Annotated in this window: 52 protein-coding genes (1 of these 52 only partly in view); 37 read left to right on the top strand and 15 right to left on the bottom strand. The window is 62.6% G+C overall.

Translation table 11 applies throughout. The features are described 5' to 3' along the window. Positions 1-151 carry the start of a MurR/RpiR family transcriptional regulator gene (locus AC0L3H_RS08105; protein WP_473585103.1) on the bottom strand. It extends 722 nt beyond the left edge of the window, so 151 of the gene's 873 nt are visible here — the first part of the coding sequence; it begins with the start codon at positions 149-151; its stop codon lies off the left edge, out of view. A 117-nt stretch (positions 152-268) separates the two neighbouring features. Here AC0L3H_RS08105 and AC0L3H_RS08100 point away from each other — a divergent pair, with 117 nt between their 5' ends. From AC0L3H_RS08100 to AC0L3H_RS08085, 4 genes are all read left to right on the top strand, one after another. After that, the gene (locus AC0L3H_RS08100) at positions 269-1252 is read left to right on the top strand and encodes a TAXI family TRAP transporter solute-binding subunit (RefSeq protein ID WP_473490158.1); all 984 of its coding nucleotides are present in this window, start codon (positions 269-271) and stop codon (positions 1250-1252) included. A gap of 72 nt (positions 1253-1324) precedes the next feature. After that, a complete protein-coding gene (locus AC0L3H_RS08095; protein ID WP_473585102.1) occupies positions 1325-3928 on the top strand; it encodes a TRAP transporter permease in 2604 nt (867 codons plus the stop codon). Positions 3929-4249: 321 nt separating this feature from the next. Beyond that, positions 4250-5884 (top strand): helix-turn-helix transcriptional regulator, encoded by a 1635-nt coding sequence (locus AC0L3H_RS08090; RefSeq protein WP_473585101.1) that lies wholly within the window; start codon positions 4250-4252, stop codon positions 5882-5884. A 373-nt stretch (positions 5885-6257) separates the two neighbouring features. Then, entirely contained in the window at positions 6258-8009 is a 1752-nt protein-coding gene (locus AC0L3H_RS08085) for an alpha/beta fold hydrolase (protein ID WP_473585100.1), read from the top strand. A gap of 229 nt (positions 8010-8238) precedes the next feature. Here the strand turns inward: AC0L3H_RS08085 and AC0L3H_RS08080 are convergent, their stop codons facing one another. The 5 genes from AC0L3H_RS08080 to AC0L3H_RS08060 form a co-directional block, all read right to left on the bottom strand. Next, positions 8239-9288, bottom strand: a complete 1050-nt coding sequence (locus AC0L3H_RS08080; RefSeq protein WP_473585099.1) for an L-idonate 5-dehydrogenase — start codon at positions 9286-9288, stop codon at positions 8239-8241. Continuing rightward, a complete protein-coding gene (locus AC0L3H_RS08075) occupies positions 9285-10691 on the bottom strand; it encodes a TRAP transporter large permease (protein WP_473490153.1) in 1407 nt (468 codons plus the stop codon). The genes AC0L3H_RS08080 and AC0L3H_RS08075 overlap by 4 nt, the downstream gene beginning before the upstream one ends. A gap of 3 nt (positions 10692-10694) precedes the next feature. Further along, a complete protein-coding gene (locus tag AC0L3H_RS08070) occupies positions 10695-11267 on the bottom strand; it encodes a TRAP transporter small permease (RefSeq protein ID WP_023798555.1) in 573 nt (190 codons plus the stop codon). A 79-nt stretch (positions 11268-11346) separates the two neighbouring features. Next, a complete protein-coding gene (locus tag AC0L3H_RS08065; RefSeq protein ID WP_128168184.1) occupies positions 11347-12321 on the bottom strand; it encodes a sialic acid TRAP transporter substrate-binding protein SiaP in 975 nt (324 codons plus the stop codon). A gap of 60 nt (positions 12322-12381) precedes the next feature. Further along, positions 12382-13101, bottom strand: a complete 720-nt coding sequence (locus AC0L3H_RS08060) for a FadR/GntR family transcriptional regulator (protein ID WP_473490151.1) — start codon at positions 13099-13101, stop codon at positions 12382-12384. Between the two features lie 833 nt (positions 13102-13934). Between AC0L3H_RS08060 and AC0L3H_RS08055 the strand changes: the two genes are divergently transcribed. Further along, on the top strand, positions 13935-14093 hold the full coding sequence (locus tag AC0L3H_RS08055; RefSeq protein ID WP_473490444.1) for a hypothetical protein: 159 nt from the start codon (positions 13935-13937) through the stop codon (positions 14091-14093). A gap of 247 nt (positions 14094-14340) precedes the next feature. After that, entirely contained in the window at positions 14341-14778 is a 438-nt protein-coding gene (locus AC0L3H_RS08050) for a YqaA family protein (protein WP_473585098.1), read from the top strand. 155 nt (positions 14779-14933) lie between these two features. Here the strand turns inward: AC0L3H_RS08050 and AC0L3H_RS08045 are convergent, their stop codons facing one another. Beyond that, a complete protein-coding gene (locus AC0L3H_RS08045) occupies positions 14934-15794 on the bottom strand; it encodes a helix-turn-helix transcriptional regulator (protein ID WP_473490149.1) in 861 nt (286 codons plus the stop codon). 356 nt (positions 15795-16150) lie between these two features. On the opposite strand from AC0L3H_RS08045, the gene AC0L3H_RS08040 reads away from it, so the two are divergent. Genes AC0L3H_RS08040 through AC0L3H_RS08005 form a run of 8 tightly spaced genes read left to right on the top strand, consistent with a single transcriptional unit; the run spans position 16151 to position 24086 of the window. Next, a complete protein-coding gene (locus AC0L3H_RS08040) occupies positions 16151-17539 on the top strand; it encodes an ABC transporter substrate-binding protein (RefSeq protein ID WP_473585097.1) in 1389 nt (462 codons plus the stop codon). 55 nt (positions 17540-17594) lie between these two features. Then, a complete protein-coding gene (locus tag AC0L3H_RS08035) occupies positions 17595-18524 on the top strand; it encodes a carbohydrate ABC transporter permease (RefSeq protein WP_473585096.1) in 930 nt (309 codons plus the stop codon). Further along, on the top strand, positions 18521-19339 hold the full coding sequence (locus AC0L3H_RS08030) for a carbohydrate ABC transporter permease (protein ID WP_473585095.1): 819 nt from the start codon (positions 18521-18523) through the stop codon (positions 19337-19339). Before AC0L3H_RS08035 ends, AC0L3H_RS08030 begins: the two co-directional genes overlap by 4 nt. 18 nt (positions 19340-19357) lie before the next feature. After that, entirely contained in the window at positions 19358-20413 is a 1056-nt protein-coding gene (locus AC0L3H_RS08025) for an ABC transporter ATP-binding protein (protein ID WP_128168211.1), read from the top strand. Further along, complete coding sequence (locus AC0L3H_RS08020) at positions 20410-20571, top strand: hypothetical protein (protein WP_473511774.1); 162 nt, start codon at positions 20410-20412, stop codon at positions 20569-20571. Before AC0L3H_RS08025 ends, AC0L3H_RS08020 begins: the two co-directional genes overlap by 4 nt. A gap of 25 nt (positions 20572-20596) precedes the next feature. Beyond that, positions 20597-22864 carry a propanediol/glycerol family dehydratase large subunit gene (locus tag AC0L3H_RS08015; protein ID WP_473585094.1) on the top strand — a complete coding sequence of 756 codons (2268 nt, stop codon included), beginning with the start codon at positions 20597-20599 and terminating at the stop codon, positions 22862-22864. After that, complete coding sequence (locus AC0L3H_RS08010; protein WP_473585093.1) at positions 22861-23280, top strand: diol dehydratase small subunit; 420 nt, start codon at positions 22861-22863, stop codon at positions 23278-23280. Before AC0L3H_RS08015 ends, AC0L3H_RS08010 begins: the two co-directional genes overlap by 4 nt. 11 nt (positions 23281-23291) lie before the next feature. Further along, complete coding sequence (locus AC0L3H_RS08005) at positions 23292-24086, top strand: SDR family NAD(P)-dependent oxidoreductase (RefSeq protein WP_473490141.1); 795 nt, start codon at positions 23292-23294, stop codon at positions 24084-24086. A 42-nt stretch (positions 24087-24128) separates the two neighbouring features. Here the strand turns inward: AC0L3H_RS08005 and AC0L3H_RS08000 are convergent, their stop codons facing one another. Together AC0L3H_RS08000 and AC0L3H_RS07995 are read right to left on the bottom strand one after the other, a co-directional pair. Continuing rightward, the gene (locus AC0L3H_RS08000; protein ID WP_473490140.1) at positions 24129-25610 is read right to left on the bottom strand and encodes an ATP-binding protein; all 1482 of its coding nucleotides are present in this window, start codon (positions 25608-25610) and stop codon (positions 24129-24131) included. Then, entirely contained in the window at positions 25607-26326 is a 720-nt protein-coding gene (locus AC0L3H_RS07995; RefSeq protein ID WP_023798507.1) for a response regulator, read from the bottom strand. Before AC0L3H_RS07995 ends, AC0L3H_RS08000 begins: the two co-directional genes overlap by 4 nt. 311 nt (positions 26327-26637) lie before the next feature. Between AC0L3H_RS07995 and AC0L3H_RS07990 the strand changes: the two genes are divergently transcribed. From AC0L3H_RS07990 to soxA, 8 genes are read left to right on the top strand one after another with little or no spacing between them, the layout of a single operon-like run. After that, positions 26638-27108, top strand: coding sequence for a (2Fe-2S)-binding protein (locus AC0L3H_RS07990; RefSeq protein ID WP_023798506.1), 471 nt, complete (start codon positions 26638-26640; stop codon positions 27106-27108). A gap of 11 nt (positions 27109-27119) precedes the next feature. Beyond that, entirely contained in the window at positions 27120-29294 is a 2175-nt protein-coding gene (locus AC0L3H_RS07985; protein WP_473585092.1) for a xanthine dehydrogenase family protein molybdopterin-binding subunit, read from the top strand. Then, complete coding sequence (locus AC0L3H_RS07980) at positions 29281-29643, top strand: c-type cytochrome (RefSeq protein WP_473585091.1); 363 nt, start codon at positions 29281-29283, stop codon at positions 29641-29643. Before AC0L3H_RS07985 ends, AC0L3H_RS07980 begins: the two co-directional genes overlap by 14 nt. Next, positions 29630-30892 carry an FCSD flavin-binding domain-containing protein gene (locus tag AC0L3H_RS07975; RefSeq protein WP_473585090.1) on the top strand — a complete coding sequence of 421 codons (1263 nt, stop codon included), beginning with the start codon at positions 29630-29632 and terminating at the stop codon, positions 30890-30892. Before AC0L3H_RS07980 ends, AC0L3H_RS07975 begins: the two co-directional genes overlap by 14 nt. Further along, the gene (gene soxX, locus AC0L3H_RS07970; RefSeq protein ID WP_473585089.1) at positions 30889-31341 is read left to right on the top strand and encodes a sulfur oxidation c-type cytochrome SoxX; all 453 of its coding nucleotides are present in this window, start codon (positions 30889-30891) and stop codon (positions 31339-31341) included. The genes AC0L3H_RS07975 and soxX overlap by 4 nt, the downstream gene beginning before the upstream one ends. A gap of 53 nt (positions 31342-31394) precedes the next feature. Continuing rightward, on the top strand, positions 31395-31844 hold the full coding sequence (locus AC0L3H_RS07965) for a SoxY-related AACIE arm protein (protein ID WP_473585088.1): 450 nt from the start codon (positions 31395-31397) through the stop codon (positions 31842-31844). Then, positions 31844-32164, top strand: a complete 321-nt coding sequence (gene soxZ, locus AC0L3H_RS07960; RefSeq protein ID WP_473585087.1) for a thiosulfate oxidation carrier complex protein SoxZ — start codon at positions 31844-31846, stop codon at positions 32162-32164. The genes AC0L3H_RS07965 and soxZ overlap by 1 nt, the downstream gene beginning before the upstream one ends. Beyond that, on the top strand, positions 32164-32943 hold the full coding sequence (gene soxA / locus AC0L3H_RS07955; RefSeq protein WP_473585086.1) for a sulfur oxidation c-type cytochrome SoxA: 780 nt from the start codon (positions 32164-32166) through the stop codon (positions 32941-32943). The genes soxZ and soxA overlap by 1 nt, the downstream gene beginning before the upstream one ends. 134 nt (positions 32944-33077) lie before the next feature. Here soxA and AC0L3H_RS07950 read toward each other — a convergent pair whose 3' ends face one another. Then, positions 33078-33680: a cupin domain-containing protein gene (locus AC0L3H_RS07950; protein ID WP_473585085.1), complete on the bottom strand. Its 603-nt coding sequence runs from the start codon at positions 33678-33680 to the stop codon at positions 33078-33080. Positions 33681-33818: 138 nt separating this feature from the next. Here AC0L3H_RS07950 and AC0L3H_RS07945 point away from each other — a divergent pair, with 138 nt between their 5' ends. From AC0L3H_RS07945 to AC0L3H_RS07920, 6 genes are all read left to right on the top strand, one after another. Next, entirely contained in the window at positions 33819-34058 is a 240-nt protein-coding gene (locus tag AC0L3H_RS07945; RefSeq protein ID WP_027151810.1) for a hypothetical protein, read from the top strand. A 269-nt stretch (positions 34059-34327) separates the two neighbouring features. Continuing rightward, a complete protein-coding gene (locus AC0L3H_RS07940; protein ID WP_473585084.1) occupies positions 34328-35281 on the top strand; it encodes a LysR family transcriptional regulator in 954 nt (317 codons plus the stop codon). Between the two features lie 139 nt (positions 35282-35420). Next, a complete protein-coding gene (locus AC0L3H_RS07935; protein WP_473585083.1) occupies positions 35421-36434 on the top strand; it encodes an amino acid ABC transporter substrate-binding protein in 1014 nt (337 codons plus the stop codon). Positions 36435-36503: 69 nt separating this feature from the next. Next, entirely contained in the window at positions 36504-37691 is a 1188-nt protein-coding gene (locus AC0L3H_RS07930) for an amino acid ABC transporter permease (RefSeq protein ID WP_473585082.1), read from the top strand. A 3-nt stretch (positions 37692-37694) separates the two neighbouring features. Beyond that, the gene (locus tag AC0L3H_RS07925; protein WP_473585081.1) at positions 37695-38834 is read left to right on the top strand and encodes an amino acid ABC transporter permease; all 1140 of its coding nucleotides are present in this window, start codon (positions 37695-37697) and stop codon (positions 38832-38834) included. A gap of 84 nt (positions 38835-38918) precedes the next feature. Continuing rightward, positions 38919-40097 carry a MalY/PatB family protein gene (locus AC0L3H_RS07920; RefSeq protein ID WP_473585080.1) on the top strand — a complete coding sequence of 393 codons (1179 nt, stop codon included), beginning with the start codon at positions 38919-38921 and terminating at the stop codon, positions 40095-40097. 54 nt (positions 40098-40151) lie between these two features. Here the strand turns inward: AC0L3H_RS07920 and AC0L3H_RS07915 are convergent, their stop codons facing one another. Continuing rightward, on the bottom strand, positions 40152-41030 hold the full coding sequence (locus tag AC0L3H_RS07915; RefSeq protein WP_473585079.1) for a GNAT family N-acetyltransferase: 879 nt from the start codon (positions 41028-41030) through the stop codon (positions 40152-40154). Between the two features lie 255 nt (positions 41031-41285). Between AC0L3H_RS07915 and argE the strand changes: the two genes are divergently transcribed. The 5 genes from argE (at position 41286) to AC0L3H_RS07890 (ending at position 46426) form a co-directional block, all read left to right on the top strand. Then, positions 41286-42410 carry an acetylornithine deacetylase gene (gene argE, locus AC0L3H_RS07910; protein ID WP_473585078.1) on the top strand — a complete coding sequence of 375 codons (1125 nt, stop codon included), beginning with the start codon at positions 41286-41288 and terminating at the stop codon, positions 42408-42410. A 16-nt stretch (positions 42411-42426) separates the two neighbouring features. Next, positions 42427-43350 carry a 2-hydroxyacid dehydrogenase gene (locus AC0L3H_RS07905; protein WP_473585077.1) on the top strand — a complete coding sequence of 308 codons (924 nt, stop codon included), beginning with the start codon at positions 42427-42429 and terminating at the stop codon, positions 43348-43350. 13 nt (positions 43351-43363) lie between these two features. Further along, on the top strand, positions 43364-43720 hold the full coding sequence (locus AC0L3H_RS07900; RefSeq protein ID WP_023798459.1) for a cupin domain-containing protein: 357 nt from the start codon (positions 43364-43366) through the stop codon (positions 43718-43720). A gap of 168 nt (positions 43721-43888) precedes the next feature. Then, the gene (locus AC0L3H_RS07895) at positions 43889-44932 is read left to right on the top strand and encodes a tartrate dehydrogenase (protein WP_128168248.1); all 1044 of its coding nucleotides are present in this window, start codon (positions 43889-43891) and stop codon (positions 44930-44932) included. 18 nt (positions 44933-44950) lie between these two features. Continuing rightward, a complete protein-coding gene (locus tag AC0L3H_RS07890) occupies positions 44951-46426 on the top strand; it encodes an NAD-dependent succinate-semialdehyde dehydrogenase (protein ID WP_473585076.1) in 1476 nt (491 codons plus the stop codon). A gap of 799 nt (positions 46427-47225) precedes the next feature. Here AC0L3H_RS07890 and AC0L3H_RS07885 read toward each other — a convergent pair. Beyond that, entirely contained in the window at positions 47226-47915 is a 690-nt protein-coding gene (locus tag AC0L3H_RS07885; protein ID WP_473585075.1) for a haloacid dehalogenase type II, read from the bottom strand. Between the two features lie 319 nt (positions 47916-48234). Here AC0L3H_RS07885 and AC0L3H_RS07880 point away from each other — a divergent pair, with 319 nt between their 5' ends. Beyond that, the gene (locus tag AC0L3H_RS07880; RefSeq protein ID WP_473585259.1) at positions 48235-49077 is read left to right on the top strand and encodes a GNAT family N-acetyltransferase; all 843 of its coding nucleotides are present in this window, start codon (positions 48235-48237) and stop codon (positions 49075-49077) included. Between the two features lie 30 nt (positions 49078-49107). Further along, positions 49108-50484 carry an aminotransferase class III-fold pyridoxal phosphate-dependent enzyme gene (locus AC0L3H_RS07875; RefSeq protein WP_473585074.1) on the top strand — a complete coding sequence of 459 codons (1377 nt, stop codon included), beginning with the start codon at positions 49108-49110 and terminating at the stop codon, positions 50482-50484. A gap of 40 nt (positions 50485-50524) precedes the next feature. Here the strand turns inward: AC0L3H_RS07875 and AC0L3H_RS07870 are convergent, their stop codons facing one another. From AC0L3H_RS07870 to AC0L3H_RS07860, 3 genes are all read right to left on the bottom strand, one after another. Then, positions 50525-51001, bottom strand: a complete 477-nt coding sequence (locus AC0L3H_RS07870) for an Lrp/AsnC family transcriptional regulator (protein WP_473585073.1) — start codon at positions 50999-51001, stop codon at positions 50525-50527. Positions 51002-51011: 10 nt separating this feature from the next. Then, a complete protein-coding gene (locus tag AC0L3H_RS07865) occupies positions 51012-52085 on the bottom strand; it encodes a tartrate dehydrogenase (protein WP_473585072.1) in 1074 nt (357 codons plus the stop codon). Positions 52086-52164: 79 nt separating this feature from the next. Further along, positions 52165-53490 carry an NAD(P)/FAD-dependent oxidoreductase gene (locus AC0L3H_RS07860; protein WP_473585071.1) on the bottom strand — a complete coding sequence of 442 codons (1326 nt, stop codon included), beginning with the start codon at positions 53488-53490 and terminating at the stop codon, positions 52165-52167. A 689-nt stretch (positions 53491-54179) separates the two neighbouring features. Here AC0L3H_RS07860 and AC0L3H_RS07855 point away from each other — a divergent pair. After that, the gene (locus tag AC0L3H_RS07855) at positions 54180-55844 is read left to right on the top strand and encodes an ABC transporter ATP-binding protein (protein ID WP_473585070.1); all 1665 of its coding nucleotides are present in this window, start codon (positions 54180-54182) and stop codon (positions 55842-55844) included. Positions 55845-55882: 38 nt separating this feature from the next. Beyond that, positions 55883-57553, top strand: a complete 1671-nt coding sequence (locus AC0L3H_RS07850) for a peptide ABC transporter substrate-binding protein (protein WP_473585069.1) — start codon at positions 55883-55885, stop codon at positions 57551-57553. Positions 57554-57671 lie beyond the last annotated feature (118 nt).

The raw sequence follows: 57671 nt of genomic DNA, 5'->3' as shown, positions 1-57671 counted from the left end.
GCGAGGCCAGCACCCGCATGGAAACCAGCGCCACCTCGTCGGGATGATCGACCAGGAAGCGCGCCGCCTTGCGCAACTCCGAGCTCAATTTTGGGAGTTCGGTCAGTATGCGCGCCAAAAGCGCGTCGAAACCCATCTCCCGACCGTCCATTGTAACAAGCATTTCCCTTGATTGATAAAGCGCAACAATCGTAGCATGCATCGACGTGCCTTGACACCAAAACACCGGACGGCCGCGACGGCACGCAAAGTACCAAGGGAGAACCAGATGAAACATGCCCGGACTGCACGCCTCGGAGTGCAGATCGCCGCCTTGTCGGCGGCGCTGCTGTTTTCGGCCAGCGCAATGGCGCAGCAGAATTTCGTTACCATCGGGACCGGTGGCGTCACCGGCGTCTATTATGCCGCCGGCGGCGCTATCTGCCGGCTGCTCAACAAGGATCGCAAGACACACGGCATCCGCTGCTCGGTCGAATCGACCGGCGGATCGGCATTCAACGTGAACACGATCAAGGAAGGCGAACTCGACTTCGGCATGGCCCAGTCCGACGTCCAGTACAACGCCTACAAGGGGCTGGAATCGTTCAAGGACGGTGGCGCCCATACCGATCTGCGCGCGGTTTTCTCGATCCATCCGGAGCCGTTCACGGTGCTGGCGCATCCCAATGCCGGCGTGACGAAGTTCGAGGATTTCAAGGGCAAGCGTTTCAACGTCGGCAATCCCGGTTCCGGGACGCGCGCTTCCATGGAGCGTCTGCTCGGTGCGATGGGCTGGACGTTGGCCGACTTTTCGCTCGCATCGGAGCTGAAAGCGGACGAGCACGGGCCGGCGCTCTGCGACGGCAAGATCGACGGGTTCTTCTACGGCGTCGGCCATCCTTCAGCGAACATCCAGGATCCGACGACTACCTGCGCCGCTAAGCTTGTGCCGTTGACTGGAGAGGTCGTGGACAAGCTTGTCGCCGAGAATCCTTACTACGCCAAGGCGATCATCCCAGGCGGTCTTTACGCAAACAATCCCGACGATACCGGGACTTTCGGCGTGCTCGCCACGTTGGTCACCTCGGCCAAGGTTCCCGATGAGAGCGTCTACCAACTGACCAGGGCGGTGTTCGAGAACTTCGACGAGTTCAAGTCGCTGCATCCGGCCTTCGCCAATCTCGATCCCGCCAAGATGGTCGCGGAAGGAAATTCCGCGCCGCTGCATCCGGGCGCTGAAAAATACTTCAAGGAGAAGGGCTGGTTGAAGTAGGCTTCGTGACCTGACGACGGTCCGGCGGGTCCAGCTGATCCGCCGGGGCCATCCGCAACAGGAGACGACGTCATGAGCGAAGTGAAGGCACAACCGGCCGGCGTCGATCTCGAAGAGCTCGAACAACTTGTCGCGGAGGCCGACACGGGTGGCCGGCATCCGGCTGGAACGGTCGGGCGCATTCTACTCTGGGTTGCAGTTGCGTGGTCGCTCTTCCAGCTCTGGTACGCTTCGCCTTTGCCGTTCGTGTTCGGCTTCGGCATCCTCAACGACACCGAAGCGCGCGCCATCCATCTCGGCTTTGCGCTGTTCTTGACCTTCCTCGCCTATCCGGCGCTAAGATCCTCGCCCCGCGATCACGTGCCGCTGCTCGACTGGGTGCTGGCCGTGGTCGGCGGATTTGCCGGCGCCTACCTCTTTCTCTTTTACGTCGTGCTTTCCGGACGGCCGGGCCAGCCGACCACGCTCGATCTGGTGACCGGCACCGTTGGCATCCTGTTGCTGCTCGAGGCGACGCGCCGTGCGCTCGGCCTGCCGATGGTGGTCGTGGCCTGTACCTTCATCTTCTACACCTTTGCCGGCCAGTACATGCCGGACGTGATTCAGCATCGCGGCGCATCACTCACCAAGTTTCTCAACCATCAATGGCTGACCACCGAAGGCGTCTTCGGTATTGCACTTGGCGTGTCGACGAGTTTCGTTTTTCTGTTCGTCCTGTTCGGCACGCTTCTGGAAAAGGCAGGCGCCGGCAACTGGATGATGCAGATCTCCATCGCCCTGCTCGGCCACCTGCGCGGCGGCCCGGCGAAAGTCGCCGTGGTTTCGTCGGCCCTCAACGGCGTCGTGTCCGGCTCGTCCGTCTCCAACGTGGTTTCAGGCGGCATCTTCACCATCCCGCTGATGAAGCGCACCGGCCTTTCCGGCGTCAAGGCGGGCGCCATCGAGGCTACGGCTTCGATCAACGGCCAGATCATGCCGCCGGTCATGGGCGCGGCCGCCTTCCTGATGGTCGAATATGTCGGCATTCCCTATTCGGAGATCGTCAAGCACGCACTGCTGCCGGCGGTCTTCTCCTATATCGCGCTGCTCTACATGGTTCATCTCGAAGCGATAAAGATGGGCCTGAAGACGATCCCGCAGCGTCCGACGCCGGCAAGAGAGCGGATGCTGCGGATGGGGCTCGGACTGTCGGGCAGCATTCTTGCCGTCTGTCTCGTCTATTACGGCATCGTTGCTATCCAGGCTGTCTTCGGAGGAGCCGCGCCGCCGCTGCTCGCGCTCGCCGGCGTCGCTCTCTACGTCGCCTCGGTCTGGTATTCCTCGCGCTATCCGGATCTCGCACTCGACGACCCGAACGCCCCAATCCTGGAACTGCCGCGCGCCTGGGACGTCACGCGGACCGGGCTCGATTTCCTCATCCCGATCGCGGTGCTTCTGTGGTGCCTGATGGTCGAGCAGATGTCGCCCGGCCTCTCGGCGTTCTGGGCGACCGTTTCAATCCTCGCTATTGTCGCCACCCGCAAGCCGCTGATGGCGCTGTTCCGCAAAGGAAATCTCGCCGCCTCAGTGCGGGCTGCCTGGGACGACCTGATCGACGGGCTGGCGCTCGGCGCCCGCAACATGATCGGCATCGGTATCGCCACCGCCACCGCCGGCATCGTCGTCGGCACGATCACGCTGACCGGTCTCGGCCTGATGATGACGGAACTCGTCGAGTTCATCTCCGGCGGCAATGTCATCCTGATGCTGATCCTCATCGCCGCGATCAGCCTTGTGCTCGGCATGGGCATTCCGACCACCGCAAACTACATTTTGGTCGCCACGCTGATGGCCCCGGTCGTGGTCGATCTCGGCGCCCAGGCCGGATTGCCGATCCCGTTGATCGCGGTCCACCTGTTCGTCTTCTACTTCGGCATCATGGCCGACATCACCCCGCCCGTCGGCCTGGCCGCGTTCGCGGCGGCGGCGATCTCCAAGGAGGACCCGATCGCCACCGGTTTCCAGGGCGCGCTCTATTCGCTGCGCACGGCGATCCTGCCGTTCGTTTTCATCTTCAATCCGGCGATGCTGCTGATCGGAGTCGACACCTGGCCGCAGTCGATCTGGGTGGCGACGGTGTCGCTGATCGCAATATTGCTGTTTTCGGCCGCGACCATGAACTGGTTCGTGACAAAAAGCCGGCTTTGGGAAAGTGCGGCGCTGCTGCTCATCTGCTTCACGCTGTTCCGGCCGGACTGGTGGCTCAACCAGGTGTCGCCGCCTTACGAGGAGTTGCCGGCGAGCGAGTTCCTGTCGGCGGTGGCGCAGACGCCGGCCGATGGCCGCATCAATTTCGTCGTCGAGGGTGTCGACCTCATGGGCGAGGATGTCCGCAAGACGGTCAACGTGCCGCTCGGCGAGCCGGGCGAGCCGCTGGAGCGGCTGCGCGGCATCGGCCTTACCATCACGCAAGCGGGCGACGCGCTGATGATCAGCAATGTCGATTTCGGATCCTACGCCAAGCGCATCGGGCTGGATGTCGGGTATGACGTGGTGGCGGTGCTCAGAAAGGCCGACCAGCCCTCGAGCCTCATTCCGATCGGCCTGGCGCTCGCTGCGACGGCCGGCGTCGCCGGGCTGCAGTTTGCGCGGGCGCGCAAGCAGGCCGACAGGAAGGAACCCGGGCCGGCAGGCTGAGACTGGAACGGTTGATAACAGATGGTGGGGGTCGATTCCGGTAGGGGTGAAATGACACCCAAGCGCCATGGCAACTTTCACACGACGGGGATATGGCCGGTTTCCGCCGTACAACGGTGATTGGACGGGCACCTAATAGACGGCATGGTGTGACTCGTTCCCATACAGAGCGCTTTTAAGTGCATTCCGGGTCATTCGCGTTCGTGCATGCTATACTTCCACCGTGGCTCCAAAGCAGCCATTGATGGCCAGGATTTCTGTTCGTCTCCGGAACCAACGCCGATGGGCAGGTCAGATCGACAGCAATTCAACAGCGGGTCCTTGGACGAGACGGATCAGCTCGCCCTCGGTCGTGAGGCCTACGAAGAAAGGGCGTGGGACGACGCCTATCGGTTCATCGCGCGCGCCGGCGAAGCGGCTCCGCTCGCAGTAGACGATCTCGAACGGCTGGCGATGTCGGCCTATTTGACCGGGCGCGACGAGGAGTACCTGCGGGCCCTGGAGCGAACCCATCATGCATATCTGGACGCGGGCGAGTGCCATCGGGCCGCCCGCTGCGCCTTCTGGCGTGGCCTGCGCCTTGTCTTTCGTGGGGAGATGGCTCAGGCGGCCGGCTGGTTTGGACGGGCGCATCGGCTGCTCGAACGCGAGCCACATGATTGTGCCGAACAGGGATACCTGATGCTGCCCCACGTCGAACAGCATCTTGCTTCGGGCAACCTTGAGGCGGCCTACACTGCGGCGAGCGGCGCAATTGAGATTGGCGAGCGCTTTGCGGACGTGGATCTGGTGGTCTGTGCACGGCACTTGCAGGGCCGTGTTCTGTTGCGACAGCGGCGAACCGCGGAAGGTTTCGCGCTCCTCGACGAGGCGATGGTTTCGGTCACGGCCGGCGAATTGTCGCCGCTGCTTACCGGCTTGATCTACTGCAGCGTGATCGAAGCGTGTCAGCAAGTCCATGCTCTGGGCCGCGCACGCGAATGGACTTCCGCTCTCGGACGATGGTGCTCCGAACAGCCCCAGCTGGTCAGTTTCAGCGGCACCTGCTTGATACATCGCTCCGAGATCAAGCGGCTCAGCGGCGCATGGCAGGACGCGATCGACGAAGCTCAGCAGGCCGTGGAGCGTTTGACGCAGTCGAACAATCGGAAAGATACGGCTGGGGCGTGGTACCAGCTGGCGGAAGTACACCGCCTTCGCGGAGACGTTGACGCGGCCGAGCAGGCATATCGGAATGCAAGCCAATATGGCTTCGAACCGCAGCCGGGCCTTGCCCTGTTGCGGTTGGCCGAAAGGCACATCGATGCGGCTGCGGCGGCAAGCCGGCGCGTCATGGCCGCGACGACCGACCAAGTGAAGCGCATTCGGCTGCTGCCTGCTCACGTCGAGATCATGCTGGCGGCTGACGACATCGAGGAAGCACGACGCGCCTGCCACGAACTGGCGGACGCTGCAGAAAGTTACGGAACCGAACCGTTGCGCGCCCTTGGCGCTCACGCGCGGGGAGCGGTGGAACTGGCAGACGGCGAAGCGCAAGCCGCGGCGATTTGGCTGCGCCAGGCAATCGAGGCGTGGCAGCAAGTCGACGCGCCATACGAAGCAGCGCGCGTAGGCGTCATAATGGGCCTGGCTTGCCGCGCCCTCGGTGACAACGACGGTGCGGTACTGGAGCTGCAGGCAGCCCGGACAGTATTTCAGCAGCTTGGTGCCACGCCCGACGTTTCTCGGATCGATACACTGCTTGACACGCGGCCGGACGAAGCCCGCGGCCTCTCTGCCCGCGAACTGCAGGTTCTCCGCCTGATCGCTTCCGGTAAAACCAACAAGGAAATCGCCAACGAATTGCATTTGAGCGGGAAGACAGTGGACAGGCACGTCAGCAATATTTTCAACAAGCTTGACGTTCCCACTCGCACCGCCGCCACCGCCTGGGCCTACGAGCATCGCCTAGTCTAAGCGCGCCCGGCATGGGTGGAATCACCCATGCCGTCATCGGCGCCATTGGGTGGTTCGCCCGAAGCGCCGCCCTCCCTTCCGCCCTAAGCTTGCACCTGTCGGCTATGGATGCGCGGCGCCTCGGCGCAACTCGCCTGCAGACTGCAGGACGGACTCGGTGATCGCGCGGCAAACATCCGGCCACGATGAAAGGAGGAAGCGATGTCACATACCGATTCTGTGTGGCGCTTTGGACGTTGTGGTTCGGATTGGGGCTCGCGCGAGCCGAGAACAGCGTGTCAACCGCTCGCAGCGCGCGCTCCAGCGCGTGAGCAGCCCAAGCGGCCAGGCGGCACGTGCAAGACGAAATCTTACTATCAACAGGAGGGAGGCCATGATGTTTCACGTTGAAGGTTACACCGCCACCCCGGCGGCTATTGAATCGAACCGCATATCCGGAGAAGCTGCCCGCAAGCGCCTGCTCACCGGGCTGCCGATCGCCGAACGGCGGCTCGAATTGGCCGGCATCTCAACCGAGCTACTGGAGGGCGGCGCGGGACCACCGATCGTGCTGTTGCACGGCCCAGGAGAACATGCAGCAAAGTGGCTGCGAATTCTCCCGGAGCTTGTGAGAACACATCACGTGATCGCGCCGGATCTGCCGGGCCATGGCGCGTCTGGGACAATCGAGGGTCCGGTTCATTCCGATCGTGTGCTCGCGTGGCTTGGCGAACTCATCGAACGCACCTGCCCGACACCGCCCATTCTTGTCGGCCAAATTCTCGGCGCCGCAATTGCCGCCCGCTTTGCCGCCAAGCATGGTAACAAGCTCCGCTGCATGGTGCTGTCGGATGCGCTCGGCCTCGCGCCGTTTCAGCCGGCGCCTGAATTCGGTGCGGCCCTCGCCGCGTTCATCACGGAGCCAAGTCCGGAAAACCATGACCGCCTCTGGCAGCAGTGCGCCTTCGACCTCGACGCGCTGCGCAATCATATGGGCGAGAGCTGGGAGCGGCTGCAAGCCTACAATCTCGATCGCGCGCAGGCGCCAGAGTTGAAGCCGACCCAGCAAAGTCTGATGGAGCAATTCGGATTTCCCGCAATCCCATCAGAAGAACTGGCACGCATCAGAATCCCGACCTTCCTGATCTGGGGGCGGCACGATCTTGCCACCCCATTGCCTGTAGCGGAAGCCGCGAGCGTCCGTTTTGGGTGGCCGCTCCACATTATCGACGGCGCAGCCGATGATCCGCCGATCGAACAGCCTGCCGCATTTGTAAAGGTGCTGCGCGCTGCGCTTATCGAGGCCGAATCCGCGGTTCCTCAGGCGCTGCCGGACACACGCGAGGCTTGGGACCGAATTGCCTCGGGTTACGATCGGACGAATACCGAAACACAGATCTGGCTTGGCAATGAGAGTCTGGTCAGGGCAGGGCTCCGCCCCGGCAGGCGCTTTCTCGACATTGCATCCGGCAGCGGCGCGCTCAGTATTCCGGCAGCTCGGATCGGTGCCGAGGTGGTCGCTGTCGACCAGTCTCCCGTCATGCTCCGCCTGCTGCGAGAGCGCGCCAGCCGGGAAAACCTGGAAATCGACACCCGCGTAATGGACGGGCATGCGCTTGCCTTTGACGACGACAGCTTCGACACCGCGGGATCTCAGTTTGGGGTCATGCTCTTTCCCGACATGCCGAGGTGCATTCGGGAGATGACGCGGGTTGTCAAACCTGGAGGGCGGGTGCTGGTCATTGCCTATGGCGACCCGCATCGAATCGACTTCCTCGCATTCTTGGTCGGGGCCGTTCAATCAGTACGCCCGGGGTTTAATGGTCCGCCAATGGACCCGCCGCCACTACCGTTTCAGCTCAGCGATCCGGAGCGGCTTGCCCGCGAGCTGGCGAAGGCCGGACTGAAGGACGTCACTGTCGAGACGATCACCGAAAGCACGGTCTTCAACTCAGGTGCTGAGCTATGGGACTGGATCGTGTGGAGCAATCCAATTGTCGAGGAAGTGCTTGGCAGCCTCGCGTTGAGCGAAAGCGAGCGCGGAGTCATTCGCCAGACGCTCGACCGCATGGTGCGCGACCGGGCCGGCGATGACGGCTCGGCCATCCTGAGAAACCCCGTCAATATTGGCATCGGGACCAAGTGACCGCGCTGCCATTGATGGCGCGACGCTCGCGCCTCGGCCACGCCGTCGCGGAACGACGGAACGAGGGATACGATGTAGCGCCCGACCTTCTGGCGCACATCTCGCCGCTTGCCTGGGCGCACATTTTTTACTGGCCGGCTACTATCTGTGGCCGAAGGAGCAGAGCGCTGAGAGGGCCATTTCGCCCTACCGGAACCGACCCCTGATGGGGAGGCGCCGGGAAAACGCCTCAGTCGGCGGTCAGCACTACCTTGACGCTCTGCGAGCGGTCGGCGGCCAGGGCAAACGCATCGTAGGCCGAGGAGAGGGGGCGTTCGGCGGTCACCAGCTTCAGGACATCTATATTCCTGCTGACGATGAGGTCGACGGCCTCGTGGAATTCCGCCCCGAAACGAAACGTGCCGTTCAGATTGATTTCCTTGGCCATCACCGCATTGGCGGCCACCGGGATCTGACCACCCGGCAGATTGCCGACCTGAACGACCGTGCCGCCGCGCCGGACGCTGGCGATCGCCGCTGCGAGACCCGCGGCGGTGCCTGAAATCTCGAACGCGACATCGATCATCTTGTCGGCCGCGAGCGCCTTGAGTTCGTCGTCGCCGCCGAACAGGTTGATCGTCCTGTTTGCTCCAAGTTTGCTGGCGAAGGCGAGCGGCGCCTCGGCTATGTCGGCGACGGTGAGCTCGCCACAACCCTTGAGCCTGGCGGCGAGCATGGTCAGGAGCCCGATGGGGCCGGCGCCGATCAGGATGACGTTGCGGCCGGCAATGTCGCCGGCCCGCGCCACGGCATGCAGGCTGACGGCGAGCGGTTCGGCGAGCGCCGCCGCCTTGTAGGCGACAGCATGCGGAACCTTGACACATTGCGCCGGCGTGGCATCGAACAGGCTGGCAAAACCGCCTTGCATGTGCGGCGTTTTCGACGCCGAGCCCATGAAATAGATGTTTTCACAGAGATTGGCGCGGCCCTCTGCGCATCGGGCGCATTGTCCGCACCAGCGCGACGGGTTGACCGCCACGCGATCACCGACGGCAAGTCCTGGCGCGTCCGCGTTGATTTCGACGATCTCGCCGGCGACCTCGTGGCCGAGCACGAGCGGCGATTTGACGACAAAATCGCCGGTCCGCGCGTGGCGGAAATAGTGCAGGTCGGAACCGCAGATGCCGCCGGCCCCAAAGCGCACGCGCACCATTCCGGGCGCGAGCGGGCCGAGCGGATGCTCGACGACGCGCAGATCCTCAGGGCCAAAAAGCGTCGCGGCGATTGGACTGTCGATCAACGGATCAGCCCCATTTGCGTCGGCAGCCACAGCGTGATGGCGGGGACGAAGGTGATCAGGATCAGCGCGACGATCAGCGGCACGAGCCAGGGCAGAATTGCCATGGTCGTACGCTCGACCGACAGTTTTGCGACCCGCGAGAGGACGAACAACACCATGCCGAGCGGGGGATGGAGCAGACCGATCATCAGATTGAGCGTCATGATCAGACCGAAATGCACCGGATCGATGCCGTAGAGAACCACGATCGGCAGGAGGATCGGCACAAGGATCGTGATGGCGGCGATCGTGTCGAGAAAACAACCGACGACCAGCATCAGGATGTTGACCAGGATCAGGAACACCCATTTGTTTTCGGTCAGCGATGTGATGAAGACCGAGAACAGCTGCGCCGCCTGGCTGACCGTGAGCAACCAGGCGAAGATCGATGCCGCGGTGACGATGAAGAGGACCGACGCGGTCGTCTCGATCGTGTCGAAACTGGCCTTGGCGAGGGCTGCGAGTGTCATCGTCCGATAGCGCACGAGCCCGAGAAACAACGACCAGATGACGGCGGCCATGGCCGCTTCGGTCGGGGTGAACCAGCCCATGGTCATGCCGCCGATCAGGATGATCGGCGTCATCAACGCCATGACGGCGGAAAAGTCGAAATACCAGTCGCAGGCGATCAGGATGACGAGCACGATGCCAACAGCAATGTTGAGCGACAGTCCCGTCTGGACAAGCACATAAACCGCCAGCGGAAAGCAGCACACGACGGCGACCTCGATCGAGGCGGCGGCGAGCCGGTTCAATTTGAACGGCGTGTCCGAACCCCAGCCCCGGCGGTGGGCGAAGATCGCGACCGTCACCATCATCAGCGCTGTCATGACGACGCCGGGCAGGATGCCGGCCATGAACAGCGCCCCGATCGAGACGTTGGCCATCATGCCATAGATGACGAAGGGCAGCGACGGCGGGAAGATCGGGCCGAGCGTCGAGGAGGCGGCGGTGACGCCGACCGCCGCCTCCACGGGATAGCCGTGGTCCTTCATCGCCTTGATCTCGATGGTGCCGATGCCGGCGGCATCGGCAAGGGCTGCGCCCGACATGCCGGCGAAGACCACCGATCCGATGATGTTCACCTGCGCGAGGCCGCCCTTCATCCAGCCGACAAGCGCCAGCGCGAACGAATAGATTCGCCCGGTGACACCGGCGATGTTCATCAGATTGCCGGCGAAGATGAAGAACGGCACGGCAAGCAGCGGAAAGCTCTCGACACCGGCGATCATGCGCTGCGCGGCGATGATGTCGGGCGCCACGCCATAGAAGACGAGATAGAGCAGCGACGACACCGCCATCGACACAGCGACGGGCACGCCGATCAGCATCAGGACGAGAAAGGCTCCGATCAGAAGCAGCATGGCCTATTCCCCCAATCCGTCGAACGCGGCGGGGCGCTCCAGCGCCGAGTAGCCGCGGCGAATGTTGCCGATGAAGACCTGGATGGCGCGCAGCATCATCAGCACGAAACCGGCGAAGACGGCGTAGAAGACGACGTTGCGCGGCAGGTTGATGGTGACCATCCGTTCGCGGTGGACGATCCCGACATAGCGCCAAAGCAGCCAGGACATGTAGGCGAAGAAGCAAATGGTAATCACATTGACCGCGAGCGCCAGGTAGCGCCCCGCCCCAGCGGGGAGATAGTGATAGAGCACGTCGACGTGGATGTGGCGCGTGGTGCGCGTGCACATCACCGAGCCCAGGAAGACCACGACGACGAGGCAGTTGATGGCGATCTCCTCGGTCCAGGCAAAACTGTTGTTCATGACGTAGCGCGTGAAGAACTGCAGGAACACGCAGAACGACATGCCCCAGAACACGGCGAGCGTGACCCAGTCCTCCACCGCGTATCGCGACAGATCGATGGGCGGCGCTTCTTCCTCGAAGGCATGCGCCAGTTCTTCTGCTGTAACCTGGGTGTGGACCTCTTGGGTCATCGGCAAGCTCCGGGCACTGTTGGACAGCGGGCTCGACAGACCCGACGCGCTTGTCGCGCCGGGCCCGGATCGATGCGGGTTACTTGACGGCGCGGATCGCCTCCCAGTCCTCCTTGCGGTAGCCGAACTCCTCGAACGTCACCTTCTCCATCACGTTCTTTTCGAAATCGGCGCGATCGACTTCGGTAACGGTGAGACCGCGCTCCTTGAAGGTTTCAACCAGAGCCTTCTCGCGATCGACGATGATCTTGGTCGCTCGCGCGGCGGCTTCCTGCATCACCTCGGTGAAGATCGCCTTGTCCTCGTCCGACAATTGCGACCAGCGCGATTGCGACACGAGCGTGTTGAGATGATCGACGATGTGCCCGGTCAGGATAATGTGCTTTTGCACTTCGTAGAATTTTTTGGCGTCGATCGTCGTCAGCGGGTTTTCCTGCGCTTCCACCGTGCCCTGCTGCAAGGCGAGATAGACCTCGGCGAAGGCGATCGGTGCGGTGTTGGCGCCGCAGGCGCGCGGCATGGCGAGATAGGCCGGCACATCAGGCACGCGGATCTTCAGGCCCTGCATGTCGGCGCATTTCTCGATCGGCCGGTTGGAGGTCGTGTGACGCGTGCCGTAGTAGGTGGTCGCGGTGATGTGATGGCCGGAGGCCTCTTCGAAGCCGGCGGTCAACTCCTTGTATTTGTCGCTCTTGGTGTAAGCGAGCAGGTGATCGGCGTCGCGGAAAGTGAACGGGAAGTAGGTCACGCCGATCGGCGGGTATTCGCGGGCGGCGAAGCTCGATCCGGAGATGATGATGTCGACCGTGCCGAGCGTCAGCCCCTGGTTGATGTCGGCTTCCTTGCCGAGTTGCGAAGCCGGGAAGACGTCGATCGTATAGCGGCCGTCGGTGCGCTTCTTGATCTCCTCTGCCGCCCACACGGACTCTGTGTGGAAGGGTTCGGACGTTTCGTAGACATGGGCCCATTTCAGCGCGGTTTGTGCAGAGGCCGAAGCCATGGGCAGAGCGATTGCAGCGATCGTGCCGAGCAGAACGGCGTATTTCCTCAACATCATATTCCTCCCTGTGAATGGATTGACGGTGCCGACAGGACCCTCCCGGTCGGCGGACTCCTATCCCGCGGCCTCCCTGGCCGCGGATTTCTCACCGAAATTGCGTGAGAATCTCAGTTGCGACTGACGCAGATGTTCCTGCATCGCGGCCTTGGCCCGTTCAGGCTCGCGCGCCGCGATCGCGTCGCGCACCGCGCGATGCTCCTCCGCGGCGGCCCGCCAGGACTCCCTGTTCTCGAAATAGCTCGACAGGCGTTCGAAATATGGGTTCATGCGCTGATCGAAGAGCTCGCCGATGCAGCGCACCAGAACGGCGTTTCCGAGAATGCCCGCCACCATCGTATGGAACTCGCGATCGAGCGCGATCGTCATCCTGGTCGGGCGAGGTATGTCCTCCATGCGGCGCAGCACGTCGTCCATATGTTCGATGTCGATCGGCCGAGCATGGAGGGCGGCTTCGGCGGCGATCGCCCCTTCGATGAACTCGCGTGCCCGCAACAGCTCGAACGGGCCTTCATCCATTTCTGCCGTCAAAATTTCGGCACGCGGCGGTTCGGTGACGTAGATGCCCGAGCCGACGCGAATGCGTATGCGCCCCTCGACCTCGAGCGCGATCAGCGCTTCACGGACGGTCGGGCGGGAGATGCCAAGCTGATCGGCCAGCTCGCGCTCGGTCGGCAGCCGATCGCCGACTGCGAACTCGCCCGCGTCGATCAACTGCCTGAGCTGATCGGCGATCTGTCGGTAAAGTCGACGCGGTTCAACGGCCTGGATCGGCATTGTTACCCAGTTCTACTTCAACGGAATCATCTGGCTGATCCCGGATCGGTAAATTGGTCTGACCTATTGATCGAAACCTGCCGCGAAAAAGGCTGAGAGTCAAGCAGCAGAGAACGGCCATGGAACCTATTCTCCGTGAGCTGGCGTTTTTTCGGCGCGGGAGGTCATCGATCGGCCCGCCACTTCTCGATAGAGGACGTGCCTGTCGCTTTGGGATCATCGTCCTATTCTCACGACCACTTTTCGCCCATCGGAAAGGATTCCTGTTCCTGTGCCAGCTGGAGGTTGTCTGCTGGTCAGCGAGAACACGAATCGGGTTGAGAGTTGCCCGCAAACCATCGTTCCTTCTCCACGCGAAAAGGTAAGGTTGATGGTAGTTGTCCCTCGGCATTCGACCCCCGTATTGGTCTGCCCGCGAATAGTTCCGCGCCGTGTGATGCTGTTGACGGCAGCCGTCCCGGAAAAGGAGAGCGTCCCATCAATAGTCTGACCGGAGACTGGTGCCGTAATGATGAGCGGGTTTTGCGCCTGCGCGTAGCCGGCAGCGTAGCCGACACCCCAGGCAATCAACATTGTCGCTAAGATCCGCCGGAAAGTACGGTGCATTTGGACGGTTCCTGTTGAGACCGCTGCAGTGCAGACTGCGAGACGGTCATGCTCGGCCTTGCCTGCCAGTCGGTCGTGTCCCACCGCGTGGTGTAGGTCGGCGGTAGCGAAGCCGCTCGCGAGCGCGCCCTCAACAGCGCTGTAGCGAGCGAGCGGCGTAGCGGCGGTCATCGATGTTCTTCGGTAGGGTTGGGTGCTGACACAACCTGGTTCGAAGGGAACGACCGATGACCCGCGACATGATGAACCTGCGCACGCTCGCAGAGAAGACCCCCGACGCCGATATCCTGCGCGAGATGATCGGCTTTGCCGCCGAGCGGCTGATGGAGTTGGTAACGGGCCCTGCTTATGACTTGATCTTCCGACCGCATATCCGTGCCCCTTAAAGTTCAGAGGCCATTGGCGGAAGCTATTGACCTTGCCAGCGACCGGAAGGCCTTATCCTGTGGTTTTGGGGCGATGGGGAAGGCGATGTCGCGTCTAGCAGCCGCGTCGGCCCGGAAAAGTGTTTATCCATCCCGGATATCGGGCATCATGCGAACTACAACAATGTTGTTGAGGGAAAGGTGGTGGCGGACTCATGGTCGTGATCGACGTGCAACCCTGACGCCTGCTCCGCAAGGCGAAACGTAAATGGATGTCTTTGCCGCTTACGGCGGCCTGTTTGCGATTGCCTTCGCCGCGGCGACCATCCTTCCGGCGCAGTCGGAGGCTGCTCTTGCCGGGCTCCTCGCCACCGGTTCCTTCTCGCCCACAATGCTGGTTGTTGTCGCCAGCATAGGAAACATCCTTGGTTCGGCGGTGAACTGGGGACTTGGTCGAGGGATCGAACGCTTCCGGGACAAGCCCTGGTTTCCACTGCGTCCGGCGAGGCTCAACCGCGCCACGAACTGGTATCGTCGCTATGGAAGATGGTCGCTCTTGTTAAGCTGGATGCCGATCGTCGGCGATCCCCTGACTGTGGTCGCCGGGGTTTTGCGCGAGCCGCTTTGGAGCTTTGTCGCAATCGTCGCCCTGGCGAAAGTTTCGCGTTATCTGGTTGTCGCCGCAGCGGTGCTGGGCCTGATGTAAGACCGAAATCGCGGACATCAGCGCAGTGCCATAGCACAACTCATGATGACACGTAGGATGCATCATGCCGAGGGCATGCCAACCTCCCTTGTGCGGCATAGCTGGAGCATCCATCTTCCTGGCTCGTCGATCGGCCGCGAAATAGCGGCGCCGGCCTACCCAGACGTGACCGGCCACGAGGTGGTCGCCGGCGCCTTGATGAAGATTGCAAATAGTTCGCGCTGAGAGGATATGCGCATCTTGGCATAGATATTCTTGCGGTGGATGCGGACCGTCCCGGCTGAGATGCCCAGCAGGTTGGCGATCGACTCGGAGGAGTGACCTTCAAGAACGAGGCCGACGACCTGCAGTTCTCGTGGCGTCAGCGGCGGCATGCCGCGTGCCCCCAATGCATCCTGCACGGTGCGCCGCATCATTGACTTGTCGTCTTCGACCGGCGTCGCGGTCTTGAGCCTTTCGTCGGTGCGCCAGTGCATCTCAACGATGCGCCGGACCAAGGGCTCGACGATACGGAGCGTGCGCAGGTCGTGCGCGGTGAAATTCTGGCGGCTGGGCGCGCGCATCAGCGACGTCGCTATGATCCACCCGTCCTTGCCGGGGGTGAAAAAGGCGATCTCGTCGACCGGTCCGGTCTGCACGTAATAGGACTTGTAGTATTCGCTCTTGTAGAACTGGTCGGGTGCAAGGTCGGACAGCCGGTAAACTCCCGACCGCGTGCCGTTCGCCGTCGCCTTATAGAACGGATCGAGTAGGTAAGGCCCGATCTCGTATTCTCGAACGTGAATTTCGAACTGCTTCGGGGCGAAGGTGTGGTGCACGCACAGCGGCTTGCCCGGGCCGCTATAAGCGAAACTCACCGTGTAGTCGAATGGTGCGAGACGATGGATGGTTTTGGCGAATGCGTCCGGGAACTGGTGCGATCCCACCTGCGCGAGAAGTTCGCCGAGGGCGTCGAACCATTCGGGATGCGACAGCAGTCGCCTGCCTGACGCTGCTTCAGAGGCTTCGTCCCTCACCGTCGCTCCTATCCCGAAAGGCATATGCGTTTTGGATTACACTGTAAGGGAAATATCCCACGAACGGCATGCTCTTATATGCTTTGTCAAGTTTGTGGAATATGCCTTCTTCGCAACAAGAGCTACGCAGGCAGGCGTCGATAGCATATACTGACATCCTAAGGCCTTGCGGACCTGAGGCCTCTCGGACAAGTCGGGCGATTCCGCGTGCAGTGGTGGAGGACCTGAATGGCGATCGCCGCCAACACGCCACAGATCTCACGGCCGGCCGGGCACGGCCAATCCCCGGCGGACCAGCATTCAAGCCCAGCCAATGTGGACAGCACCGCAACGACAATTAACCAAGGGGAATCTCGATGTTTGGAGACAGTTCACGCCTACGCATGTTGATAACGGCACCGGCGCTCGCGGCATTCGCGACGCTCGGCATTGCCGGACAGGCCGGTGCCTGGACGCTGGAGGAAGCGGCGGCGCCGTATAAGGGCACCACGATCCGCACTATCGGCGAGGCGCTGCCGCCGCTCGAGGCGATGAAGAAGCTGGCGCCCGAGTTCGAGAAGCGCACCGGCATCACGGTCGAGATCGAGATGTATGAGGCGTCCGAGACCGCCAGCAAGGTGATGCTCGACCTCAACTCAAAGCGCGGCCGCTACGACTTCATCCTCCAGCAGCACCGCAATGTCGGCAAGTTCGTCACCAACGGCCATGTCGAGCCGATCGAGCAGTTTATGACCTCGGCGACACTGCGCGACCCCGAGTTCAAGCCGGAGGAACAGCTGTACCAGGGTCTCTGGAAGGAAATCTCTTGGTACGGGGGCAAGGCCTATGGCTTTCCGTTCACCGCGCTCACAATGTACGCTTGGTATCGGTCCGATCTCCTGACCGACGCCAAGGAGATGGACGGCTTTAAGGCCAAGTACGGCTACGACCTCGGCCCGGCGCAGGACTGGAAGCAGTATCGCGACATCGCCGAATGGTTCAACCGCCCTGACCAGGGTCTCTACGGCACCGCACTGCAGGGCAAGCGCCACGAAGCGCTGTGGTACGAGTGGCTGAACTTCCTCTACTCCTTCGGCGGCGACATGTTGGAGGTGAAGTCGGGCTCCGAATGCGGCCCGGTCATCGTCAACAGCCCGCAGGCCATTGCCGCTACCGAATACTACAAGAGCCTGATGGCCTTCTCGCCACCGGACACGCTCAACTACTTCTGGGACGACGTCATGGCGTTGATGCAGCAGGGCAAGGTCGCCGAGCTCATCATGTGGAACGACGCGACCTACGCCGTTGCCGTCGATGAGAACGTGTCGACGGTCGTCGGCAAGATGGGTTTCGACATCGTGCCGCAGGGTGAAGGCGGCAAGGTCGCTCAGGTGGAGGGCTGGTCATACCTCATTCCAACGACGTCTAAGAACAAGGAGGCCGCATACCTCTTCATCCAGTGGATGCTGGAGTACGAACAGCAACTCAACCAGCATCTGAATGGCGGCGCTTCCGCAAGGCCAGATGTTTATGCATCCACTGACGTGCAGAAGCTGCCGTATGCCAAGGCCTCGATGGCGTCCAATGAGGTGGCCAAGCCGAAGCCTACCATCCCGCAGGCGAGCGAGATGACCGACATCCTGGTCCGCGAATTGTCCTCCTATCTCGCCGGCGAGAAGGAAGCAAAGGCGGCGCTCGATGAATCGGCCAAGGAGATCTCGGCGCTGCTCGGGGCCTGCGCACCGATGAAATATCCGGTGCAGTGAGGGCTGCTATCCTAATCCCGTGGAAGACAACCCGCGGGAGAACGCCGGGCATATCATGACCAAAGGCACTCGACCTTCGCGCGGACAGTTCCTGCTCGACCGCGGCGCATCTATGCCACTGATCCTGCCGGCGGCGCTGCTCGTCCTCGTCTTCCTCGTGGGGCCTTTTTATTACATGGTCTACACGGCGATGACCGACCTGAGTTTCGCCAATCCGGACCAGAAGGGCGTATTCGTCGGCTTCGACAACTTTCGCAGGCTGGTGCGTGAGGATGCAATCTTCTGGGGGTCCTTCTGGCGTACCATCCGCTTTGTCCTGGTCGCGGTGTCGATCGAGTTCCTGCTCGGCTTCATGCTGGCATGGCTGATCTGGCGCTACATCGAGCGGCAGCGTCTGCTGACGACGCTGCTGCTGGTGCCGATGATGCTAGCTCCTGTCGCTGTCGGGCTGATCTGGCGCCTGCTGCTGCAGGGCGACTTCGGCATGGCGACGCACTACCTGCGGGCCGTTGGCCTGCTGTCGCGTTCCAGCGCCGTCTTCTCGTCGTCGGGCCTCGTCATGCCCACCATCATCGCCATCGACGTCTGGCAGTGGACGCCTTTCGTGACGCTGATCATCCTGGCCGGGCTGATGAGCTTGCCGCGCTCGCCCTTCGAGGCAGCGACAATGGACGGTGCCGGGCCGTGGCGGCAGTTCACCGACATCCTGTTGCCGCTGATGCGCCCGATCATCGCGCTGGTGCTTCTGCTGCGCGGCATCGACGCTTTCAAAGAGTTCGACAAGGTCTTCATCATGACCGGCGGCGGCCCCGGTACCGTGTCGGAACTGCTCTCGATCTACGCCTACCGCGTCAACTTCAAGACCTGGAACCTCGGCTACGGCGCCGCGGTCTCGTTCATGGTCTACCTCGTCGTGCTGATCATGTGCTCGATCTTTTACAAGGCCGTGTACTGGAAGTCGGCGGACCAAGCGGTCAGGCCATGAGCAAATCCTGGAAGGTCCTAGCGATCGGAATCCTCGCCTGCGTACTGGTGCTTGCGCTTACGCCGTACGTCTGGATCTTGCTGACGTCCTTCAAGGGCCGCCTCGATATCCTCTCGACGCAGCCGACCTGGTTCTTCATGCCGACCTTCGCCAATTATCCGGCGGTTTTCATCGACAAGGAATATCTCCCACTCGTCTTCAATTCGCTGATCATCTCGCTGGGATCGACTGCGCTGTCGATCCTGATCGGCGCGCCGGCCGCCTATGTGTTCGCGCGCACGGATTTCGCCGGCAAGGAAGACCTGTTTTTCTTCTTCCTGACGACGCGCATGGCGCCGCCGATCGCGATCGCAGTGCCGCTCTTCCTGTTCTTCACCACAATCGGCCTGACCGACACGATCTACGCCGTGGTGATTGCCCATACGAGCTTCAATCTGTCGCTGGTCGTCTGGATGATGCGCGGCTTCTTCGCCGAGATACCGAAGGAGATCGACGAGGCGGCGATGATGGACGGGCGCTCGAAGCTTGGAGCATTCGTGCACATCGTCGTGCCGCTGGCCGCGCCCGGACTCGCGGCAACGGCGGTGCTCTGCTTCATCATGTCGTGGAACGAGTTCCTCTACGCCTTCATCCTCGTGGCGTTCGAGGGGCGGCCGCTGACGGTCGGCATTCCCGGCCTGATCACGCCACACGGCACCCTGTGGGGGCAAGTCGCCGCGGTGGCAGTGGTCGCCACCCTGCCGATCATCGTCTTCACATTTCTCGTCCAGAGGCACCTCGTGCGCGGCCTGACCTTCGGCGCGGTGAAGGGCTAAGGACCAGCGGAGCATCCAATGGCAGTCTCGTTCAAGGAAGTGACGAAGCGGTTTGCGGACGGCACCGTCGCGCTCGATCGGCTCGATCTCGACTTCGATCTCGGCGCATTCATCGTGCTGCTTGGGCCCTCGGGCTCTGGCAAAACAACTGCGTGCCGCCTGCTCGCCGGGCTGGAGCAGCCGTCGAGCGGCCGCATCGAGATCGAAGGTAGGGACGTGACCAACGTGCCGCCGCGCTTCCGCGGCATCGGCATGGTGTTCCAGAACTACGCACTCTACAGCCACAAGACCGTCTTCGAGAACATCGCCTATCCCCTGCGTATCCGCAAAGTGGCCGCCGCGGAAATTGAGCGTTCGGTGAAGGACATGGCCGAGCTTCTGCGCATCGCCCACTATCTGCAGCGCAAGCCGGCGCAGCTCTCCGGCGGCCAGGCGCAACGTGTCGCCGTAGCGCGCGCGCTGGTCTGGCAACCGGCGATCTGCCTCATGGACGAACCGCTTTCCAACTTGGACGCGCTGCTGCGCCTGCATATGCGCACCGAGCTCAACCGCCTGCATCGCAAGCTCGACAAAACCTTCGTCTTCGTCACGCACGACCAGGAGGAGGCGATGACGCTGGCGACGCGCATCGCCGTGCTGAAGGAGGGCCGGCTAGTGCAGTTCGACGAGCCGAAGACGATCTACCGCCGGCCCGCCAACCGCTTCGTCGCCGAGTTCATGGGCCGCCCGGCGATGAACACGATCGACGGAGTGGTCAAAGGCGGCATATTCAAGGCTGGCGCGGTGGCTTGCTCGGTCGATCGCCCCGACGGGCCGGTCACGCTCGGCATCCGGCCGGAGCAGATCGAATTCATGGCGTCGAATGCACCGGCAGCCATGACGCTCACCGTGGACGTGAAAGAAGCGATCGAACCCGACACGCTGCTGATCTTCCAAAACGCGGGCGGGCAGGCAATCACGCTGCGGACGCAGACGAATTGCGATGCGATCGAGCCGGGACAGCCGGTGAGCGTCTCCTTCCCGAAGCAGGCGCTGCACTATTTCGACGCTGCCACGGGAAAGAGGGTCGAGTGACCGCCGCCAGCTTTGTCCCGCTCATCCTGACAGCGATCGTCTGGCTCGGCTTCTGGCGCGTCAACCGCATGAAGCGCTGGTTCACGATCGGCGAGGTGATCTTTTGGGACGTGATCGTGCTAATCCTCATCCAGCTTGTGTGGCTGCGATGGTTCTGAGCGCTCGACATATGGGAGGGACGCAATGACTTCGCCCCCGCGCTGGCGCCGCTTCGACGAATGGGACACGCGGCCGCTGCGGCACGACCGCTTTGCCGCGGAGGATCCGGAGGCGGGCTTTGCCACCTTTCACAGCCCGTGGGACCCCGCGCCGTCGGCGCGAGTCGAAAACGGACGCGTGGTCGAGATCGACGGTAAGCCGGAAGCCGACTTCGACATCCTCGATTCCTTCATCGCCGCACATCATCTCGATCTCGGCCTGATCGATGAGGCGATGGCAATGGATTCGGGCGAAGTCGCCCGCATGCTGGTCGACATCAACGTGCCGCGCGAAAGGCTCGAGCGGCTGGCTCGCGGCATGACGCCGGCGAAGCTGGCTTCCGTCGTGTCGCACTTGTCGTCACTGGAGATCACCTTCGCCTATTCCAAAATGCGGCAGCGCCGCACGCCGGGAAACCAGGCACACGTCACCAACGCCAAGGATGATCCTCTGCAGCTTGCAGCAGACGCCGCCGTTGCCGTGGCGCTCGGCTTCGACGAGATCGAGACGACGATGCGCGTCGCATCAAACTCCTGGGCCAACGCCGTCGCCTGCGCTGTCGGCGCGTCGGTTGGGCGTGGCGGCGTTCTGTTCCAGTGCTCGATCGAGGAAGCGGAAGAGCTGCGCATCGGCATGGCTGGCTTCACTTCCTATGCCGAGACGGTATCGGTTTATGGCACGGAAGCTGCGTTCGTCGATGGCGACGACACACCCTGGTCCAAGGCTTTCCTCACCGCCGCCTACGCCTCGCGCGGCATCAAGGCACGCTGCACGTCTGGCGCATCCTCCGAGCTGCTGATGGGTTTTCACGAACATCAGTCCGTTCTCTACCTGGAAGCCCGTTGCCTCTGCCTGCAGCGCGCCATGGGCGTACAGGGAACGCAGAACGGCGGCATCGACGGCGCGCCGTTGACCGTCTCGATGGCGGGGGGCATGCGCGAGCTCATGGCCGAAAACCTCATCGCCGTCTGGCTCGGCCTTGAATGCGCCTCCGGCAACGACACCCGCGTCAGCGAGTCCGAGATCCGGGTTGGCGCCAAGATCACGCCCTTCCTCATGGCCGGCTCCGACCTGTTGTGTTCCGGCATGGGATCGATCCGCAAATACGACAATTCGTTCAACCCATCCCTGTTCAACGGCGAGGACGTCGAGGACTTCCTCGCTCTGCAGCGTGACCTCGAGGCGGATGGTGGGCTGACGCCCATAGAGGAGAGCAATATCCGCGAGCTCCGCATGCAAGCGATCAAGGCGCTGGCCGCCGTCTTCCAGGAGCTTGGCCTCGCCGATGTGCCGGAAGCCTGGATGCTCTCCGTCGCCGCCGCCTCGGGCTCGCTCGATACCGAAACCTTCTCGACAGGCGAGGTCACGCGCATCAGCGAAGCCATTCGCGATCGCGGACTAACGGCGGTGGATGTGGTGCGGGCGCTGCACAAACGGGGCTTCGGGCGCGAGGCCGAGAACCTATTGCTGATGCTTCGCCAGCGCATCTCCGGCGACTATCTGCAGACGTCGGCCATCCTGCGCGACGGCAAGGTCATCAGCGCGCTCAACGATCCCAACGACTACCGGGGGCCGGGCAGCGGATATCGGATGTCCGAAGCTAGATGGGAAGCGGTCCGAGGCGTGCGCGATGTTCAGACACGCGAGAAGGTGCTGGAGAGCGAGCGTCGCGTCGACCCGACCTCGGAGCCATGGCTGATTCCAGGCGGCGAGGCCGGCAAAGGCACGGATCCGCGCGAGGTGGTGATTGGCCTCAGCCCCGCATTCGGCAACGAGCTCACGCAAACGACAGCCGGCCACGACTTGATCGACGTGGTGCTGGCCCTGACCGATGGTGTGAGCGAGGGCGGCGGCGTGCCGCGCCTCGTCCGCATCCGACATACCGCCGACACGTCCTTCCTCGGCCTCACCGCGGCGCGCCTCTCCGGCTCGGGTTATGCCATCGGCATCCAGGCCAAGGGCACCGCAGTCATCCACCGCGCCGACCGGCTGCCGCACATGAACATCGAACTGTTCTCGAATGCACCGATCACGACGCTCGACCACTACCGCGCAATGGGCCGCAACGCCGCGCTCCACGCGCTGGGGCTCGCTCCGGAACCCGTCATCGTGCCGACCGAAGGTCAGGCCCTTGGCGCCCGCTACCATGTGCGCGTCGCCATGCTCTACGCGATAGAGACCGGGCTGGTAGTGCCGGATGCCCCGCCGCTCGATGTCGCGTTTGCAATCGGACAAGGAGGGCTTCGTCCGTGACATCCCCTCTCGACCTCTATCCCATCTCCGAGAACGCGCCCGATCAGGCGGTGTCGGCGTCGGGCATGCCGCTTGCCGATTTGACGCTCGACGCAGTGATTTCGGAACGGATCGGTGCCGAAGACATCCGGATTTCGGCCGACGTGCTCAGACTTCACGCATCGATCGCCCGCGATGCGGGCCGCGACCGGCTTGCGCTCAATCTCGAACGCGCCGCCGACCTCGTCTCCGTCCCGCAAGACCTCATTCTGGACACCTATGAAATGTTGCGGCCGGGCCGAATTCCCGAAGCCCATCTGCTCAAAGAGCGCGCCGAGCTGCTGCGTCGCGAATACGGCGCGCACACCATCGCGGCGCTGATCGACGAAGCGGTCGCCGTTTACGAGCGCCGCAATCTGTTTCGCCGCCGGTACTAGGGGAAAATCGAATGATACTTCAGGGGCGGATCGCCATCGTCACCGGTGCCGGCTCCGGCATCGGTCAGGCCGGATCGGAAGCCATGGCGCGCGAGGGCGCGACGGTCATCGTCACTGACCGCGATCTCGATGCCGCGCGTGGCACGGTCGACTCCATCGCCGCCGCCGGCGGGCGCGGCGAGGCCATCCGTATCGACGTCACCGACGATGCAGCCGTCGTCGGCGTCATCCAGGACGTGGCCGATCGACATGGGCGCATCGACATCTTGCACAATCATGCCGGTGTGCAGGTCGCGGGCAGCGTTGAGGAGATCGACGGCGCCGGTTTCGATCACTCTTGGGCGGTTAACGTGCATGCCCAGTTCGTCGCCTGCCAAGCAGTCCTACCGGTCATGAAGAGACAGCGCGGCGGCGTCATCCTCAATACGTCGTCGAACTCCGGCGTCTTCCTCGACAGAGCGATGACCGCCTACATCACCAGCAAGGCCGCCTCGATCACCATGACCCGCCAGATCGCACTGGATGTCGCGCGTTACGGCATCCGCATCAATTCGCTCTGCCCCGGCTGGGTCGATACGCCGTTCAACGATCCCTACACGGACCAACTCGGCGGCCGCAAAGCGCTGGAGCACGCGATCGCCAACATCGTCCCGATGGGCCGCTTCGCAACGACCGACGAGATTGCCGAGGTCATTCTGTTCATGGTGTCCGATAAGTCGTCCTACATGACCGGCCATGCACTGGTCGCTGACGGAGGCGAGTCTCTCGCGGGCGGGACGAACTCGGGCCAATCTATCACCCGTTGAGCCTATGCAGCGGGCCTGGCGCGATCGCGGGACGGGTTTCGGTCAAGCCGGCAAGGATCGCAGTCCGGTCGGAGGGCTCGTCTCAGGCACCGGCGCCGGGGCAAGCTGCTTGGCCATGTCGATGAGCGGCAGCCTGATGATCGCGCGAAGGCCGTTGCTCCGGTTTTCCAGCACGATGTCGCCGCCGTGGTGGCGGGCGATGGCGCGGGCAATTGACAGGCCGAGCCCGACGCCGCCGGTCTCCCGGTTGCGCGACTGCTCCAGGCGGAAGAAGGGCGCGAACACCTGTTCCATGTCGGCTTGCGGAATGCCGGGCCCGGCGTCCTCGACCACGATGTCCAGGCTGTCGGTGCGCCTGACCAGGCTCACCTTGGCCTGCTCGCCATAGCGGACGGCATTTTCGACGAGGTTGCGGATCGCCCGGCGCAGCGAGTCCGGCCGGCAGCGATACAGCACCTTGGGCCCGTCGCTGACGGTGACGTTTTGGCCCAGCTCCTCGAGGTCGTCGCAGAGGCTGCCGACCAGCGCCGAAAGATCGACGGTTCGCGTCTCCTCCACCGCGGCGTCCTCGCGCGCGAAGGCGAGCGCTGCTTCCGTCATGGTCTGGATTTCCTCGATGGTCTTCAGCATCTTCTCCTGGAGATCGTGATCCTGGACGAACTCGGCGCGCAGCCGCAGCGAGGTCAGCGGCGTGCGCAGGTCGTGGCTGATCGCCGCGAGCATGCGTGTGCGGTCCTCGACGAAGCGCTGCAGGCGCTCCTGCATGCGGTTGAACGCCTCTGCGGTCTGGCGGATGTCGTCCGGCCCTGATTCCGGCAGCCGCGGCACGGCCTCGCCGCGGCCGAACAGTTCTGCGGCATTGGCGAGCCGTCGCAGCGGACGCGCGATTGCCTGCGCCCCGAAAATCGCTATGGCGGACAGGATGAGTGCGGTGAGCCCCAGCGATATCGCCGATTGCGCGGTCCAGAAGGCGCTCGGCATCACCTTGGCGTAGGCGGCATTCAGCCAGGTGCTGTCGTCAAGGCGGACGGAAAGCCCCATGCCGTTTGGGGCGCCGTCCAGATAAAGAAACTTGGCAGGTCGCGTGAACGGGCTGCCACTGCCGGACAGGTCCAGCATGCGCGGCGGCACCGAAGGATCGGCGGCAGCGACCGCGTTCGAGGCCTGCCCGTTCATGTAGGCTGCATATTTGGCGGCAATGCCGGGCAGCGGCTTGGCGAGTTGCGTCAGCGCCTCCTGTTGCCAGGCGAGGGGATTGCTCGGCCCGTCGTGCGAGGTCCAGAAGCGCGTATAGGCGGTGCCGCTGACGTTGAGGATGTCGGGTCGAAGCGAGGGCGGCGTCGTGTCCAGCAAAATGGCAAGCGAGGACGTGCGGCTGACGAACTCGCCCTTGGCCGCCGCGTGCAGGGCTTGTCCGCGCTCGTCCCAAGAGATCAGGAAGGTGATCGCCTGCGACAGGGCGAGCGCAAGCAGCACCAGCATGAGGAAGCGGGCCGCCAGGCTGCGTCTCCATAACAGCATCATGCCTGGGCCACCTCGGCGGTGAAGCAGTAGCCGCCGCCCCAGTGCGTCTTGATCAGCATTGGATTCTTCGGGTCCGCCTCGATCTTCTTGCGCAGCCGGCTCACCTGGTTGTCGACGGCCCGGTCGAAACCGTCGGCCGAGCGCCCGACGGTGAGGTCGAGCAACTGATCCCGGCTGAGCACGATCCCGACATGCTCGATAAAAGCGGTGAGAAGGCGGAATTCGGCCGTGCTGAGCGCGACCGCCACGCCGTCGAGCCCGACCAGCTCGCGGCGGCCGACATTCAGGGTCCAGCGGTCGAAGCGCAGCGCGTTCGACTTGAGCCGACCGCGCTGCGGCGGCAGGCTGTGGACGCGCCTGAGCACAGCCTTGATCCGCGCCAGCAATTCCCGCGGATTGAACGGCTTCGTCAGGTAGTCGTCGGCCCCGATCTCGAGGCCGACGATCCGGTCGACCTCCTCGGCCATGGCGGTAAGGAAGATGATCGGAACGTCGACCGTTCCGCGCACGTGCCGGCAGGCGGCAATGCCGTCCTCGCCCGGCATCATGACGTCGAGGACGATAAGATCGGGCAGGCTGCGGTCGAGCAGCCGCTTGAGCGCGGCCGTGCTGTCGGCGACGCTGACGCGATAACCCTGCTGCGTGAGGTATTTCCCCACGAGATCGCGGATGTCCCTGTGGTCGTCGACGACCGCAATGTGCTGCGCCACTTCCATGCAATGCTCCAAGGTCGCCGCTGAATAGTCGGTCAGTATCGACGATATCTAGTTTGCGTCTACACGGATGATCACCTTCCGCGCCATGGCGGCAATCTCGCCCGACATCAACAAAGCGTGAGAAATGTAACGAAATGTATCAGAGCACTGCGCCCGCGACAACTTGCGATGAACTGCCGGTGTTCGGGACAAGGTTCTGCGACAGCTCCCGCCTAACTTGGCCTCGTCGCTAGCCGGGACGTCCGGTCTTTGTCGCCAGGGGCGGCATCCAGACTCGGTCCTCGCCAGCCTTTGATCGAAAGGATTGCACAATGGCCAGATTGATCATCAACGGCACGCCACGTGACATCGAGGTCGATCCGGACACGCCGCTGCTGTGGGTGATCCGCGAGCAGATCGGGCTTACCGGAACGAAGTACGGTTGCGGCGTTGCCGCCTGCGGCGCCTGCACCATCCATATAGACGGCGTCGCCACGCGCTCCTGCGTGCTTCCGGTGAGCGCGGTCGAGCCCGACCAGCAAATCACCACCATCGAGGGGCTTTCGCCGGACAGCTCGCATCCGGTCCAGCAGGCCTGGCTGGCGCTCGACGTACCGCAATGCGGCTACTGCCAGGCCGGCATGATCATGGCTGCGGCGGGTCTGCTCATGCAGAACCCGAACCCCGCGGACGAGGACATCAACGCCGAGATCACCAACATCTGCCGATGCGGCACCTACAACCGGGTGCGCGCCGCGATCAAGCTGGCCGCCAAGGCCGGCGAAGCCACGCAACGCGGTTGAGGAGAGCAGTCATGAACGCCACAATTTCCCTCTCCCGCCGCAGCTTCATCATCGGCGTGGCCGCCACAGCCGGCGGCTTGTCCCTCGGATTCAACGTGCCGTTCATCAAGCCGGCACTGGCCGATGGCAGCGAGGCGGCGCCGGAGATCAATGCCTGGGTGGTGATCAGGCCCGACGATACGGTGGTCATCCGCATCGCCCGCTCCGAGATGGGGCAGGGGACACTGACCGGCCTTGCGCAACTCGTCGCCGAGGAGCTGAACTGCGACTGGTCCAAGGTCACGACGGAATACCCGTCGCCGGCCCAGAACCTGGCGCGCGACCGCGTGTGGGGCAATTTCTCGACCGGCGGCAGCCGCGGCATCCGCGAGTCGCATGAGTATGTGCGCATTGGCGGCGCCGTTGCGCGCGAGATGCTGATCGCCGCCGCGGCCGCCGAATGGGGCGTCCCGGCCAGCGAATGCACCGCAAGGATGGGCATGGTCACGCATGCAGCGTCGGATCGCGCCACCTTTTATGGACAGCTGGCTGCCGCCGCCGCGCGAATGACGCCGCCCGCCAATGTCACGCTCAAGGACCCGAAGGATTGGACCATAGCCGGCAAGCCGCTGCCGCGGCTCGACACGGCCGACAAGCTCAACGGCAGCCAGGTCTACGGCGCCGATCTCAAGCTGCCGAACATGCTCAACGCGGCGATCCGGGCCTGCCCGTATTTCGGAGGCAAGGTGGAGAGTTTCGACGCGGCGGCGGTGGCGGGCATGCCGGGCGTGCGCACCGTCGTCCAGGTCGACGAGACCGCCGTTGCGGTTGTCGCCGACACCTGGTGGCGGGCGAAAACCGCTCTCGATGCCTTGCCGATCGTCTGGGACGAAGGCCCCAACAGGCAGGTCACCAGCGCCTCGATCGCGGCGATGCTCGAAGAGGGGCTCGCCGCAAATGACGCCTTCATCGGCGCCAGGCAAGGTGACGCCGGTGCTGTCCTGTCCGCCGCGGGCCGGACGGTCACGGCGACCTATGCCTTCCCCTACCAGAACCACGCGACCATGGAGCCGATGAACGCGACGGTGCTCTACACGCCGGAGCGCTGCGAGGTATGGGTGCCGACCCAGAATGGCGAGGCGAGCCTTGCTGCAGCGGCCGAGGCCGCCGGCCTGCCGGTGCAGCAATGCGAGGTGCACAAGATCCATCTCGGCGGCGGCTTCGGCCGGCGCGGCAACTTCCAGGACTATGTGCGCCAGGCGGTCAGCATTGCCAGGCAGGTGCCGGGAACGCCGGTAAAGCTCATGTGGTCGCGCGAGGAGGATATGCTGCACGGCGCCTATCACCCGACCACAAGATGCCGGCTGACGGGCGCACTCGACGCGGACGGCAACCTGACCGCTCTGCACATGCGCATATCCGGCCAGTCGATCCTTGCCGCGGTGCGGCCGCAGGGCATGCAGAACGGCATGGATCCGGTGGTCTTCCAGGGCCTCGTCCTCAGCGGCACGGAAGGCACGCTGGGCTATACCGTGGACGATCTGCTTGTCGACCATGCCATGCGCAACCCGCCGATCCCGCCAGGTTTTTGGCGCGGCGTCAACCTCAACCAGAACGCGCTCTACGTCGAGTGTTTCATGGACGAACTCGCCCATGCCGCCGGCGTCGACCCGCTCGCCTTCCGCCGCAAGCTGATGGCCAAACATCCAAAACATCTCGCCGTGCTGGAGGCGGTCGCCGAACGGATCGGCTGGGACAACCCGCCCGCGGCCGGCATTCACCGCGGCTTGGCGCAGATCATGGGTTTCGGCAGTTATGTGGCGGCGGCAGCGGAGGTCTCGGTCACCGATGGACAACTCAGGATCCATCGCATCGTCGCGGCCACCGATCCGGGCCATGTCGTCAACCCGGCACAGGTGGAGCGGCAGGTCGAGGGCTCCTTCGTCTATGGCCTTTCCGCCTGCATCTACGGCGAATGCACGGTCAATGGCGGCCGCATGGAGCAGGAAAACTTCGACAGCTACGAGGTCCTGCGCATGGCCGAAATGCCTGATGTGGAGACGATCATCCTGCCTTCCGGAGGCTTCTGGGGCGGCGTCGGCGAGCCGACCATCGCGGTCGCCGCGCCGGCCGTCCTCAATGCGATCTTCGCCGCCACCGGAAAACGCATCCGCACGCTGCCGCTAAAGAACCATGACCTCGCCTGATACGAGGCGCGCAAAGAACAGGCCTGGCGGACGGGCGCTCGCGCCTGTCCTGCTTGCGGCGCCTGTCCTGCTTGCGGCGCTTGCGGCCAGCGCGCCGGCATGGGCCGACGCGGCGCCTGGTGCTACGGCATGCACCGGCTGTCACGGGCCGGTGGCGCTCCGCTCAGCCATCCCTTCGCTCGACGGCCACGCGGCAGACGACATCGTCGCCCAGATGCAAGCCTTCCGTTCCGGTGACCGCAAGGCGACGGTCATGGACCGCATCGCCAGGGGATTTACCGAGGCGGAGACGCGCGCCATCGCCGAATGGCTCGCCAAGCCGGAGGCGGCACGCCATGCCCAGCCGTAGAGCCCTGATCGGCGGCGTGGCGGCCAGCGTCGCCGCGGCCGTCCTTGCCGCGCCGCAGCTGCGCGCACAGACGCAGCCCGGCGTGATCGTCGTCGGCGGCGGCTTTGCCGGGGCAAGCTGCGCCCGCGCGCTGAAACGGCTGGATCGCGATCTTGCAGTGACGCTGATCGAGCCAGAGCCCGCCTACCTGGCCTGCCCGTTCAGCAATGAAGTGATTGCAGGGCTGCGCGGCATCGAGGCGCAGACCTTTCGCTATGACCAGTTCGGCGACATCGCGCTGATCCGCAAGCGGGCTGTCGCCGTCGATGCCGAGCGCCGGCGCATCCGGCTGGAGGATGGTACCGACATCGGCTACGCCAGGCTGGTGCTGGCGCCGGGCGTCGACCTGAGCTTCGACGCCTTGCCGGGCTACGACGAGGCGGCGGCGGCGATCATGCCGCATGCCTGGAAGGCGGGCGCGCAGACGCTGCTGCTGCGCGACCAGCTCGCGGCGATGCCGGACGGTGGGATCGTCGTCCTCGCGGCGCCAGCCAATCCGTTTCGCTGCCCGCCCGGTCCCTACGAGCGGGCAAGCCTGATCGCGCATTATCTCAAGACCAGCAAGCCCAGATCCAAGCTGATCATCCTCGACGCCAAGGACGCCTTTTCGAAGCAGCGGCTGTTCGAAGCGGCCTGGCAAGAACTCTATCCCGGCTTGATCGAATGGGTGCCGCTGTCGTCGGGCGGCAGGGTGACGGAAGTCGACCCGGCGACAAGGACGCTGGTGACCGAGTTCGGCGATCACAAGGCCGATGTCGCCAATGTGATCCCGCCGCAGCGTGCGGGCGCGATTGCGCAGTCGGCCGGCGTTGCCGACCAGACGGGCTGGTGCCCGATCGACCCGGTCAGCTTCGAGTCCCGCCTGCAGCCGGCGATCCACGTCATCGGCGACGCGGCGATCGGCGGGGCGATGCCGAAATCCGCCTTCAGCGCCAACGCCCAGGCAAAAGCTTGCGCCGCGGCGGTCGCCGCCCTGGTCAGGGAGCGGCAGCCGGCGCAGCCGAAGCTCATCAACACCTGCTACAGCCTGGTCGCGCCCGGTTATGGCATTTCAATCGCCGGGGTCTACCAGCCGCGTGACGGGCTGCTTGCCGAGGTGGAGGGTGGGGGCGGCACCAGCCCGCTCGAAGCGCCGCTGTCGGTCCGCGAACTGGAAGCGGCCTATGCGCAGGACTGGTTCCGGACGATCACCAGTGAAGTGTTCGGATGATGAGGCTGGGTTTTCTGGCTTTTTTGGGATTGCAGCTTGCGGCCTCGCCCGGTGCCAGCGAGGAGACGGGGGCTTATATCGTGACCGGCGATGCGATCATGCAGCCTCTGGTCGGCGGCACGGGTGATCCGGCGCGCGGCGCCGCGCTGATCGCGGACCGGCAGCGCAGCCTCTGCACGCTCTGCCACAGCGGGCCGCTTCCCGACGCGCATCTGCACGGCACGCTGGCGCCCGACCTGACCGGCGTCGGGGCAAGACTTTCGGAAGGCCAGATCCGGCTGCGCGTGGTCGACATGAAGCGGCTCGTGCCGGACACGATCATGCCTTCCTACTATCGGGTCGCGGATGAGCAAGGCCGGCGTGTCGCCACCGCCTGGCGCGGCAAGCCGATCCTGGACGGCGCCGACATCGAGGATATCGTCGCTTATCTCACGACGCTGAAGGGGTGATCATGCACGAAGACCCGCTTCGAGTTTACGCAGGCCCGGGAGTTTACGCAGGCATGCTCGGACGGCGGCAGTTTCTTCGGGCCGGCATGACCGGCCTGCTGGCGATCAGCCTGCCGCGCCGGGCCGTTGCCCGTCCGAGCCTCGAGGAAGCGATCCGGACCTTCACCGGCGGAGCCAGTGTTCTCGACGGCCGCGTCCGGCTCGACCTGCCGCCTCTGGTCGAGAACGGCAACGCGGTCGGGATCACAGTCGTCGCCGAGAGCCCGATGACCGAAGACGACCATGTCCGGCGCATCGCGGTCTTCAACGAGAAAAACCCGGAGGCGAATGTCGCGGTTTTCCACCTCGGGGCGCGCTCCGGCCGCGCCATGGTCTCGACGCGGATCCGGCTCGCGACCTCACAGGTCGTTGTCGCCGTCGCCGAGATGAGCGACGGCAGCTTCTGGTCGAGCCGGGCGAGCGCCATCGTCACGCTGGCCGCCTGTATCGAGGACCTTTCATAGTGGCGCGCGCGCTCGTCAATGTGCCGAAAGTGGCCAAGCAGGGCGAAGTCGTCGAGATCAAGGCGATGATCGCCCATCCCATGGAAACCGGCTATCGTACCGGCCCGAACGGCTCCAACATCCCCCGCGACATCATCCGCCGTTTCACCTGCACCTACAACGGCGCGGAGGTGTTCTCGGCCGATCTCTTTCCAGCGGTGTCGGCCAATCCATTCATTGCCTTCACGCTGGCTGCCACGACGAGCGGCACGATCGACTTCACCTGGACCGATGATGCCGGGAAGACCCAAACGGCGTCGGCCACGATCACGGTGAGCTGATGCGCGCCCTCTGGGGCCTGGTGGGGACTATCGCGGCGGCCGTCTGCAGCATTGCCATCGCCGCCGGCATCGAAGACGGCGAGAAGCGCTCCGGCTTCGACTTCATGACGCCGCAGACGCAGGCGCTGCAGGCCGACGACATCAGCAATCCCGGCATGCTGTGGGTGCTGCAGGGCGAGCAGCTCTGGCAACAGGCGCAGGGCAGGGCGGATGTCGCCTGCTCCGGCTGCCATGACGATGCGCGTCAGACGATGCGCGGCGTTGCCGCGCGCTACCCGGCCTTTGATGCGGCGACGGGCCGGCCGATCGACCTTGCCGGGCGCATCAACTCCTGCCGAGCGGAGCGGCAGCAGGGCGAGCCGCTGGCGCCGGAGTCCGAGGCTTTGCTCGCCCTGACGGCCTATGTGACGCATCAGTCGCGCGGCATGCCAATCACACCGGCGACCGACGCCCGGCTCGCGCGGTTTCGCGACAACGGCCGGCGTCTGTTCCAGAGCCGTATCGGACAGCTCGAGCTCTCCTGCGCCTCCTGCCACGACGACAATTGGGGCAAACGGCTCGGCGGCAGTGTCATCCCGCAGGCGCATCCGACCGGCTATCCGCTCTACCGACTGGAGTGGCAGACGGTCGGTTCGCTGCAGCGGCGCCTGCGCAACTGCATGATCGGGGTCAGAGCCGAGCCCTTCGCATTCGGCGCGCCCGAACTCGTCGACCTGGAACTCCATCTGACAGAGCGGGCCCGCGGCCTGCCGGTCGAGACGCCGGCCGTCCGGCCGTGATGCCAGACAGCGGATGGTTGTTCACCTGCCGCCGACGGACAGTTGATTGCAATGCGGCGCTCGGCCGGTAGCCTGAGCTGCGCACTCCCACGCTCTTGCATTCTGTGCTTGTCTTCGATCGATCTGCGCCTAGTTCAAGTCTTCTTCCAATTTTGCAGAAGCGGCCCTTTGGTCCCATAGACGGGATCCTTGCGTGGACGACCTACCTTCCGGATCGTGGCCAGCGCGCCATCATGGTCCTGGGCAGTCGTGCATTCGTCATAGGTCCCAAATGGAGGGTAGGCGCCGACAACCAGAAAATCGTCGGACGCCGAAAGGCAGTGGTGCCCGGTGCCGGCCGGAAGAACCGCGACGTCGCCGGCCTTCAGGGACAGGGTTCGTCCCTTTTTGCCTCCAAACCGGACTTTGGCTGTCCCGGCTGCAACCCCGAGCACCTCATGTATTCGCGAATGGTAGTGAACGTAGTCGTAGATGCCATTCCGCCAGCTGGCCCCCCATCCATTGGCCTCGAAAAGCTCCTCCAAGACGGCTGCGGGATCAAATTCTTCAGGCAGCCTCACGGCGCCGCGATAGACGACAAGCGGCCAAAACGGATGATTGGGCACCAGGCCATCATCCTTGAACCAAAACTCATTGGCTTTTCGCCGCCTTACAAGATCGGTTACCTCTTGCCTGCCCGGTCTTGCGACACCGGTAACCTGCTCGACGGCTTTCTTGGTACTCTGCAGAATGCTCATGATGTAGCCTGCATTGCTGGTTGTCAGAGGACGACTTTTCATGCCGATTCAACCGGCTGCATGCCGGGTCGGTTCCGCTATCTTTTGGCCCACGGCAATCCAGCCGGATTTGTTCGATGACCGCAGGAGATAGTCGGCATGAGTAACGTGGTAACGCTGCATGGTGACAAGCGCTGGAAAGCGGTGCTTGTCTACGGCCACCAGAACGGCCCGATTACGATCGAACATTATCTTGAAGAGATTTCCGAGCTTCATAACATCATTGAACACGGCCCGGACTGGAACACCCTGATTGCGTGCACGGTGACAATCAACCGTCCCGACGGTGGTGAGGAGCAGAACAGCGAGGAAAAGGAGGCACGCCGTGAACATCGGTGAGATCCGCGGGAAGCTATATTGAGTGCTGCCCACGCAAGTAGCATTCAAGCATCTGAAATCCGGTATCGATTCCTACGGATGTATCCGTCAGACTCGAGGCCCCGAGCAAGTGCACAATGTGCTTGCAAATCCCTGGCGGGGGCAGGGCCAGCAATCGAGCGTTCTCGCCTCATCATGAAACCCAAGGCCTTATCGGCTCTCTGTGGCCGTCATTTTTCGGTGCTGATTCATGACAAACCATTCATGACAAACCATTCATGGGCAATCTCATGAGCTTCGATGACCTCGACCTGAATTTGCTGCGCGTGTTCGACGTCATGATGCGCGAAAGAAGCGTCACGCGTACGGCATGCGAATTGGGAAGAACGCAATCTGCGATCAGCCATTCCTTATCCAGGCTGCGGCACCTTTTCGGCGACAAGCTGTTCACGCGCGATGGAGGCGTTATGAGGCCGACCCCGCGGGCGGTCGAGCTTCTGCCAGACATTTCGGCCGGATTGGCGACGATTCGAGCCTCGATTGATCGCCATCAAACTTTCGATCCCGCAACCACGCGGCGGAACTTTCGTGTCGGACTCACCGACTACCATGCGATGATAATCATACCCCGTCTTCTCCGGGAGTTTTCCAGGCAGGCGCCCGGTGCCACGTTGAATATCATTCCAGCGAACGGGCTCGATATCCCGTCCTCGGTTCATCTTCGACAGATCGACTGTGCCTTGACTGGAGCAGTGATCAAGGATGACCCAAGCCTCCTAAAGGTCGAACTGGGCCAGGATCGTCTCTTCTGCGCAGTTTGGAGCGGCAGCCAAATCGCAAGTTCGGCGATGTCATTGGAGACATACCTGTCAGCGTCTCACTTGCAGGTTTCCGCCGATGGTGTTTCCAGCGGACTTGCGGATGCCGCGCTCAAGGAGCTCGGTTTGCGGCGGAACGTGGTCGCGACGATATCAAATTATCTGGCACTTCCGTGGGTCTTGCGAGGCACCGAACTTGTTGCTCATTGTGGTGACGGAATCCTCCAAATCCTTGATAAAGCGAGTGAAGTGACTCTCCTTTCGCCGCCCCTGCCGATCCCAAATGTGAGCGCGTGGTTGCTCCTTCATCCGCAGATGGCCACGGACCCAGGGACGATCTGGCTCAAAGAAGTTCTCTCAAACATCTACTCTGAGTCACAGATTAAAAAGAGAGAAATTGTTTCTGAGAGGGAACAGAAGAAATAAACAGGAGACACACGGCTGAAACCATTGCGAGTGCAGCCATTGTATGAGCAGACTTCATAGTCAACATGACGAGAATGAATTTGACCAATAATGAGGCCTGCGCAACCTTGGTGCTCCACAAAAAATAAGGGGAACCAAGATGCAAGCAATTCTCAAGAGTCTGGTCGGAGCAGCGGTAGGGCTCGTTGTATCCAACGCGTCCGCCGCGACGATCGACAATGTCAGGAAGAACGGAGTTCTGACCTGCGGAACCAACTCAGCGACGGCCGGATTTAGCCTTCCGGACAATGAGGGCAAATGGACCGGGTTCGTGGTCGACTATTGTCGCGCTGTTGCAGCAGCGGTTCTGGGCGATGCGCAGAAGGTAAGGTTCATTCCGCTTACGCCGAAGGACCGGTTCACCGCGCTTCAGTCGGGCGAGATCGATATACTCGCACATAACGCAACCTGGACATCATCCCGCGACACGTCTCTCGGAATACTTTTTGCGGGCACGTATTTCTACGATGGCCAGGGTTTTATGGTCCGCAAAGCGGAGAACATCGGTTCGGCCAAGGATCTGGATGGCGCATCCATCTGCGTCACCCAGGGCACGACGACAGAATTGAACCTCGCCGATTACTTCCGGTCGCATTCGATGACATTCTCGACCGTCGGGTTTGCCGATGAAGAAGCCGTCGTAAAGGCCTACGACGAAGGCCGCTGCGACGTCCTCTCCGCCGACACCTCCACCTTGAATGCGTCGCGCCAGCGCATGGCGAAGGCCGACGACAGCATCGTGCTTCCTGAACTCATCTCCAAGGAGCCGCTTGGGCCAGCCGTGCGGCAGGGCGATGATCATTGGCTCAACGTGGCCAAATGGGCGCTCCTTGTCATGGTCACTGCCGAAGAATTGGGAGTAACCTCTGAGAATGTCGATGAAATGAAGTCGTCGGACAACCCGAACATTCGCCGGCTGCTCGGAGCGGAGGGCAGCCTTGGAAAGGATCTCGGGCTTGGCGATAGCTGGTCCGTGGACGTTATCAGGCAGGTCGGCAACTATGGCGAAGTGTTCGATCGCAATATCGGCAAGGCCTCGCCGCTCAAGATGGAGCGCGGCCTGAACGCTCTTTGGAGTGAGGGCGGTCTCCAGTACGCCCCGCCGATCCGCTAGGCTGGTTGGTCCACAAGACGCCAGCGATTGCGCCGGCGTCTTAGTCCACATCAACACAGGAACAGGGTCATGTCTGATGTGCTGCTCGCCGCGCCCTCGCGCAGGAGCCTGTCCCTGCACGACGCCAAGGTCCGGGGCATCATCTATCAGCTTTTGCTAGCGGGCAGCCTGCTGGCATTGGCCGTGGGCATTGCCGTTCAGACTGCGTCGAACATGAGGGCACGCGGGATTCCGCTGTCCTTCGGCTTCTGGAACGAGACCGCCGGCTTCGACATCAATCAGACACTGATCCCCTACGACACGCTCTCCACCTACGGCCAGGCGTTCTGGGTTGGTGTGATCAACACCCTCTATGTGAGTTTGCTTGGAATCGTGTTGGCGACAGTCTTGGGTTTTGTCGTCGGCATTGCCCGCCTGTCACCGAACTGGATCGTTTCAAAGGTCGCGGTCTCGTATGTCGAGATCATACGCAACGTCCCGTTATTGCTGCAGCTTTTGTTCTGGTACAATGCAGTCCTGAAAGCGCTGCCTGCGCCGAGGGCGTCGATCGAACTCCCCGGCGGCATCTATCTGAACAATCGCGGTCTCATCATTCCGGAAATCCAGCTCTACGCAGGAGCAGGTACCGTGGGACTTGCATTCCTGGCGGCCAGCTTCTTCTGCGTCGCTTTTTGGTCCTACGCCAGACGCGCACAGAACCGCACCGGAAAGCAGCTGCCCGTGCTTTGGGTCAGCCTCGCTGCCTTGATCGGACTGCCTCTGACCGTCTTCCTCCTGGCCGGCTCGCCAGTGTCGTTCGTGACGCCAGAGTTGAAAGGGTTCAATTACCGGGGTGGGCACCAGCTTTATCCGGAGTTCGCCGCGCTTCTGATCGGTCTGTCCGTCTATACCGCTTCCTTTATCGCGGAAATTGTCCGCAGCGGGATCCAGGCTGTGCCGAAAGGCCAAACCGAAGCTGCCCATGCGCTCGGGCTTGCGCCGGGCAAAACGCTTCGCCTGGTCATCGTTCCGCAGGCACTGCGCATCATCATACCGCCCCTGACCAGCCAGTACCTGAATCTCACGAAGAATTCCTCACTCGCGGTGTTTATCGGCTACCCCGACCTCGTTCAGATTTTCGCGGGGACGGTGCTCAACCAGACCGGCGCCGCCGTCCAGGTGATGGCGATCACGCTGTCGGTCTATCTCGCGATCTCCCTCGTCATGTCGATGGCCATGAACGCTTTCAATCAACGTTTCGCGATCGTCGAGAGGTGATGAATGAGCGGCCAGTCCCTGCATCCGCCCCTCGTTAGCGCTCCGCTTCTGCCGCCTATGGCACCGCCTTCTGGAATCCGGCCGAGCCCGGCAACCTGGATCAGAAAGAACCTGTTCTCGACGCCGTTCTCCGGCGTTCTCACGATCTGCTTCACAGTTCTCGCCGCATGGCTGTTGCATCAGTTCGTGCGTTTTGCAGCCTTGGACGCAGTCTGGGCAGGCGGACAGCAAGAATGCCGCGCCAACCCTGACGGCGCCTGTTGGCCGTTCATCGTCGAGAAATTCGACTATCTCCGTTACGGGGCGTATCCGGTTTCCGAACGCTGGCGGGTGGACCTGACGCTGGCAATCGGCGCCGTGCTGATCGTCTGGCTGCTGTGGAAACGGGCGCCGCGGCGCAATGTGGCGGCGTTGCTGTTCTTTGTTGCCTATCCGGTCGTCGCCTTCGTGCTGTTGAGGGGCGTCGCGTCGCTCGATCTGCCGGTCATCGATACCGTCTTGTGGGGTGGGCTGCTCATCACTCTGCTCATGTCGATCGTGGGCATCGTCTTCTCGCTGCCGCTCGGTGTGCTTCTCGCGCTTGGCCGACGATCGGAGCTTCCCCTCGTCAGAGCAGTGTGTGTGATCTTCATCGAGGTCGTCAGGGGTGTGCCGTTCATCACGGTGCTGTTCATGGCGAATTTCATGATGCCGCTCTTCGTCCCCGACTATCTGACGCCCGATCGGCTGCTGCGTCCGCTGATTGCAATAGCGCTGTTCTCGTCGGCCTACATGGCAGAGGTGGTGCGCGCCGGCCTTCAGGCGATCCCGAAGGGGCAATATGCGGCGGCAAAGGCGCTCGGCGTCAGCTATTTCACCATGATGCGTCTGATCATCCTGCCGCAGGCGCTCACTATCGTTATCCCAGGCATCGTCTCTACCTTCATCGGGCTGTTCAAGGACACGACGCTGGTAGCGATCGTCGGCATTGCGGACTTCCTGAGAGCCGTCGAAACGGCGCGAGTCGACCCGAACTGGGCTGGGCCGACGATCTCCTCGACCGGCTATCTCTTCGCCGGGCTGGTCTACTGGGTCTTCTGCTTCGGAATGTCCCGGTACTCGCAGTCGATGGAGCGCGCGTTGGCGCGTGGCCACAAGAGCTAGGAAGCGGAATAAAACCACACCGGAAACCAGGCAATGGCTTGTGCAGATGCATCGCAACCGACGGTTGCGGAAAGAAATGTTGGAATGATCGACTTCGACAGGATCTATGACCGCCACCAGTTTGGTTCAGTCAAATGGGCCAATCAGTGGGACGAATTCTCGCCGCGGGTCGAGGGCGAAGATCTGCTTTCGCTGTGGACCGCGGACATGGATTTTCGCGCGCCTGAAACCGTCATCGCGCGTCTGCGGGAAGCGGCGGACCATGGAATCTATGGCTATACCCGCCGCGACCCCCGTCACTACGAGATTGTGCAATCATGGTTCGCGCGTCGGCACGGCTGGTCGCCGGCACTGGAATCGCTGCTGCCGGCGCCTGCGATCATGCCGTCGGTAGCCGCGATGCTTCGCACCTTCACCAAGCCCGGGGACGGGGTGATCGTGCAGTCTCCCATCTACTCGCCCTATTTCGAAGTGATCCAGGGCAACGGAAGGAAACTGCTGGTCAACCGGCTAAGGCTGCAAGACAACCGATACGAGCTGGACCTGGAGGACTTCGCAAAACTGGCTGCCGGCGCCAAGGCCTTCCTGCTCTGTAATCCGCACAATCCAGCTGGAAAGTCGTGGACGCGCGGGGAGTTGGCAGCGCTGAACGATGTCTGCGAGCGCTACGGCATCCTTGTCATTTCCGATGACATCCATTGCGATATCAGATTGTCGGATCGCCCGCACATCGTCTTTTCGTCCCTCTGCGAGGATGCCGCGGAAAAGTCATTCATCTGCACGGCTCCAACAAAAACCTTCAATCTGGCCGGCGTGCCCTCCGCAACCGTGTCGGTGGCCAACAAGCAGCGGCGCGAGGCGTTTCTGGCCACCATGCAGGCATCGTTCATGGTCAATGCCAACTTCTTTGGACGGCTGGCGCTAGAGGTCGCCTACAGCACCGGCGCGCCGTGGCTGGATCAGCTGACGCGCTACATCGGCGGTAATGTCGATTTCGTCCTCAACTTCGCCGAGGATCGCCTGCCGGGCATCACACCGATGCGGCCGGACGCTTCCTTCCTGGTGTGGCTGGATGCGCGCGGGCTCGATCGGAGGGTCGGAGGCGTTCAACGGTTTTTCGTCGACCGAGCCGGGGTCAATTTGTACGACGGGCGCGTCTATGGACCCGGCGGTGAAGGCTTCATTCGCCTCAATGTCGGTTGCCCTCGTCCGCTGTTGCGGAGAGGGCTCGAACGTATGTCCAGGGCGCTGGAGTCGTTGTGAGAGCGTTGACGGGACCGGAGCGGCCCTGCGGCATCGGCGACAGCGTGCTGGCATTCAGCTCCAGGCGTGGCTGGCCAATCCATAGACCCAGGGCTCGTTGCTTTCGCGGTTCAGAAAGCGGCGGCCTTTGGACATCGTCGTCACTGTCTCGGCAATGCCGAGGCCGCTCTGCTGAAGGAACTCGGCAAACACGCCATCCTTCTCGCGCGTATCGACGCGGGCGAATCGACCTGCCAGCTTCTTCAGATGGACGGCTGTGAGATGGACCGCGTCCTGGTCGTTTCGGGCTACTGTGGGACCAATCACATGGCCACGCCCGAACTCGCGACACATGGAATAGCCAACGACCTCGCCGCCGCGACTCAAAGTGGCGATCGAGGCATCCTCCGAGAGCAACGCAAGCAGCCTTGCACGGTTGGTCCCGAATGCGCGCGCGTCCAGTTCGGTGATCTCGCGAAGTCCGCCGCTGGGCAGATCACTTAATTCACCATCCGGAGCTGGCATTGGCGGGAGTTTTTGTGGGATCTCGCCCTGGCGCATGTAGACGATCGCCTCGTTCGTGAAGCCGAGCGACACATACAGAGGATAGGCGGCATGGGTGGCATTCAGGGCCAGATTGCGATCCCCGCACTGCTCGAGGACCTGGTCCATGAGCCATCGGCCGCCTCCCTGCGCCTGTGCGCGAGGCGTCGTGATCACCAGGCCGATGGTGGCAAAATCGTCGCCTTGGGGAAACCACATCGCGCTTCCGAAGACGCGCCCAATTCCGTCAACGGCGACGATGCCGTGGCCGGCGCGGCGCAACAAATCCCAGTCCTTGGGACGATGCGGCCAGCGGACCGAAATCGATAGTGCATGCAGCAGATCAACATCGACATCATTGATGTCTCGCGCGACCAGTTCAAAGGATTTCAGGCGTACTGATCTCTGCATCTCAGTCGATCCGCTCCTTCAACGAATGTCTTTCAACGAATGCCCAGGGCACGCGGTGCTAAATCCTGGCGCCGATAGCCATGTTTGCGACAGGCTTCATTTGCAGCAGCATTACAGTGGAACGCCAGCAGGTTTCGCTGGTTCGAGGCGTTTTTTCGCAATCTTCAACCAAAGCACGACGCGATTCGGCAGGGAACACTGCTGCTCAGGGATAGGCTGGTCGCAACCTACAGTGTGCAAGCAGAGCGGACAGCCATGAACGTGGAAGAAATCCTCGCGACCCTGATTGCATTTCCCTCCGTTGTGGGCACGCCAAACGGTGAGATCGTCGATTGGATCCGCGACTACTGTCAGGCAGCCGGAGCCGAGGTGACAGTTCTGCCCGGTCCCGAGGGCGACCGGTCCAACCTGTTCGTCACGGTCGGGCCGCGTGGCGGTCGGGGCTACATCATCTCCGGACATATGGATGTCGTGCCGGCCGGCGAGCCGGAATGGAGCTCGGATCCGTTCGTCCTGCGTCGCGAGGGCGGCAGGCTTTACGGCCGCGGCACCACCGACATGAAGGGCTTTCTCGCCTGCGCATTGGCCGCGCTGCCAGGACTTGCAGCAATGAACCTGCGGCAGCCAGTCCATCTCGCATTCTCCTACGACGAAGAGGCGGGGTGCCGTGGTGTGCCGCATCTCCTGGCTGCGTTGCCGAGCCTGTGCGAGAGGCCGCTTGGCGCAATTGTCGGCGAGCCCAGCCGGATGCAACCTGTGCGTGCGCACAAGGGAAAGGCCGCGGCGCGGCTCGAGGTGATCGGGCGATCCGGCCACTCGTCACGCCCCGATCTCGGACTCAATGCCGTGCACGCCATGGCCGGCGTCATCTCGCACGCCGTGGCCCACGGCCAATCGCTCACGGGCGGCCCGCTCGATCAAAATTTCGAGCCCCCATATTCTTCCTTGCAGGTGGGTGTCATCGCCGGTGGACAGGCGGTCAACATCATCGCTGGCCACTGCACAGCCGATATCGAGGTGCGTGCCGTGCCGGGCGTTTCCCCAGCATCCCTGCTTGAGCCGGTCAAAGCCCGGCTTTTCGATCTGCGCGACAGCGGCTTCGAGGTGGCCTGGCACGAGTTGAGTTCCTATCCTGCCCTTGCGCCGGCGGATGGGAGCAAGCTAGCGGCAGTCCTGACAGAGCTGACCGGGCAGGAGCCGCTCACGGCGGTCAGTTACGGCACCGAGGCCGGGCTTTATCAGCAGGCTGGTATCGATGCGATCATTTGCGGCCCTGGCGAAATTTCCCGCGCGCATCGTCCCAATGAATACATCGAGATCGGTGAACTTGCTGCCTGCCAGAGCATGATCGACGATCTCGGCGCGCGTCTCGCGGCCTGAGGGAAGGGCGGGTTCCATGGCATTTCTTTTCAACTCCGATGCGGCGCGTGCTGCGGTGTTCCGCGAGATTTTTGCGCGCGAACTCCCGGATCTGGAATTCTTCCATTCCGGCGATGAGTTGGAGCCGGAGAAGGTGCGCTATCTCATCACCTGGACGGTGCCGGACGACATCTCTTGCTACCGCAACCTGGAAGTGCTGTTTTCGATCGGAGCCGGCGTCGACCAGTTCAAGCAGGACGTGGTGCCGAGCCATGTGAAGCTGGTGCGCATGGTCGAGGACGGCATCATCCGCATGATGCAGGAATACGTCGCGCTTGGCGTGTTGGCGCTCCACCGGGAGATGCCCGCCTATCTCGAGCAGCAGAAAAGGTGCCTCTGGCAACCGATTGCCGCTCGACAGGCGGCCGAGCGCCGGGTCGGCTTTCTTGGTCTTGGCATGCTGGCGCAGGCGGCTATCGAGCGCCTGAAGCCATTCCAGTTTCCGCTTGCCGGGTGGAGCCGTAGCGAAAAGCGGATAGAGGGAGTCACCTGTTTTCACGGCGCCGATCAGTTGCCCCGCTTTCTGAAGCAGACGGATATTCTCGTCTGCCTGCTACCGCTGACGCAGGAAACCAGCGGCATTCTCGATGCAAAACTCTTCTCCTTGCTGCCAGCAGGGGCGCGGCTGCTGCATGTCGGCAGGGGTCCGCAACTCGACCAGGCCGCGCTGATCGACGCGCTCGACAGAGGCCACGTATCCGCGGCGATGCTTGATGTCACTGATCCAGAACCGCTCCCGGAAAACCATCCGCTGTGGTCGCATCCGAAGGTGATGATAACGCCGCACATTGCCTCGGTGACACAACCACATACGGCGGCGCAAGCCGCCGTCGACAACGTCCGGCGCCACCGCGCCGGCGAAGAACTGATCGGCCTCATCGATCGGACACTCGGCTACTAACCAGGAGACCCACATGTCACTGCTGACCACGATTGACACAAATCCCGCCTTCACGCCGAAGGAGGCATTGCCGCTGCCTGAGCGGCTCATTTCCGGCACTCCATCCTTCAAGAGCTGGGCGCAGGATGCCTCGAAAGGTGAGAAGGTTCTGACCGGCGTCTGGGAAGCCACCCCCGGCGAGACGCATTCGATCAAGGGCACCACCTACGAGTTCTGCCATATCCTTTCGGGCCTCATCGAAATCGAGGAGAAGGGCGGCGAGACCAAGACTTACCGCGCCGGCGACAGTTTCGTGATGAAGCCCGGTTTCGTGGGTGTCTGGCGCACGATCGAGACCGTGCGCAAGATCTACGTCTGCGTTTACGACTGAGTTCAGTGCTCAACGTCCGGCCTAATAGCGCGCGCGGCGGGTTCCAGAACAATCGACTTTCCAGGTTCGGCCCGACGCGATTCGACGCTGTCGGGCCGCTCATTCTCGACGAAAAATGCGGCGCGCGATCCGCTATGGTTCCGCTAGTGCGAATGAGGACCTCGATCGATGAAGACCTATGACATAGCGCTCATCCCCGGCGACGGCATCGGCAAGGACGTGACCGGGGCGGCATGGCAGGTGATGCAGGCCGCGGCCAAACGGGGCGGTTTCGCCCTTGATGGCACACGCTTCCCATGGTCGTGCGCCTACTACCTGGAAACCGGCGCAATGATGCCGCCAGACGGCATCGAGACACTCCGAAAATTCGATGCGATCTATCTCGGCGCGGTAGGCTGGCCGGCGGAAGTACCCGACTCAGTATCGCTTCACGGACTGCTTCTGCCGATCCGGAAAGGGTTCACGCAGTACGCCAACATACGGCCGCACAGACTGTTGCCGGGCGTTCAGGGGCCCCTCCGCTCCGATGGTTTCGACATCCTGTGCATTCGCGAGAATACGGAAGGCGAATATTCCGGCGCCGGCGGGCGCGTGCATTCCGGCACGGCCAATGAGGTCGCGATTGAGACGTCAATCTTCACGCGTGCCGGTGTCGAACGGATCATGCGTTTCGGTTTCGAACAGGCGCGGGCGCGCGGCAAGAAGCTCGCATCCGTGACCAAATCCAACGCCCAAAAGCATTCCATGGTTTTCTGGGATGAGGTCACGCGTGAGGTGGCGAAGGACTATGCCGATGTCGAGGTCTCGCACTACCACATCGACGCCATTGCCGCCCGCATGGTGCTGGCGCCGGAAAGCCTCGACGTGATCGTCGCCTCGAACCTGTTTGGCGACATCCTCACCGATATTGGAGCGGCCATTCAGGGCGGGCTGGGTTACGCCGCCTCCGCCAATATCAATCCCGATCGCAGTGCGCCTTCCATGTTCGAACCGGTCCACGGTTCGGCGCCCGACATCGCGCATCTCGGTGTCGCCAATCCGATCGCCGCGATCTGGTCCGGTGCGATGATGCTCGAACATCTGGGCGAGGGGCATGCTGCGGCAGAAGTGATGTCGGCAATCGAGTCCATAACCGCACGGGGCATTGGCACGATCGCAGGCAAGGACCGGACTGAAACGATCACGCAAGCCGTGCTTGCGGCGTTGAGCTGAAAGGGCAGAGGAAAGACCATGAATGCGATAACGAAGATTGGCACGTTTGACGATGCGGACCTGTTCCGCCAGCAGGCGTTGATTGGCGGTGTGTGGCGGGAAGCGGATACAAAGGCCGCCGTCGAGGTCACCAATCCTGCCACCCTGGCCGTTCTTGGCAGCGTTCCCGATATGGGCGGCGACGACACCCGGGCCGCGATCGGTGCTGCGGCCGAGGCATTCAAAAGCTGGAAGAAGACGACCCATGCCGAGCGTGCGAGATTGCTGGAGCGATGGCACGACCTCATTCGCCAGCACGAACAGGATTTGGCGCTTCTGCTGACGCTGGAACAGGGTAAGCCGCTTGCCGAGGCGTCGGCGGAAATCCGCTACGGCGCATCTTTCGTGAAATGGTTTGCGGAGGAGGCGCGCCGCATCGGTGGCTCGACCATTCCGTCACCCACCGCCGATCGACGCATTCTGGTTCTCAAGGAAGCAGTCGGCGTCTGTGCCATCATCACGCCGTGGAATTTCCCCAACGCGATGATCACGCGCAAAGTAGCACCGGCGCTGGCCGCCGGCTGCACGGTTGTCATCAAGCCGTCGGAATTTACGCCATTCTCGGCGCTGGCGCTCGGCGTCCTGGCGGAGCGGGCGGGCATCCCGGCAGGCGTTATCAACATCGTGACCGGCATGCCGGGAGAGATCGGCAAAGAACTGATGGCCAACGAGACGGTGCGCAAGATCTCGTTCACCGGTTCGACCCGCGTCGGTGCGCTGCTCATGCGTGGCGCGGCCGACAGCATCAAGCGGCTGAGCCTGGAGCTTGGCGGCAACGCGCCCTTTATCGTCTTTGACGACGCCGATCTTGATAACGCAGTTGAAGGGGTGATCGTATCCAAGTTCCGCAATGGCGGTCAAACCTGCGTTTGCGCGAACCGGATTCTCGTGCAGGAAGGCGTTTACGACGCGTTCGCCGAAAAGCTGAGCCAGCGCGTCACGCGGATGAAGGTTGGCGCGGGGACCGACGAGGGCACTGAGATCGGCCCGATGATCAACACGGCCGCGATCGACAAGATCGAGCGTCACATTGCGGATGCGAAGCAGAAAGGTGCCCAGATCCTCGCCCAAAGCGAGGCACTGCCCGACGGCAGGCAATATGCACGGCCCGTCGTCCTGGGGGAGGCTACCACCGAGATGCTGCTGGCATCGGAAGAGACCTTCGGACCGGTGGCGCCGCTTTTTCGCTTCGAGACGGAGGAAGACGCCATCACCATCGCGAACGCTACGCCGTTCGGCCTTGCCGCCTACTTCTACACCGACGATCTCAAACGGTCATGGCGTGTCGCCGAGGCGCTGGAGTTCGGCATGGTCGGGCTCAATACCGGCCTGATCTCGACCGAGGTTGCGCCTTTCGGCGGTGTCAAGCAGTCAGGCGTGGGGCGGGAAGGATCGCAGCTCGGCATCGACGAATATCTCGAGGTCAAGACGCTTCATGTTGGCGGGCTTAATTAGAGGCCTTTCGGAGTCGCAACTGCGAACTAAAGTGCGCCGCGTTTGACCGGCCTCATGCGGCGCGCTTTAGGTTGTTGTTTATGCTGTCGCTATCGCAAAACCGCTGCACGCCCTGGGGTCAGGCCCTGGCTCAGGCCCGAGGGCATGCTTTTGCGCGACATGCATTGGACCACGGTCCCTTTCAGCGGCCGATTTTCAGTAGCAATCGCAAACCTCCGGGATTAGACCGAAGCACCCTCCACTTCGTCATCCCAGGGCGGAGCAAGGAGCGAAGCGACGCGGCGCGGACCCTGGGATCCATGCCGTTGCCTGGCGGCAGTGCTCCTGCGGTCCGGAACCGTAGCGGCTGGTGAAGCGCGAGCCGTGCCGGATTTGTGCTCCGGCATGCGGCGTCCGAGGTCGTGGTGACGCCGATGTAGATCGTGCCGCGCTTCTGGTGGCATAGCCGGCAGAAGGGGTGACGTGCACCGTTGCGCATGCGAGCGCCGTTCTGAGCCGTTGCATTCTTCGGCTGGCGTAACGGCATGGATCCTAGGGTCTGCGCCGCGTCGCTCCGCTCCTTGCTTCGCCCTAGGATGACGAAGTTGGGTGGCCTATGCCAATCGCCAGCGTTGGAGATTGGCTGCCCGACCGGCAGGCAGCAGAATGGATGACAGGGTCTGCGCCGCGTCGCTTCGCTCCTTGCTCCGCCCTGGGACGACGAGCGAGGGACATGCGTCAGCATCAGAAAGGGGCGGTCGAACCGCCCCTTTCTCATTTCGATACGTCGAATGCCGCGATGGCCGGAGGCCCGCCAGCCTCAAGCAACTTCCCGAACGGGATCCAGGCCGACCGCGGCGGCCAGCCCGCCGATATCCTTGATCTCGGTATATTCGTAGAAGGGGTTCGCGGGCTCGTGGCCGCGGTTCACCCAGACCTTGCTCTTGATGCCGAGATCGTAGGCGGTCATCAAATCGTAGCGGAACGAGGACGAGACATGAGTGATGTCCTCCGGGCCGCAGCCGAGCTTGTCGAGCATGTATTCAAAGCCCTTCATCAGCGGCTTATAGGCGCCAACCTCTTCGGCGGTGATGACGGTGTGAAAGGGCGCGCCGAGGTTTTCCACATTCGACATGATCAGGCTGTTCATGGAGTTGGACAGGATCACCAGTGGGATTTCCTTGGCCACTCTGGACAGGCCAGCCGGGACGTCGGGGTGCGGACCCCAGGTCGGCACTTCGTCATAGATGCGTTGGGCGTCTTCGGGTTTGAACTGGATACCGATGCGCTTGCAGCTGCGTTCGATGGAATTCTGCACCACCTCGAGGAAGGGTTTCCATGGCCCCAGCACCTCGTCAAGGCGATAGCCTCTAAAAGCCTCCACGAAGCTGGCCATTGCCTCTGGGGAGAGGCGCTCGCCGTAGACGCGCCGCGCCGCGCCGGCCATATCGAAATTGGTGAGCGTGCCGTAGCAGTCGAAGGTGATGTATTTCGGTCTGAACGTCGACATGGCGACCATCCTCCTGGTTTTCTCGGCACAGCGTGCCTGTACCACAATCAGCATAGTCGGAGATCTGGAAGACTAATGGCCGCATTCGCCGCGACCTGAAGCAGATCGTTTCGTATTGCATCGCCGGTTTGGCAGAGAGTTGCGCAGGCGTCCTTTCGAGCTTTGGGAGCGGCGCGGCCTGTCGGCCATGCATCGGCAGAAGATGCGGCACGAGCGGCGAAGGATAGTGAAAACGCGTCGCGCTTGGCTGCCGGTCGGGAGGAACTGCTGTCTTTGGTGGTCTACCGTCAGCACTGAAAACGAAGGCTGGAAATTCATCATGACCACACGACAGATCATCCTTGAAGAGATGACACCGGGGCACCTGGAAGGTGCTGTCGAGTTGTCTCGCCAAGTCAATTGGCCGCATCGCCGCGAGGATTGGGAACTGGCTCAGTCGGTCAGCCGGGGGATCGTCGCTCTGGAAGAACAACGCGTGGTGGCGACGATCATGATGACCCCCTACGGCGACAATGCCGCCGCCATCAACATGGTGATCGTCGATGCGGCCATGCGCGGCCGCGGACTCGGCCGAAAGATGATGGAAGAGGCGCTGGCCAAGGCGGGTGAGCGCACCTGTTACCTGACGGCGACACAGGAAGGCCTGCCGCTCTATGAGAAGCTGGGCTTCGTCACGACTGGCGAGATCGTGCAGCATCAGGGCGAGGCGTCGGCGGTTTCTCCGCCGGCCCGTGTATCCTGGGCAGAGAGCGGCGATCTTGCCCGCCTCGAGGTGCTGGATCGCGAGGCATTTGGTCATGACCGTTCGGCGCTGATGAAGCGGCTTTTCGAGCGCGCGAAGTTCGCCGTCATTCGCGATGAAGGCGATACCCAGGCCTTTTCCGCCATCCGGCCATTCGGCCGGGGGCTGGTCATCGGGCCGGTGGTGGCGAGAAACGGTGCCGAGGCCAAAGCACTGATCGACTTTCTGCTCGCCCATCATCAGGGCAAGTTCGTCCGTGTCGACACCGACGTCTCAACGGATCTTGCTGAATGGCTCACCGGGCGCGGGCTGGCGCATGTCGGCGGCGGGATCGCGATGCGACGCTCCATAGCCACGCACAAGGAAAGCAAGCCGGCGCATCACCGCACATATGCGTTGGTTAGTCAGGCACTCGGTTAAATCAGGCACTACGCTGAATCGGAGGAAGAAATGCTGGCAAACTCACTGATCGAACTCGATCGCGCACATCTGGTTCACCCGTTTTCATGCTATCGGAGCCACGAGGAGACGGGCGTGCGGGTGCTCAAATCCGCCAGGGGCGCAACGGTGACCGATGCGAGCGGGAAAACCCTGCTCGACGGATTCGCCGGTCTATGGTGTGTGAACATCGGCTACGGCCAGGAAAGTATCGTTGAAGCAGCCGCAAAGCAGCTGAGAGAGCTTCCCTATGCCACGGGATATTTCGGGCTGGGATCCGAGCCTGCCATTCGCCTTGCTGCCAGGCTTGCCGAACTGGCGCCCGGCGATCTGAACCATGTCTATTTCACGCTTGGCGGCTCCGACGCAATCGACAGCACGATCCGCTTCGTTCGCTATTACTACCATGCCAAGGGCACGCCACAGAAGGACCAGTTCATCTCGGTCGACCATGGCTACCATGGCTCCTCGACGGCAGGGTCCGGCCTGACCGCGATTCCGGCTTTCCATGCGGGTTTCGGCGTGCCATACGACTGGCAGCACAAAATTCCTTCGCACTACGCCTATCGCAATCCGGTCGGTTCCAACCCGCAGGCGGTCATCGATGCATCGGTCGCGGCCCTGCGGGCCAAAATCGCGGAACTTGGCGCGGGCCGCGTTGCGGCCTTCTACGCCGAACCCATTCAGGGTTCGGGCGGTGTCCTCGTTCCACCGACAGGTTGGCTGAAGGCTCTGCACGCCGTGTGCAAGGAACATGACATCCTGTTCGTTGTCGACGAAGTCATCACTGCCTTTGGCCGTACCGGCCCTCTCTTCGCCTGTGAGGAAGACGAGGTCGTGCCTGATCTCATGACCACGGCGAAGGGACTGACCTCGGGCTACGTGCCGATGGGCGCCGTCTTCATCTCGGACCATGTGTACAATACGATCGCAGACGGAGCCGGCAAAGCGCCTGTCGGCCATGGCTATACTTATTCGGCCCATCCCGTGAGCGCGGCGGTCGGGCTCGAATGTCTGCGTCTCTACGAAGACAGCTTGCTCGAGAACGGGCGCAAGGCCGGCAAGCGCCTGATGGAAGGCCTTCGCTCGCTCGCCGACCACCCGCTGGTTGGCGACATTCGCGGCCGTGGCATGCTGGCAGCAATCGAGTTGGTCACCGACAAGGAGCGCAAGACGCCGCTGCCGGCGACGGCCGATCCGGGGCGCCGCATCTTCGAGCGCGCGTGGGCGAACGGCCTTGTCATCCGCGCCTTCAACAGCGGCATTCTCGGCTTTGCGCCGCCGCTCTGCTGCACCGATGACGATATTGATGGAATCCTCGAACGTACCCGGATGACGTTGGATCAAACCCTCGAAGACCAGGACGTGCGGTCGGCGATGAAGGGATGATCGTCCAGGCTGCCGCCGCATGCGCGGTGCAGCCTCTTTCTCATCTGTCGAATATGGCGTCGAGAGGCAAATGGGATTTGACGATCGGTGACTTCAGCACGACGAAGCTGAAATATTTGTCGATTCCGATATCCAGTTCGATCATGCGCTCCATGATCGTCTGGTACTCGCTGATGCCCGCTGTGACAAACTTCACAAGATAGTCGTAACCGCCTGAAACCAGGTGGCATTCGATAACAGAATCGACCTTCTGGATTGCGGTGAGAAATCTTGCGAAGTCGTTCTGCTGGTGGTGCTTGAGCGTGACTTCGGTGAAGATCGTCAGAGTCTGCCCGAGCTTGGACACATTGATCTGGGCGGAATAGCCGGTGATGAAGCCTTCCGCCTGAAGCTTCTTGACGCGCATCAGGCAAGGGCTCGGTGAAAGGTTCACCAGGTCGGCGAGCTCGACATTCGTGACCCGCCCGTTCTTCTGCAGTTGGGATAAGATCTTGATGTCGATCTTGTCGAGCTTCATTGGAAACCTGTCAAACGTTGGAACCGCGGATCGTCCGGCAGACGGCGTCCGTCACCTCCTGCGTGGTCGCTGTCCCTCCGACGTCCGGCGTCAGCACGCCCTCACTCGACACCGATTCCACAGCGTTCATCAACCGGGCGGCCGCTGCGCTCTCGCCCAGATGTTCGAGCATCTGGGCAGCGGTCCAGAAGGTGGCGACCGGGTTGGCAATACCCTTGCCGGCGATGTCGAATGCCGAGCCGTGAATTGGCTCGAACATCGAGGGATAGCGCCGCTCGGGATCAATGTTGGCGGTCGGTGCAACGCCGAGACTGCCTGCGAGCGCGCCAGCAAGGTCCGATAATATGTCGGCGTGAAGATTGGTGGCGACGATGGTATCGAGGCTCCGAGGTTTCAACGTCATACGCACTGTCATAGCATCGACCAGCATCTTGTCCCAGGTGACGTCCGGGAATTCCGGCGCCACCTCGGCTGCGATTTCGTCCCACATTACCATGCCGTGACGCTGCGCGTTGGATTTTGTAACGACTGTCAGGAGCTTTCGCGGCCGTGACTGCGCCAGTCGGAATGCATAGCGCATGATGCGGGTGACGCCGACGCGCGTGAAGATCGCGACCTCGGTTCCGACCTCCTCGGGGAGGCCGCGATGGGCTCGGCCGCCGTGGCCCGAATACTCGCCCTCGGAATTCTCCCGCACGATCACCCAATCCAGATCGCCAGGGCCAACGCCCGCCAGCGGCGAAACAATGCCGGGCAATATCCTGGTCGGCCGCACGTTCGCGTATTGATCAAAGCCTTGGCAGATCGGCAGCCGGAGGCCCCAGAGCGTGATGTCGTCGGGCACATCGGGAGCGCCTACCGCGCCAAAGAAGATAGCGTCGAAGCGCTTCAGTTGCGCCACCCCATCTTCGGGCATCATCCGACCATGCGCCTTGTAGTAGTCTGAGCCCCAGTCGAAGTGCTGGATGCGCAGCTTGAAGTCGCCGCAGCGCCGCTGCAGCGCCTCAAGCGCCTGGAGACCGGCAGCAATGACCTCTGGGCCGATGCCGTCGGCAGGAATGGCAGCAATCTCATATTCGCGCATCGTCACTTTCCCTTCAGTGCTGGCCGCCTCGCGGCCTCGATCTCGTGTGCGACCTGATGTAGCTTGGCAAACGGTCTTCTCAGAATTCAGCGACCTTGCCCCACGCAGCTGTCTTCAGACGCTCCGGCCTATAGGGACGCGGATCGACGATCGGCTCGCTGCCGGTGATGATATCGGCGATCATATGTCCAGCGCCGGGGCCGATCCCGAAGCCGTGGCCGCTAAATCCCGCGGCGAGAAGAAAGCCCGGAATCCCCTCCACTTCACCAATTGCCGGGACGCCATCGGGCGTGCTGTCGACATAGCCCGCCCAAGCATGAGAAATCGCGACGCGCTGGAACTCGGGCAGCAATTCGCAGGCTCTTTGATAGGTCAGGCGAATCTGCCTCATGTCAGGTTTGGGGTCGAGAATCCGATTCCGTTCCATTGGTGTCACGTCGTCAACTGCCCATTTCCTCAGGCTTTCATGACCTTGACGCCAGCCCTCGAACGCTCCCGGGGCCAGACTGCGCCAGCGGCGGGCGAACATCGGCACGAACTCGCGGCTGAACCTGAGCTGCTGCGGCGTTGGATCGACTCGCGCCCGCCCGCTGATCGCCAGCGCGTATCCGCCGTTGCTGCGCCGCGTCAGCGAGACGCGCGCGGTATGCAGGGCATCCGGCAGGCCTTCTGCGCCCGGCGCTACGGATAGAATGGACTGACGCACGGCAGCTTGCGGGAAACGGATACCAAGCTGGTTGCAGAAGGAAGAAGCCCACGCGCCTCCGGCCATGACCACGGTCGTTGTTCGGATGGTTCCGGCTTCTGTAACGACGCCGCTGACCCGGCCGGCACTCAGTTCCAGCCCGCGCGCGGCGCAATTCTGATGCACGGTGCCGCCGGCCGCCATGATGCCGCGCGCGGCAACCGGCACCGCCTTCGATGGATCCGCCGTTCCGTCAGTTGGCGAGAACACGCCGCCTTTCCATTTGCGGCCGGTCGCCTTGCCGCGTTCGGTGGCTTCTTGCGCGCTCAGCACATGCGTCGTGACGCCAACCGTCCTTGCGAAATCGCGCCACTTTGCCCAGCCTGCCAACTCGTTTTCGTCCTGCGAGAGATAGAGCAGGCCGCAGCGGCGGAAGCCGGTGTCCTCGCCGGTCTCCTGCGCCACTTTCTCCCAGAGATCGAGGCTCCTGGTTGCCATCGGCAACTCGCGTGCGTCACGGTTCTGCTGCCGGCACCAGCCCCAGTTGCGGCTGGACTGTTCGGCGGCAACGCGCCCCTTCTCCAGCAGGGCAACGCTGACGCCCCGTCGCGCCAGATAATAGGCCGTGAATACGCCTACCACGCCGCCGCCGATGACGACGACATCCGCCTCGCGAGGCAGGGATGGGCTGGACTCGATGTGAATCAGCGGTGCGGGCATGGATGGGACTCCGGTTATTTTAATGGATGTTAACCGGCGGCCCGCAGAGGCAGGCTGCGGAGTTCATGCCTGGACGGAATTTCCTGCGGTTTGCAGCCCATGGAACAGGCAATTGTTGCCGAAAAAAGTTTTGCCGGCGCCCAACCCGCCGGGGCAAGCAGGAGTACACTTCATCCAGTCGCGTGATCTGCGGCATGGGCTTTTCGGGACGCGGCGCGCAGTGACGCAAGGCCTTTCGCGCACAAATTAGCGGACGAAGGACCTGGTTGTCTGATCCCGGTTTCTGCGCCGGAACGGGAGCAGAGTGAAATGCCGAACCTGACGTTCTTTTCAGAAGTTCCTGCCGCCCGAGGGCCTAATTTCGACGACTATGCGGAGACAGAACAGTCAAACTGGCTGAAAGAACGGAGCAACCCTTCCTTATAACGGGTAAGCTCCAGAGGACTTCCGATAGGCAGGGCTTACGCCTTCGGAGAGTTCTCCAACAAAAGGGAACAGTGTCCGGTTCACGGACCGAATTTCATCAAGGGAGCCGCCAGGATGAGCAGAATCCGTCTCTCACAGCCTCAGCGCTCGAAGCGCCGAGACGGCCAGACGACGGACGCTATGGTGAGGCGCTTCTGCTCAAAGCGCGATGATGCGGTCCGCAACAGCGTGGACCCGCTCGGTTCAAACGGGAGATGATCGCAATGGTCGCAACGATCCAGCCTGTAGCCCCCCACGATGTGGCGCTTTCGGTGCGCGACCTCACGGTGAATCTGCCGAAGGGCATGGAACGGACTTATGCCGTCGAGAACATCTCCTTTGATCTGAAACGCGGCCAGATCCTGTGCGTCATTGGCGAGTCCGGATCCGGCAAGTCGGTCACCGCGAACGCCATCATGGGGCTACTGCCCAATGTGATCCGCGTCTCCTCGGGCGCCATCCACCTCGATGGGATGAACATCGTAGGCATGCCGCAAGACAAGCTGCGCAGCCTGCGCGGCCGGGTGGTGTCGATGATCTTCCAGGACCCGCTGTCGGCGCTCAATCCGTTGATGACGGTGGGCGCGCAGATTGACGAGGTCATGGCGGCGCACGGCGTCGGCACTCCGAAATCGCGTCGCGGCCGCGCTGTCGGGCTGCTGACCGAGGTGGGACTGCCGGACCCGGAACTCATGTACCACCAGTATCCGTTCCGCCTCTCCGGCGGGCAGCGGCAGCGGGTGATGATCGCCATGGCGCTGGCGCTCGAGCCGACGATCCTGATCGCGGATGAACCGACGACCGCGCTCGACGTGACCACACAGGCGCAGATTCTGGAGCTGATCCGCGACATTCAGCGCCGCAAGGGAATGAGCGTCATGTTCATCACTCACGACTTCGGCGTGGTGGCCGAGATCGCAGACAGCGTCGTGGTGATGGAGAAGGGCCACATCGTCGAGCAGGGTAGTGCTCAACAGGTCCTGAAGTCGCCTGGCCATCCCTACACAAGGCGTCTTATCGCAGCCGTCCCACACCTGACCGGTGAGGACCGCGTTCCTCTGGAAACGGCCGACAAAGCGCCGATCCTGAAGGTCGAAGGCCTGATGAAGACCTACCGCAGCGGCAGTTCCCTGTTCAGCGCACAGCGCGTCGTGCCCGCGGTCAACGAGGTCTCGTTCGATCTGGCGCCCGGGCGCACGCTGGGCGTTGTCGGCGAAAGCGGTTCCGGCAAATCGTCGCTTGGTCGGCTTTTGATCAAGCTGCTGGACAGCGACGGCGGCGGGATTCTGTTCGAGGGCCGCGACATCGCCAAGCTTTCCGAAGCCGAATTCCGCCCGCTGCGGCCGCGGGTCCAGATGATCTTCCAGGATCCGTTCGCCTCGCTCAACCCGCGCTCGACGATCGGCCACATCCTGACCGTTGGCCCAGTCGCGCACGGCACGCCCTATGCCCAGGCGCGTGAAGAGGCGAAAGCGCTCCTGGCCCATGTCGGCCTCGATGCCGGCGCCTTTGATCGCTTTCCGCATGAATTTTCCGGTGGGCAGCGCCAGCGCATCGGCATCGCTCGGGCACTGATGTTCAAGCCGAAGCTGCTGATCGCCGATGAGGCGGTGTCGGCGCTGGACGTATCGATCCAGGCCCAGATCCTGCAGCTGCTCGACCAGATCCAGCGGGAGACCGGCGTGTCGATGATCTTCATCACCCACGACCTGCGCGTCGCCAGCCAGATCTGCGACGAAATCGCGGTGATGCAGAAGGGGCGGATCGTGGAACGCGGTCCTCCCTCGCAAATCTTCCTCGACCCGCAATCAGCCTACACACGTGAGCTGGTGGCGGCGATTCCTGGAGAGCAGCCGGGATCTACCCGTCCGGTTGCAGCAAATGGGTAAGAGCCACGGCGGATACCGCCAGAACAAGGGGAATTCCAATGACTGAACGCTCAAACACCAAATCAAACTACTCGCGACGCGATGCACTACGATTGATGGCGATAGGCGGGGCGGCTGGCCTCATTGCGCCCAATCTGTTGGGCAAACCCGCCTTCGCCCAGAACCCGCCAGCGAACCCAACCGGCCGCGTCGTCGTCGGTCTCTCGCAGGAGCCCACCGTATTCAATCCGTTGATGCCGCATATCGAGGTCGACGACGCTGTGCATTTCTCGCTTTTCGATGCGCTCTTCCGCATGGATCCCAAAGGCATTCTTCAGCCCAATCTTGCGGTCGAACTGCCAAGCCAGAAAAACGGCGGCATTTCAGAGGACGGTCTTAAGTGGCACATCCGCCTGCGTGACGATGTCCGCTGGCACGACGGCAAGCCGTTCACGGCCGAGGATGTGAAATTCACTCTTGAGCTCATCACCAATCCGAAATTCCGGGCGTGGCGCACGGCCGGCCATTCGCTGGTGCGCGATATCAAGGTGGTCTCGCCGACCGAGCTGACCTGGCGGATGGAGGAGGCTTTCGCCCCCTATTTGTCGTTTCTCGCCGAAACCTTCATGGTTCCCAAGCACATCCTCGAAAAGGAGGCCGACCCCAACGCCGCCGCCTTCAATCAGGCGCCTGTCGGCACTGGCGCATTCAAGTGGGCGCAGCGCGTTGCCGGCGATCATATCGAACTCGTCGCGAACGCGGATTATGCCGGGGAGGGCCCCTATTTGGAGCAGCTCGTCTTCAAATACATCCCCGACATGACGGTGCTCTACACCCAGTTCAAGAGCGGCGACATCGACCTCGTCGACCAGGCATATATAACCGCCGACCACTACGCGGAAGCCAGCACACTATCGGATCGTACGGTCAAGCTGGAGCCTGGGGCATCGGTCGAGTCCATCTATCTCAATCTTGAGAAGCCGCAATTCAAGGACCCGGCGGTCCGCCAGGCGCTCTACGCGGCAATCGACAGGAAAGCCATCCTCGAAGCACTTTATTACGGCATCCACAAACCGACCGAGACGTTCATGCCGCAGAGTTCCTACTACTACAATCCGAACCTGCCGGCACAGGAATTCAACCTCGAGCGCGCGGGCCAGATCCTCGACGAGGCCGGCTGGGTACCCGGAGCCGATGGAATACGGGCGAAGGACGGGGTGCGCCTGTCGTTCGCCAACTCCACCACCTCCGGCAACCATTTGCGGGAGCAGACGCAGCAGTTCCTGCAGCAGACATTCGCCGAGATCGGGGTGGAGATGACCATCTCGAACCTGCCCGCCGCTGTCATGTGGGGCGATTTCTGGCTCAAATCGCAGTTCGAGTCAGCCATCTCCGGTGTGACCAATGTCATCGCGGGCGACCCCGACGTTTCCAACCGCCTGCACAGCAAGGCGATCGTCGCGAAGGGCGGAAAGGGCTCGAACACAGGCCAATACTCCAACCCGGAGGTCGATGCGCTGCTCGACAAGGGCGCCCGCACCTTCGATCGGGAAGCGCGGCGCGCCATTTATCTGCGTGTGCAGGAAATCGTCCGTCAGGATCTGCCGTTCCTGCCTCTGTTTGCCTCAACCAACGTGTTCGGCCGCAAGGAAGGGCTGGAAGGTTTCGAGGCAAATTCCAACACCCGCGTCGCGTCCTGGCATGCCGCCGGATGGCATTGGAAGGCCTGACATCCATACGCCGCGGGCCCCCCCCCGCGGCGGGGCCGGGCCCGGGGGGGGGGGGTTTTTTGTGGTGTTTTTTATGGGGGGGGGGGGGGGACCGCGCGGGGGGCGCCGGGCCGACGAG

The sequence above is a fragment of the Mesorhizobium sp. WSM4816 genome (genome assembly GCF_055811535.1).
Note: the sequence above shows the minus strand (reverse complement) of the source record. Positions and strands in the feature narration are given on the sequence as shown.

Coding starts and splice junctions, on each gene's coding strand:
- AC0L3H_RS07950 (WP_473585085.1), bottom strand. CDS start 33,680: ATGAGCATTCTGCAGAGTACCAAGAAAGCCGTCGAGCAGGTTACCGGT.
- AC0L3H_RS08075 (WP_473490153.1), bottom strand. CDS start 10,691: ATGCTGCTTCTGATCGGAGCCTTTCTCGTCCTGATGCTGATCGGCGTG.
- AC0L3H_RS07850 (WP_473585069.1), top strand. CDS start 55,883: ATGACTGAACGCTCAAACACCAAATCAAACTACTCGCGACGCGATGCA.
- AC0L3H_RS08065 (WP_128168184.1), bottom strand. CDS start 12,321: ATGTTGAGGAAATACGCCGTTCTGCTCGGCACGATCGCTGCAATCGCT.
- AC0L3H_RS07990 (WP_023798506.1), top strand. CDS start 26,638: ATGGCCAGATTGATCATCAACGGCACGCCACGTGACATCGAGGTCGAT.
- AC0L3H_RS07870 (WP_473585073.1), bottom strand. CDS start 51,001: ATGAAGCTCGACAAGATCGACATCAAGATCTTATCCCAACTGCAGAAG.
- AC0L3H_RS08085 (WP_473585100.1), top strand. CDS start 6,258: ATGATGTTTCACGTTGAAGGTTACACCGCCACCCCGGCGGCTATTGAA.
- AC0L3H_RS07860 (WP_473585071.1), bottom strand. CDS start 53,490: ATGCCCGCACCGCTGATTCACATCGAGTCCAGCCCATCCCTGCCTCGC.
- AC0L3H_RS08030 (WP_473585095.1), top strand. CDS start 18,521: ATGAGCAAATCCTGGAAGGTCCTAGCGATCGGAATCCTCGCCTGCGTA.
- AC0L3H_RS08095 (WP_473585102.1), top strand. CDS start 1,325: ATGAGCGAAGTGAAGGCACAACCGGCCGGCGTCGATCTCGAAGAGCTC.
- AC0L3H_RS07940 (WP_473585084.1), top strand. CDS start 34,328: ATGAGCTTCGATGACCTCGACCTGAATTTGCTGCGCGTGTTCGACGTC.
- AC0L3H_RS07875 (WP_473585074.1), top strand. CDS start 49,108: ATGCTGGCAAACTCACTGATCGAACTCGATCGCGCACATCTGGTTCAC.
- AC0L3H_RS07975 (WP_473585090.1), top strand. CDS start 29,630: ATGCCCAGCCGTAGAGCCCTGATCGGCGGCGTGGCGGCCAGCGTCGCC.
- AC0L3H_RS08000 (WP_473490140.1), bottom strand. CDS start 25,610: ATGATGCTGTTATGGAGACGCAGCCTGGCGGCCCGCTTCCTCATGCTG.
- AC0L3H_RS08100 (WP_473490158.1), top strand. CDS start 269: ATGAAACATGCCCGGACTGCACGCCTCGGAGTGCAGATCGCCGCCTTG.
- AC0L3H_RS07995 (WP_023798507.1), bottom strand. CDS start 26,326: ATGGAAGTGGCGCAGCACATTGCGGTCGTCGACGACCACAGGGACATC.
- AC0L3H_RS08070 (WP_023798555.1), bottom strand. CDS start 11,267: ATGACCCAAGAGGTCCACACCCAGGTTACAGCAGAAGAACTGGCGCAT.
- AC0L3H_RS07945 (WP_027151810.1), top strand. CDS start 33,819: ATGAGTAACGTGGTAACGCTGCATGGTGACAAGCGCTGGAAAGCGGTG.
- AC0L3H_RS07855 (WP_473585070.1), top strand. CDS start 54,180: ATGGTCGCAACGATCCAGCCTGTAGCCCCCCACGATGTGGCGCTTTCG.
- soxX (WP_473585089.1), top strand. CDS start 30,889: ATGATGAGGCTGGGTTTTCTGGCTTTTTTGGGATTGCAGCTTGCGGCC.
- AC0L3H_RS08040 (WP_473585097.1), top strand. CDS start 16,151: ATGTTTGGAGACAGTTCACGCCTACGCATGTTGATAACGGCACCGGCG.
- AC0L3H_RS08005 (WP_473490141.1), top strand. CDS start 23,292: ATGATACTTCAGGGGCGGATCGCCATCGTCACCGGTGCCGGCTCCGGC.
- AC0L3H_RS07925 (WP_473585081.1), top strand. CDS start 37,695: ATGAGCGGCCAGTCCCTGCATCCGCCCCTCGTTAGCGCTCCGCTTCTG.
- AC0L3H_RS07915 (WP_473585079.1), bottom strand. CDS start 41,030: ATGCAGAGATCAGTACGCCTGAAATCCTTTGAACTGGTCGCGCGAGAC.
- AC0L3H_RS07980 (WP_473585091.1), top strand. CDS start 29,281: ATGACCTCGCCTGATACGAGGCGCGCAAAGAACAGGCCTGGCGGACGG.
- AC0L3H_RS07935 (WP_473585083.1), top strand. CDS start 35,421: ATGCAAGCAATTCTCAAGAGTCTGGTCGGAGCAGCGGTAGGGCTCGTT.
- AC0L3H_RS07920 (WP_473585080.1), top strand. CDS start 38,919: ATGATCGACTTCGACAGGATCTATGACCGCCACCAGTTTGGTTCAGTC.
- AC0L3H_RS07865 (WP_473585072.1), bottom strand. CDS start 52,085: ATGCGCGAATATGAGATTGCTGCCATTCCTGCCGACGGCATCGGCCCA.
- AC0L3H_RS07900 (WP_023798459.1), top strand. CDS start 43,364: ATGTCACTGCTGACCACGATTGACACAAATCCCGCCTTCACGCCGAAG.
- AC0L3H_RS07890 (WP_473585076.1), top strand. CDS start 44,951: ATGAATGCGATAACGAAGATTGGCACGTTTGACGATGCGGACCTGTTC.
- AC0L3H_RS07880 (WP_473585259.1), top strand. CDS start 48,235: ATGACCACACGACAGATCATCCTTGAAGAGATGACACCGGGGCACCTG.
- AC0L3H_RS07930 (WP_473585082.1), top strand. CDS start 36,504: ATGTCTGATGTGCTGCTCGCCGCGCCCTCGCGCAGGAGCCTGTCCCTG.
- soxA (WP_473585086.1), top strand. CDS start 32,164: ATGCGCGCCCTCTGGGGCCTGGTGGGGACTATCGCGGCGGCCGTCTGC.
- AC0L3H_RS08050 (WP_473585098.1), top strand. CDS start 14,341: ATGGATGTCTTTGCCGCTTACGGCGGCCTGTTTGCGATTGCCTTCGCC.
- AC0L3H_RS08055 (WP_473490444.1), top strand. CDS start 13,935: ATGACCCGCGACATGATGAACCTGCGCACGCTCGCAGAGAAGACCCCC.
- AC0L3H_RS07965 (WP_473585088.1), top strand. CDS start 31,395: ATGCTCGGACGGCGGCAGTTTCTTCGGGCCGGCATGACCGGCCTGCTG.
- AC0L3H_RS08060 (WP_473490151.1), bottom strand. CDS start 13,101: ATGCCGATCCAGGCCGTTGAACCGCGTCGACTTTACCGACAGATCGCC.
- AC0L3H_RS07905 (WP_473585077.1), top strand. CDS start 42,427: ATGGCATTTCTTTTCAACTCCGATGCGGCGCGTGCTGCGGTGTTCCGC.
- AC0L3H_RS07985 (WP_473585092.1), top strand. CDS start 27,120: ATGAACGCCACAATTTCCCTCTCCCGCCGCAGCTTCATCATCGGCGTG.
- AC0L3H_RS08035 (WP_473585096.1), top strand. CDS start 17,595: ATGACCAAAGGCACTCGACCTTCGCGCGGACAGTTCCTGCTCGACCGC.
- AC0L3H_RS08015 (WP_473585094.1), top strand. CDS start 20,597: ATGACTTCGCCCCCGCGCTGGCGCCGCTTCGACGAATGGGACACGCGG.
- AC0L3H_RS07895 (WP_128168248.1), top strand. CDS start 43,889: ATGAAGACCTATGACATAGCGCTCATCCCCGGCGACGGCATCGGCAAG.
- AC0L3H_RS07885 (WP_473585075.1), bottom strand. CDS start 47,915: ATGTCGACGTTCAGACCGAAATACATCACCTTCGACTGCTACGGCACG.
- argE (WP_473585078.1), top strand. CDS start 41,286: ATGAACGTGGAAGAAATCCTCGCGACCCTGATTGCATTTCCCTCCGTT.
- AC0L3H_RS08025 (WP_128168211.1), top strand. CDS start 19,358: ATGGCAGTCTCGTTCAAGGAAGTGACGAAGCGGTTTGCGGACGGCACC.